Genomic DNA, 57671 nt, shown 5'->3' on the forward strand with positions numbered 1-57671 from the left:
GACCTATTGCGCTTGACGACGACCTCTATACTAGTTTCAATCACCTTGCGGTGGCGGGGGTGGGTTAGAGTAGAAAGCATAAATTTTATCACAGGATGAAAGCAGAAGCAGCGTTTCAATCACCTTGCGGTGGCGGGGGTGGGTTAGAGAGGTACTTACAAAAAGTAACGTATCTGCGTGGTTTTCGGAGTGCCAAAGTCCGAAAATCACCCAAAATATTGTGAACAGAATGTAAATACAGTTCCACCTCACAAATATATTATACAGCATAATTTTACGTTTGTCAAGGCTTTATTCTAAAAAAAATATGCCCTCGAACCGAGAGCATTAAGATTATAATTCAGTTTTCCGTTCATCTATTTTCAGCTCCTTTCAGAACATAGTTATGTCCGCATTTCCATGATGTACCATAAGATGACATTCGTGACAGAGAGTAATAATGTTATCGGGATCGGAAGCACCGTTTTCATACGAATACTCAAACAGATGATGTCCTTCCACTCTTTCAGTGCTTCCGCAGATCTGACAGGTGTATCCGTCCCTTTCTTTTGCTATTTTTCTTGCAGTAACATCTTTTGCGGGTCTGTGCTGACTCATATAAACAACCTCTTTTCTAAAAATATTTTCGTAGTTTTATCCGATCATTTCGGTTATTCATCTGCGGAAAATGCCCGGGTACATTTTTCCGCAGATGAACCTGCCGATCAACCGAATAATCCACTGAGCAGGCTTTTTCCTAATCCGATTATTCCGCCGATGATTCCACCTCCTATCTTTCCGATTATTCCTCCGACTGTTCCGAAGCAGCTGCCGATTTCCTCACCTATCTCACTTCCTTCCCTTGCGCTGCCTACTATGGATTCGAGCATTGAGGAGCGGACAATTTCCTTGTAGTCGTCAAGCCTGTCATCGTGTTTCCACATTTCGGGTTCCTTGTTGATGTTGTCGGCATAGCAGATCCTTTTCTCGCTGGGGGTGTTTGTCACGATATAGCTCAGGAGCTTGGAAAGATTGTAGGGCGGCTGCTGGGGTAAGCCTTCTTCCTTATATCCTGCGCAGTAATAAATGGGTTCCACTGTTACACCTGTTGCTTCGTAAATCCTGCGTTTAACCGACTCGGCTTTTTCTTTCAGGAAATCCTCAAGTGGCTTTTCGGGTCTGTTTTCCTCTGCGTTCCAGTATCTGCCCTTCATTGCCATATCTGCCTGATTTATTGCCACGAGTATTCTGTTTGTCATGCCTTTTCCGATGTTGGGGATTATTACTTCATTGATCAGCTGGTATGATGTTCCAAGGTCTCTCGAACCGCCGTCGAGTATTACAAGAACAATGTCTATCAGAGGGTTTCCGTCCTTGTCAAGCTCATTGAGCTTTCGGATAATGTTCTGTGCATGGCGGTTGTCTGCTTCCTTTCCGTCTCCGAGACCCGGGCTGTCCCATAGGGTAAGGTTGTCGAGCTCATATTTCTCAATGGTCATTGTTTCGGGATCGGGAGATGCTCCTACCTTTGCTTTCTCAGTGTTGAACAGAGCGTTGATCGTTGAGCTTTTTCCGCAGCCTGTGCTGCCTGTGATGAGAACGTTGATCTGCTTGCCCTTTAGCTCCATGATGTTTCTGAGTGCTTCCTTCTTTTCTGCTTCGCTTGCACGGGAGTTCATAACGATGTCGGTAAGTCTATCAAATACAGATGTGTTAGTCATAATTATCATTTCCTTTCATTTTTAAAAATAGTTTTTGATTTTGGTTTGGGAGATCATCAGAATGAAAATGCGGTAAACTCTTCATCGGAGCCTTCGTTCATCTTCACCTCTGCCGCTCCCGAGCCGTATGTTATTTTAAGGGTATGATCTGTGTCAATGCCGGGGAATCCGTTTTCGTCAATGATGACAGGGATTATCTCAACTTCGCCGTTTTCCCTTTCGATGGCAATGTTATTGTTGTTTACGGAAATCACCTTGTCGCCGCTGCGGAGAATCCTGAGTGTAAGTTCAGCCATAATATTTTCCTCACTTTCATAGTTCGATTTAATTGTATTCGGTACAGATATGACAGCAGCTTATGGCGCTAAGATGTGTTTGATATTGTTTCAGAGATCAGAGCCTTATTATCTGTCCGATGTGTTGCGGAGCTTTCGGTGGCGATGCTCATTTCGTTAATCTCCATAAGGGACATAAAGCTGCAAAGAGATATTCCGAATGTGAGCTGTACCACGGAGAATAATATTGTTAGGATAATCATTGTCATATTCATCTTCCTTTCGGTTATGTATCGGAGCTTATCGTGACCTGCTTTTTTCTATCCTTTTTCGTGAACCTCCTCCCAGAAATCTTCCCTTGTCAGTTGTATTGCAGGTAATGCCGTGTCCTCTGCCCTGGGGTGCTATGAGAGCCTTCTGTTCCTGAATTGCGCCTGTCAGTCTCGCTGCTTCCGAGGGTGTGAGGTTGTCGATGACTGCAACTACCGATTTGTTTCTTTCCATAGATCATTCCTCCTGTTCGGGTTTACTTTCTTTTAACGGTTGTGATAACGTCGATAGCAAATTCAATTGCCAGACCTGCGATGCGAAGAATTTTTACAGCCATAAGCTCACTTCCTTTCATTTTATAGACAATCGGGCGAAGCGGGAATTAAGTTTTTCCTCCCTCATTTTACGATTCTTATGATTTCGATTGCCAGGTCAATGCCGAGCCTTGCCAACTGTAATATTTTTATTGCCATATTAACACTTCCTTTCACTTTATAGACAATCGGGCGAAGCGGGAATTAAGTTTTTCCTCCTTTTTATTTTACAATTTTGATGATGTTGATTGCCAGATCAAGTCCGAACCTTGCCACCTGTAAGATCTTTATTATCATAAGAACACTTCCTTTCATTTGATAGACATCGTGGAAAACGGGAAATAAAGTTTTTTATAATCTTTTTCTCATACCGCCTTTCTTATATTTATAAGACATATGGAAATCGCTGAAATTAAGATTTTTCATTATCATTTTTCATACCGCCTTTCTGTTAAATAAACACATTGTGATTTGTGAGATTAAGATTTTTCCGAGAAGTTTTTTATGAGATATATCTGTACTTGCCGGGAATGCTGTCAATGATTAGATTCATAAGCCCTTTCAGATTCCATTTGTATTCAGCCGAAAAGCATATGGGTCTTTTTATTTTCAGCTCCGCAGAGTCTTTGATCCTTTCCTGCACGCTTTTTGCTTTATTCTCCAGAAAATCATTCAGAACACCGTCGGGCTTCTTGACATTCCAATGGCTGCCCTTCATAGCAATATCTGCCTGATTTACTGCCACAATAATTCTTTTTGTCGGGAAATTGGGGATTATCACATCATTCAGCAGACGGAAGGTTGTTCCCATATCCCTGGCAGAGCCTTCGATAATTACAAGCACCATATCAATTATGCCGATATTTCTTCCTGTGAACTTATCCCTGCGACTCATTTTCAGAGCTTCGGTTATCATTTGACTGTGCTTTTTATCATTAACGATACTGTCTCCAAGACCCGGGCTGTCCCAGAGGGTGATAAATTCATTGAAGCGGTGGGAAGTGATGGCCATTGTCTCGGGGTCGGTGCCTGTTCCCGCCTTTGCAGTGCCTTCTCCGATAAGCGCATTGAGGGTCGAGGATTTTCCTGCGCCTGTTGCGCCTACAATGAGGACGTTGACGGGGTCATTCCGATAAGATACCTTATTGCTGAGCTGACCGAATCTGTACTGCTTTATGTTTTTTTTTCTTTGCATTAGCCATGATCGTTTCTCCTTTCGGGATAGGTTTGTTTTGTCCTCTGTCTGAGAAACGATTCGGGCAGCGGGAAATTAAGTTTTTTTATAATTTTTTTCGGCACAAAAAAATCCGTCTCCCGGAAATGGTAAAGACGGATTTATATGTTACGATATTGAAAATAAAAACACTCCTCCCATGTTAAATGAGAGGAGTGTTTTAATCCACCTTTCGGTGGCGGGGGTGGGTTAGAGCAACGGAAAACTTTTGACATTTCAGCGGAAAAGTGATGTTTCAATCACCTTTCGGTGGCGGGGATGGGTTAGAGGGGAAAGAATTTGATACGTACAAAGTTGGAACCTTGTTTCAATCACCTTTCGGTGGCGGGGGTGGGTTAGAGAAGTATGACCTTGCCAAGACTACATACGAACGGTATCTGTTTCAATCACCTTGCGGTGGCGGGGGTGGGTTAGAGCCGATGATAAGTCGGTCTTAGTGTCAGCGGTCATCGCGACGTTTCAATCACCTTGCGGTGGCGGGGGTGGGTTAGAGGGGTACTTACACAAAACAACGTATCTGCGTGGCTTTCGGGGTGTCAAACCGGGAAAATCGCCCGAAACATTGTGAACAGAATGTAAATACTGTCCCACCTCATGATTTTATTATACAGCAAAGATCTGCATTTGTCAAGAGTTTTTTCGGAAATAATGGTATGAAAATAAGCTAAATAATCAAATTTCAGAAAAATCTATTGCCAAATTTGTATAAATATGCTATAATAATCATAATTGTAAATAATGATTTATCGGAGGAAAGCTATGCTCACAGGAGAACTCAAAAACAAGATAAACGCCATATGGGAAATGTTCTGGACGGGCGGAACCACAAACCCCCTAAGCGTAGTTGAACAGCTTACATATCTCATGTTCATACACGACCTTGACGCAGCGGACACACAGAAGGCAAAGAGCAGCGCAATGCTTGAACTGCCCTACAAAAGCATATTCGAGGGACACGAGGAATACAGATGGTCTGTGTTCCGTGATTTTCCTGCGGAAAAAATGTATGAGCTTATGCAGAACGAGATATTCCCGTTTATAATCAATCTTCACGGCAATAAGGAAAGCGCATATTCCAAATATATGAGCAATGCGAAATTCGAGGTTCAGAAGCCCCAGCTGCTTTCAAAAATCGTCGATGGTCTTGACAGCGTATATACCGATATGGCAAAGAGCATTGAACCCGACACCAAGGGCGATATCTATGAATATCTTCTTTCAAAGCTTGGTCAGGCAGGCGTAAACGGTCAGTTCCGCACACCTCGTCACATTATCCGAATGATGGTGGAGCTGCTTGACCCCAAGCCAGACGATACGATCTGCGACCCCGCTTGCGGAACATCGGGATTTCTCGTATCGGCAGGGGAGTATCTCAAGGAGAAATATCACGACGATATTTTCTACAGCAAGGATAACAAGGCTCATTATAATAACACCATGTTCTACGGCTATGACACAGATCAGACAATGCTTCGTGTGGGCGCAATGAACATGATGACCCACGGAATAGAAAATCCCAATATCGAATACAAGGACAGCCTTTCGGATATGAACACCGACACGGGCAGATACTCGATAATCCTTGCAAACCCTCCCTTCAAGGGCAGCCTTGACAATGACACAGTGTCCGCCGATCTTGTAAAGGTGTGCAAGACCAAGAAAACCGAGCTGCTGTTCATTGCCCTGTTCCTGCGAATGCTCAAGGTAGGCGGAAGATGTGCCTGCATAGTTCCCGACGGCGTGCTTTTCGGTTCATCGACTGCTCACAAGGCTATCCGCAAGGAGATAATCGAGGGAAACCGCCTTGAAGCTGTTATTTCAATGCCCAGCGGCGTATTCAAGCCCTATGCGGGCGTTTCAACGGGAATACTTATCTTTACAAAGACGGGTCATGGCGGCACCGATAAGGTGTGGTTCTACGATATGCAGGCGGACGGCTTCAGCCTTGATGACAAGCGCAACGAGGTTGCAGAGAATGATATTCCCGACATTATCGCACGTTTCAAGAACCTTGCAGCCGAAGAAAGTCGTGAACGGACAGACAAATCGTTTTTTGTACCTAAGCAGGAAATTGTTGACAACGGTTACGACCTTTCTATCAACAAGTACAAGAGAACCGAGTATGTGGCTGTGGAGTATCCCTCTACGCAGGAGATCATGACCGAGCTTCACGAGATCGAGATGGAGATTAGGGAAGCTATGGCGGAGTTGGAGGGGTTGTTGAATGGGTAAGTGGGAAAATGTGAAGTTAAGTGATATTGGAAAGATTATTACCGGAAATACTCCTAAAACTTCAGAACCTGAAAACTATGTATCTGATGATATTCCATTCATAAAACCCAGCGATTTTTCTGATGATAGCTTAGAAATTTGTAATACTGAATTCTATATTGCCGAAGCGGCTCGAAAAAAAGCAAGAATAATAGCTCCAGAAACTATAGTTGTAACTTGTATAGGCATAATAGGAAAAACAGCTATTATTGCAAACGAAAGTGCATTTAATCAACAGATTAATGCTATTGAAGTGAATGAGAAAGCACATAATAGGTTTGTCGCATATGCTATTGCATCACAAAGAGAATATCTCCAAGAGTTCGCCAATGCTGCTGTTGTTCCTATTTTGAATAAGACAGATTTCTCTAATATTCAAATTCCGTTACCACCTTTATTCGAACAGAAGAAAATCGCCGCAACTCTCGACAAAGTAACCGACCTTATAAACTTACGCAAGAAAGAGCTTGAAAAGCTTGATCTGCTTGTCAAATCCCGATTTGTGGAGATGTTTGGGGATCCAGTTGAGAATTCAATGAATTGGAATAGAAAACCAATGGACGAAGTTGCACCCTCAATACCATATAAAGAAAAAATTGATGGAAAAGTATGGTTATTAAATCTTGATATGGTTGAACCGAATACAGGAAGAATTATAGAATATTTTTATGTTGATAGGTCTGAGGTTGGAAATTCTACAAGTGCGTTTGATGAAGGAAACGTTTTATATTCCAAATTGCGCCCATATTTGAACAAGGTTGTTATTCCAAACTGCAAAGGATATGCGACAACAGAACTTGTTCCACTAAGACCAAACAGTTCACTTAACAGAGAATTTTTGGCATTTCTACTTAGAAGTGACAGCTTTGTTTCATATATAAATGAAAAGGTTGCAGGTGCAAAAATGCCGAGAGTTTCGATGGGTGATTTTAGAGAATTCAAATGTATTCTACCGCCTCTCAATCTTCAAACTCAATTTGCCAACTTCGTAAAACAGACTGACAAATCAAAAAATGCGGTAAAAAAATCTCTTGAAAAGCTCGAAACGCTGAAAAAAGCACTAATGCAGGAGTATTTCGGGTAATAATATATAGGAGGTTACTCAAAATGACCAACTTTGATTTCCTCACAACAGAAAAAGACTTCAATACCTTCTCCGAAGCCGCAGTAAAGGCAGAAATGCTGTATAATATCGACCTGCCCTCATGCGTGCTTGCAGTAAGAAGAGCGGCGGAGTTTGCTGTCAAGTGGATGTATTCGGTGGATTCCGACCTGAAGCTGCCCTTCAATCAGAATCTTGTCAGCCTTATTAACACAGCCGAGTTCAAGGATATCGTGGGCGCCGATAACTGCAAGCGCCTTGATTTCATACGCCTTGCGGGAAATAATGCCGCTCACAACGCAAAGAAGATAACTCCCGAGCAGGCGGCGGTTGCCCTTGAGGATCTTTTCTATTTCCTTGACTGCGTGGCATATCTCTATGCCGAGGAATACACCGAGCAGACCTTTGATCCCGAGCTTCTGAAACAGACCGCATCAGCCGCACCCAAGCCCGACAAACCCGAATTAGACATTGAAAAGCTTATGGCGGAGAATGCCGCTCTGAAAGCCGAGCTTACCGAAAAGCGCAAGGCACAGGAGCAGACATATACACCCAAGCCCCTTGACATGACCGAGTATCAGACCCGCAAGGTCTATATTGACGTTATGCTTACCGATGCAGGCTGGGAGGAGAAACGTGACTGGGTAAACGAATACGAGCTTGAGGGTATGCCAAACGCAAGCGAAAAGGGCTATGCGGATTATGTCCTTTTCGGTGATGACGGCAGACCTCTGGCAGTTGTTGAGGCAAAGCGCACCTGTAAGGACGTGGCAGTGGGCAGACAGCAGGCAAAGCTGTACGCAGATATTATCGAAAAGAAATTCGGCAGAAGACCTGTTATTTTCCTCACAAACGGCTTTGATACAAGAATTATCGAGCCAAATTATCCCGAGCGCAGGGTAAGCGGCATATACTCCAAGCGTGACCTTGAAAAGCTCTTCAATAAAATGACCATGCGGACAAAGCTTGATAATGCCCGCATCAGCGACGATATTTCGGGACGTTATTATCAGAAGGAAGCAGTCAGGGCAGTATGCACTACCTTTGACAAGGAGAACCGCCGCAAGGCACTGCTTGTAATGGCAACAGGCTCCGGAAAGACAAGAACGGTCATTTCCCTTGTAGATGTGCTGCTCCGTCATGGCTGGGTGAAGAATGTGCTGTTCCTTGCGGACAGAAACAGCCTTGTTACACAGGCGAAGCGTGCTTTTGTGAATCTTCTTCCCGAGCTTTCTGTGGTGAATCTCTGCGAGGACAAGGAGAACTGCAACGCAAGAGGCGTTTTCTCCACCTATCAGACCATGATGAACTGCATTGATACCGCTAAGGACGAGAACGGCGGCAGGCTTTACACGATCGGTCATTTCGACCTTATCATCTGCGACGAGGCGCACCGAAGCATTTATAATAAATACAAGGATATCTTTGAATATTTTGACGCACATCTTGTAGGTCTTACAGCCACCCCAAGAGACGAGATCGACAAGAATACATATGGCATTTTCGAGCTGCAAAGCGGTATTCCCACCTATGCCTATGAGCTTGCACAGGCAGTTAAGGACGGTTATCTTGTGGATTTTATATCCGTTGAAACCAAGCTCAAGCTTATGACTGAGGGCATTGTGTATGACGAGCTTTCCGAAGCCGAAAAGGAGGAATACGAGGATAATTTCGTTGACGAGAACGGCGAAATGCCCGACTCCATTGACAGCTCTGCCCTTAACGAGAAAATATTTAACAAGGACACGATCCGTCAGGTGCTGAGCATTCTTATGGAAAAGGGGATTCGCATTGATTATGGCAACAAAATCGGCAAGACGATTATTTTCGCCAAGAATCACCGCCATGCAGAAAAAATATACGATGTATTCAACGAGGAATATCCCAATCTGCCGGGATTCTGCAAGGTTATCGACAACTACACCAATTATGCCCAGTCCTTGATAGATGAATTTTCCGACCCGAAGAAAATGCCGCAGATAGTTGTATCGGTGGATATGATGGATACGGGCATAGATGTTCCCGAGGTCGTGAACCTTGTGTTCTTCAAGAAGGTTATGAGCAAGGCAAAATTCTGGCAGATGATAGGCAGAGGAACACGTCTTTGCAAGGGGCTGCTAGACGGCAAGGACAAGGAAGGCTTCTACATATTTGACTTCTGCGGAAATTTCGAGTTTTTCCGCATTAACGGCAAGGGCAGAGATGTTCCCACAACACTTTCTGTGCAGGAGCATATTTTCAATCTCAAGAATAACATCATCTACAAAATGCAGGACATCCGTTTTCAGACAGATGAGCAGAAGGCTTTCAGAGATACTCTTGTAAATGAACAGCTTGAGAAAATACTTGAGCTTTCGGCAATGAGGGACAATTTTACCGTTAAGCTTCATCTGAAATATATCGACCTTTATTCCGACAGGAAAAGCTTTGAAGCCCTTACTCCAATGGACCTGAAACATCTTGAGGAAGAGGTCGCTCCGCTGATACAGCCTTATGATGATGAGATATCTGCTGTCAGATTTGATGCTCTGATGTATGCCATAGAGCTGGGATTTGTGGCTCAGAACAAGTACAGCAGAGGCTTCAGAGAGCTTAAGGGCAAGCTGAAAGCAGTTTCAAAGGTTTCGACGATACCTGCGGTTGCCGAGCAGAAAGATTTTATATCGCAGCTCCTAAATACCGATTATCTTGAGAGGGCGGAGCTTTGCGAGTTTGAGCTTATCAGGCAGAAAATAAGGGATCTAATAAAGTTTATCCCTGCCTCCGAGGACAGGATCTACAACACCGATTTTTCCGATGATATTCTTTCCATAGAAGAGCATGAGTCAAACCTTGAAAACGATGACCTGCAGGATTACAAAATGAAGGTCAATTACTATATCAGGGAGCATATGGACAATGCTGTCATTGCCAAGCTGCACACCAATCAGCCCCTGACTGAGGAGGACATTCACGCTCTTGAGAAGATACTCTGGTCCGATGTTGGAACAAAGGACGATTATGAAAAGGAATATCATGACAAGCCGCTGGGTGAGCTGGTCCGTGAGATAGTGGGGCTTGATATGAACTCTGCAAAGGAGGCTTTTTCAAAGTATCTGAATGATGTAAACCTTGATGAAAGGCAGATATACTTTGTGAATCAGATTGTGAATTATATCGTCAAAAACGGTATGATGAAGGACTTTTCCGTATTGCAGGAATCACCGTTTACCGATAAGGGCGATATCACCGAGGTGTTTACCGACATGGTGATCTGGAGTGATATCCGCAATATCATCAAGCTTATAAATGCTAATGCTGTGGGCGTTGCATAGTGAATTTCCCGATACTTCCGGATAATGGCAGTATCGGGAATTACTTTCGATAAAATTCGACAGTATATGATTTTAGACGAATAAATTGTATGAGCACCTTTAGGCTTTGGGCAATATTACTGCTGTATCGTCTGTATAAATATTTTCTCAATATTGCATTTTGCAATGCGTATCTGTCTCCCTGCTCTGACGGCAGGGAGCTTTCCCGATTTTATCATCTTGTAGACGGTAGCCTTGCAGACTCTGAGATACTCAGCCGCTTCGGATGGTGTCATAAATTCGGTGTCATTCATTGGTACTGCTCCTTTCTATGCCGAAAATTGTATGTATCCCCGGCAGAATGTCGGCATTGTAAGTCATTGCTTCGGGGAGTGCAATGGGATTTATGTTAAGATCACGCATATGCTCTTTCGCATAGCGCAGCTTTGCATTGCTTTTAAGCTTATTGTCTATTATAAACATCAGTTCATTGTAAGTTCCCACCTTAATGCTCATTGACAGCAGCCATAATAATCTTCTGCCGATTTTGCCCGTAATTCCTTTTTCTTCAATAAGCTTTTCCGCAGAGGAGTATTTGTAAAAGTCTCCCGCAACGACCTTGTGACTGACAAAAGTTTTCAGATATCTTTCAGAGTTACGGGTGATGTATCCAATAAGCTCAAAAATATCATCGGAACCAAGCGCAGCTGCTGCTTCACGAATTTTTCTGTGCATCAGAGCAAGCTCAAAGCGCAGTAAGCCGAACGGGTATGGCTTATTTTCAAAATGTTTTTTATCAATAAGGTCATACAGCTTGTCATAGACTGTGAATGAGTAAAAGCACTTGTTTGTTATTCTGAAGCAGTGCTTTGCATTATTGTCGGGCTTTTCATCTTCATCGCCATATTCGCAATTGCGATAAAAGCCATGGGTATCGGCAGAATTATTCAGCCGAATTGCTCTGCTCACAAGCCTGATATATTCAGAGGTAAGCTCCGATGAAGCAGTGACAAAATCCACTGTGCAGTCAATCCTTGTGAGCTGAAAGCGTGACAGACCAAATTCATTTCCGAGATATTCTCTCAGTGAATTATCAAGCCTTGTGCGTAGGTGTTCTATATCTGCGCATGTCATAATATGGCATGGATCGTTATCGCCAAGCAGCTGAGAAGGATTTACGATAACGGTGAGATATGGGGGATTGCCGTAATTCTTGTAAAGATTGATACGCAGTCCGCTGTTCTTTTCCGTAATCACTATGTAGCGGTTATTGTCTTTGTCCGTATAGGATATTTTTTCGATACGGTCACGGATAGTGCGATAGTCGTTCTTGTTCAGATGAACGATCTTCATCTCAAATGTGTGTACACCGAAGCCTTGTTCGGATAATTCAATTAGTTTTGACATAAAATCAACTCCTAAAAATTATTTTACTCTAATGTTATGTATTCGAGTAAAAAAATACGCAGCCGCAGATTATCAACAATACTTTAATACAATATAATGCTATCGGGAACATCCGTATAGAATCATGCATATATGTATGGACCTTTATCATCTTCTCCTTATAGAGGATCAATTGACTTGGTATATCAATACTTCCTGTTCTCTATCGCTAATACTATTTACATAGTGAGTCTTGTCAATACTATAATAAATATGAATATACTAAACCATATAAAATAGCATAAAATTACCCACATAATATAAGGTAACAGAAATACGGGGCAGAGTAGTGAAATAATGTAGTTGACGTAAACCGAAAAACGTCATAATATATTTGTCTTGCAAAAAATAAAGGCACTTTGCAGTCAGTGAAAACTGTAAAGTGCCTTTTCCTTGTAAAACGGAAAAAAGAAGCTGCAGCATACGAAAACTGCAGCAGCCTCTGTTTTTAGCTTGCGATACTATGATCATGGTCATTTGAAGTGATCATGGGTTCGGTATTATCCTCAAGGATCTTTTCCTTAATTTTTCGGACACAAATATCCGTTAATGTTTCGGAGATGATCTTATATGTATTTTCTTCAGAATTGGGATTGTGAAAATGAATGTCCAGCTTTTTTGCTGCCATAAACTAATCACCCTTTCAATAGAATATAATGCAGCGGAGTTAACAATTATTCCTTCCGTATGCATTATTCCTATGTAGGATATATGATTAAAATTTATGCGAGTACGGTGATCTTCATAACGATCCGGTTCGTTGATAGTCTGTTATAGTGCTGTCTGTGATAGGTATGAGGGTCATAGCAGGGCAGTGTGTATGCAAGGCATATCCCAGTAATTACAGGGGGGTAAATCTGAGATGCCTGGTTGGACTAGTGTGGATTTTTTGATTATATTAGAAGATACAATTAAAAAAATAATGACGTTTTGACGTATTTTGAAAACTAATAATCAGAAGCTTATTATTCTATTGACTTTTTTGTTTTAATGTGATAATATGATAATATACGAAATTTGTTGCTGTTATTTTTTCGGAAAGGGGCTGATTTAATGTCAAAAATCAGGTATGATGTTTTCGGGAATTACGATGAACATTTTTCAGCGTGCGAGCAATGTTCAACTCTCATGAAACAAATTAAAAACAGCTATATAGCGAAAGTGTTAAAAAATTACGAACATTTCTTTCGGGGCGAAGAGGAACAGAACAGGTTCCCATATGTGATAAAGCTTGAAATTGACAATACTGTTTATTGGTCAAAAATTACACTAACGGAGTCGGGTAAAAACAAAATAACGAGTAATAGTGAAATCAAGAAGCTGCGGAGCGGAGACGATGTTTTAGAATGCAGAATAAATATACTGTTTTCGTCTGAAATTATAGAGATGAACGAACTGAAGATTGATGGTTGGTTTATTTATAAGGATAAAAAATTCGAATGCAGTCAGACATTGAAATTTGACTTTACGAATAATAACAAATTACGGACTCTCGGATTTCCTATTGCATCGACATACACTGCCGGCTTTTCAGATCAGAATGGTGAGACAACCGATGTTAGTATTGATATTGTCAGCGAGGTAGTAGACGAATTACATATTATGAATATAAATGATGAGTTGCAGGAAAATTTTTTGAAAAGCGGATTTGCTATAAATTCTGTTTGCACAGGCTGGCATAAATTTTTTGGTCAATATCGTTATATATCTCCTAAATATTTCAGCACTGTTGCGGAGACAATGGTTTCGGATAACGCAGTTCTGACGGGTGAAGCATTGACAAAAGACATTTATAAGTCGCTGCAGCAAATCTGTATGACGGATTACAATATACTGTTATTCTGCTATTCTTTATATGCCTTAGGAAAGAGCCTGTTGAAAGGAACAAAGAAAAATCCGATTGCTCTCAATATTATGACGGACTGCAATACACATGATGAATCGATAAAAATAGCTCGAAAATTACTCTTCCCTGTTTCACTTTCATATCAGGATGACTTGAGCGAGCATTTCTGCAACAATTCAAAATTCACTCCTAAGAAATATCTTAGCAAGACTGTTTCAGGATTCCGTAGGGATGAAATAGCATCAAAAATACATATGGGTCGGTTTCGTGACATAACTATTGTATCGGCAGGCAAACACGTTAGAAACAAGTATAATAAAAAGCCTGATTTTGAGAAGTGCACGATCAGTAATGAGATGCTTCAAAATAAACTTGTTTCACAACGAGCACATGTGTTTTTTAATCTTGATAATAAATGTTCGGACTTAATCCAGTATGAACCTTGCGGTTGGGAAATAAGGCAATACAGAACAGACAGTGATTATGACAATTTATCCCGGAGTTCTATGCTACTCGTAAATAATATGATTTTGTTTATGGAAAATGATATAAATGATTGGACACTTAGAATCAAAAATAATCTAAAATCTGTACACAATAAAATTGTTTTTGAGATTAACACCGGTTATTTTAAAAACTTTATTATGCAGTTCATTATCGATTGTCTGGATCAAATTGATAGCATTGATGAAAAAGTTGATTTCCTTCAAAAGGTGCGTTATCAGGATATTGAGGATGTTTATACTTCTGAATTGGTAAGCAATGATTTTGAAAATATGCAACAAAGGGAACTTGATGAAGCACTTGATGATATGGAAATCGATTTTATAGTAAATGTCATGGATAACAGCAAACACAGGGGAGAAGCCAAAAGGACTTACGGGCAGATTATTGACGATATTGGATATCGCCTGCTTTTTGATGAGGCTGAAGAATGGAAGAGCTTTGAAGAATTGAATAGAAAAAAACAGCATGAGAGGATAAAAGAGGTAATCAGGCACGATAGTTTGTTGAAGGATTATTTATATGACATAACAGATGTTTGGTTTAATCAATATTTGACAAGACTTCTGAACAGAATGTATTCATTTACAGAAAATGTTATTCCAAATAAGATTAGTGATTTTAAAAGAAAGGCAAATGAAGAATTAAAAAAGAGAACAAATCTTTCGCCTGAAAAGTGCAATCATCTACGTAACTTATACTCAATGTGCCTATATTTTAACGAGTTTATAAATAAAGAGCATCCGCAGTGCTCGGGATTATGTGACAGTATGCTTGAGCGGTTGCTCAAGGTAATTGATTATTCCGAAAGGAACGATCAACACCTTACAGATGTGAAGAAAACAGCAGAATTGCTGGGGGAATTTATCTATGAGAGCGGACAATTATCCTTAGAAAAAGCGGGTGGTGATATTAATGACTCGCCGCTATATTTCAGCGATGGCAAGGGAGGATTATGCAAGGAAATTGCGGGTTTGTACAAAACAAGAAATAAACAGCTTTGCTATTTCAATGGCGGTGATACAATGGACAACGCCTTTAGAGACTATCTTGCAGTTAAGGGATATGCTACCGAAATAACAGTAAAAAGATGTGTAAGTGATATCTTTGTGCCTGAAAAAATTGTTTGCACTTATAAATCACGTTTCAGCTGCGAAGTTACGGTAAATCAAAAATCACAATATGCATATAAATTTTATATGGAAAAGCTAAAGGGATTCTGTCATATTCCTGATGAATACAAACCACTTTCTGTATCAGATATTAGCCCTAATAACCTCGATACCTACAAGCCGCTTACAGTATCAGATTTGTAATAATGTCGGCTTGACAGCAAAAATAATATGTGATAAAATTATTAAAAGACCTGATGAAACGGGGTGACAGAATGGAATACCTGCTGATGAATAAAGACAAAGCCGTGCTGTCTCTTGCAATGGAAGACGGAATGATAATCTCGGTCAATGAGATTTTCAGCGCAGAATATATGCCTGTGGGTATATATTCTGATAAAAAAAAGGAGCTGACATCTGCACTGAGAAAATGGTGGGCAGGCAGGCGTATTCCCGCAAGCCGTATCAGCTTCACAGAAGAGCTTGCAGCTATCAGCAAATATTTTGATACTCCCGATGATCTGGCATACCTTTCCGAAAAGTGTATGGGGCTTTCCTTGTCCGATCAGTACTGGATAAATCCCATAGATTCACCGCTAAAGTGGTCTGACATCAACTTCTTTGAGAATGATTTTTCGGAGGATATGGGAAAGATACTTTTTGACAATGCTAAGATAGACGATCCCGATATGATGTCCCCGGATAATACCTCGGACGGTAATCTTCGGAAAAAGTGGAAAATAATCAACGGTAAACGCTGTCTTATCAAGGGATATACGCTGCCATATAAGCAGGAACCCTTTAACGAGAAGATTGCGTCTGTCATATGCAGGGAATTGGGGATTAAGTCATATGTACCATACAGCCTCATTTTTGAGAACAATGAGCCTGCCTGTGTATGCGATAATTTTATTACTCCCGAAACCGAATTTGTCCCTGCCAGCTCGGTAATGAGCCTTAAAAAGCGTGACTCAAATACTTCTCTGTACAATCATTATATCAATATCTGCCGGGATATTGGCGTTACGGAAATTTCAGACAGAATTGACGAAATGCTGGTTCTGGATTTCCTTATCGGAAACTATGACAGGCATTTCAGAAATTTCGGGCTTATCCGCAACGTTGAAACGCTTGAATTTGTTGGAGCCGCTCCTATTTTTGATAATGGAACAAGTCTGAAATTCAATACAGAAACGAATAATATATTTATCGAACCCGAGTATATGCTAAAATCAAAGCCGTTCAAGAGCACACATCACGAACAGATAAGGCTTGTCAGAAATCCTGAACGCTTCAAAATATCGGGATTATGGAATTGTACCGATGAAATTCGTGATATACTGGAAACAGGCGGCGTGATATCAGCAAAACGTGTTGATTTTCTTTGTGATTTCGTTAATCAGAGGATAACAGCACTTGATACTGCCTTTTCAAAAAAATAAATTGAAAATACCCGATATCCTGCCATTTCATACGGATATCGGGTATAATGGATTTATCAAATAATTCTACTCTTTTCTGAGATTTTTCGTCAACGATTTTCTTATAATGAATAAGTGATATTTTGTGATAATGTTTATAAAACTTGACAAAATGCATTGTTTAGTATATAATAATATACATTAGATTAAAAAGAAGGTGGTAACATGAGTAAAAAAAGAGTTGTTATAATGCCTAAAACTGAAGAAATATTAAATACTATGGGAGAGCAGATCAAACTCGCAAGACTAAGACGTAAGCTATCAGCAGAACTTGTTGCGGAACGAGCGGGAATCAGTCGTGCTACACTATGGCAGGTCGAAAAAGGTTCACCTTCGGTAGCAATTGGAATATATGCGGCAGTTCTTCATGCACTTAATAATATGGACAAAGATCTTCTGCTCATTGCAAAAGATGATGAACTCGGCAGAAAGCTGCAGGACTTAGATTTACCTGTAAGAAAAAGGGCACCAAAGAAAGGTGAGTAGCTGTTATGAAGGATTCGGAAAAAACAATCTATGTATATCAGTCATGGGATACAGAGAAGCCGATGCTTATCGGTAAGCTGTATTCAAGTGCAAACAAAGGGAAAGAACTATTCTGCTTTGAATACGATAAAATATGGCTCAAAGACTCTCCGTATGGGTTTTCGCTTGATCCCGATCTGTATTTATACGAAGGAAGACAATTTGTGCCGAATGAAAAGCCATTATTCGGTATTTTTTCAGATTCGTGCCCTGACCGCTGGGGCAGATTGCTTATGAAAAGACGGGAAGCAATAACCGCAAGAAAAGAAGACCGCAAACCGAAAGCACTGACAGAGAGTGATTATCTGCTTGGTGTATATGATGAATCACGTATGGGAGGATTAAGATTTTCGGAATGTGAGAACGGACCTTTTCTTTCTGATGATAAACAGCTTGCAACACCACCATGGACTTCACTTTGTGAGCTTGAATCTGCATCATTGAATTTTGAGAAGAACGAAAAAGGTGAGGAAAAATGGCTTAAAATGCTTCTTGCACCCGGTTCATCACTTGGCGGAGCAAGACCTAAAGCAACTGTTCAGGCACCTGACAAAACATTATGGATCGCAAAGTTTCCATCAAAGCACGATGAATGGGATTCCGGTGCATGGGAAATGGTAACACACGATCTTGCAGCTATGTGCGGACTTGATGTTCCCGAAGCAAAAATCGAAACATTTTCAAAAACGGGCAGTACATTTCTCGTAAAGCGTTTTGACAGGAATAATGATAAAAGGATACATTTCAGCTCAGCTATGACATTGCTCAGAAAGACAGATGGTGCTTCAGGCACAGATGGTTTGGGATATTCGGATATCGCAGATTTCATAAAGGCAAACGGCTCATCTCCCAAAGCAGATCTTGCAGAGCTTTGGAAAAGAATTGTGTTCAATATGGCTGTATCAAACACTGACGATCACCTTCGCAACCATGCATTTATTCTTACAAAAAATGGATGGAAGCTATCTCCTCTTTTTGATGTGAACCCTAATATTTACGGCGATCAGCTTTCTTTGAATGTATCAGATAGTGACAGTTCCATTGATTTTGAACTTGCTGAATGCTGTGCGGAGTATTATGGAATAGATAGATTGAGTGCGAAACAGGAAATAGAAAATATCGTTACCATAGTCAATGATAACTGGAAAAAGAAAGCCGCTGATTACGGACTCGGAAGAAGTGCAGTCACTCACATGGAGCCTGCTTTTGATATGAAGATGAAGAATGCATATTGATTTTTCTGAAATAGAATATCGTATAACTGATTTTTATGAGAATATAGTTTAATGGATACATCAAATAAACGAAAGGAGCCCCCAAAATGAACATAGCCGCCTACTGTCGTGTATCAACGGATAAATCCGACCAGCTTAACAGTCTGGAAGCGCAAAAGGGATTTTTCTGTGAGTTTGCGGAAAAGAATAACCATAATCTTGTTCGTGTATATGCCGATGAGGGCATTTCGGGAACCAAGGTCAGAAACCGACACGAATTTCAGCAGCTTATGAAGGACGCAAAAACGGGTATGTTTGAAATGGTGGTCGTAAAGGATATTTCCCGATTTGCAAGAAATACCGTTGATTTTCTCCAGAGCATAAGGAAGCTGAAGGAGCTTGAGATCGAAACTGTTTTCCTTACATCAAATCAGAAGGTGCTCGGCAGCTCTGAGTTTGTTCTTACCATATTTGCGGCGCTTGCACAGGAGGAGTCGGCAAATACCTCAAAGAGAATCAAGTTCGGAAAGCGTATCAATGCTGAACGAGGAAGAGTTCCCAATATCGTTTACGGATATGATAAAACTATCGGAGATTATTTTAACCTGTCTGTCAATGAACGTGAGGCTGAGGTAGTAAGACAGATTTTCAAAATGTATCTTGAGGAAGGCTATGGCGCATCAAAAATTGCCTCAATTCTCAATGAACGTGAACTTAGAACCAAACGAGGCAGCCAGTGGTCACAGGGAGGAATTTGCAGGATACTGACAAATCCTATCTATACAGGCAGAGTAGTAAACGGACGTGAAGAGGTCAAGGATTTTCTGACAGGGGAGCGGAGTAAGAAAGAGCAATCCGAGTGGCTTGTTTCCGAGCACCCCGAAATGCGGATAATTGAAGATGATGTTTTTAACAGGGCACAAAAGCTGTTGTCAAGCAGACATGAGGCTTTTCACATAAGCCATGAACGTCAGAGTAACAGGCATCTGTTCAGCACCCTTATAAGGTGCAGCGAGTGCGGGTATTCATTCAGACGGTCTGTGTATCGTGGCGAGGTCAGATGGGTATGCAGCGGAAGAAACAGCAAGGGCACAGGAAGCTGTGAAAACCGTACCATTATAAAAGAGCAGCAGCTCATTGACGCACTTCGGGAATATTTCAGCGCAGTGATATCAAATAAGGCTGATTTTGCGAAGAACGTTGCCGAAAGCTTCCGTAAGCAGTATAACGATGTAAATCCCGACAGCGGGAATTATGACGAACTGAAAAAGAAGCTTGCAAAGCTTGAGAATACAGCTCAGAAATATATGGATATGTACGTTGACGAGCTTATTTCAAGAGAAAAACTTAATGAAAAGCTTGGTTCCGTAAACAGCGAGATAGAAGCAGTAAAGAATGATCTGAAAATGATCGAAAATAAAGTCAATAAATCCGAAAGGCTTGAGGATATAATTTCCGATACTGTGAAGTCCATGGAATCATCGGCAGATCTATGCTCAATGACAAATGCGGAACTGAAAAAAATCGTCAATAAAATTACGGTTGACAAGGACGGAAAGATCGACGTTTATCTCAATTTAATGGACGATCTGGGGCTCTCGGAAGATTTTCGGGTTTGTACCGACCATACATAAAGACCTCACCGAAAAACTTCCTCACATAAGCTTGGGGCTTTATAATGAAGTTAAAAAGGTTCTGGAAACAAATAAAAGAGAGCGTCACATTCGTGGAGGAATGGCAACCAAGCATAAATATGAAGAACTGCACAGGAAAAACAAGTAAATAAAAACATCTGTCTCTGTTTTGCAAGAACAAAATAGCAAAGCGGAGGCAGAAAAATCGAACGGCAGTCATATGCTGAAACAAATTAAAATAATTATTATAAAAATGTTAAAAATATGCTTTCCCTATTCCTATGAATTTGAAAATGTGCTATAATATAGATTAAATACGTCGGAGAGTTTTTTATTAAGGGACAGCTGTTCTGTTCTGCTGCGTTAAGGGGCTTCGGCGTGAGAAAAATACATTTAGCATTTGAAAAATAGGAGAGCTTGAAGGTAATGAGTGATTTCATTAAGGTTAAGAGAGCCGTTTTGAACAAGTATTTTGAACGTATGAACGATATGCAGCGGGAGGCGGTGTTTTCTCTGAACGGTCCTGTGCTTATTCTCGCAGGCGCAGGAAGCGGAAAAACTACTGTTCTTGTGAACCGTATTGCAAATATGATACTTTTCGGAAACGCTTATGCGGATGAAAGCAGCTATGCTGCTCTTTCTGATGATGATATGGCTTTCCTTGAAAACTATGACGGCGACCGTTCTGAGGAGACTGTTTCCCGCCTTGCGGATATCATTTCCGTTGATCCCGTCAAGCCGTGGAATATCCTTGCCATTACATTTACAAACAAGGCGGCTAACGAGCTGAAACAGAGACTTTCTGATATGCTCGGAGAAGAAACGGGAAGCAGGATAAACGCTTCCACATTCCACTCCGCCTGCGTCCGTATTCTCCGCAGGGAGATCGAAAAGCTGGGATATTCACGAAGCTTCACCATATACGACAGTGATGACAGCCAGCGCCTTATCAAGACAAGTATGGACGCACTTGATATTTCAGACAAGGCTATTCACCCCAAGGCAGTTGCCGCCGTTATTTCCGCCTGCAAGGATAAGCTTATTACTCCCCAGCAATTCGAGGAGGAAGCGGCAGGAGATTACAAGAAACTTACTGTATCAAAGATATATAAGGAATACCAGTCACGTCTCCGCAGCGCCGATGCTCTGGATTTTGACGATATTATTATGCTGACCGTTCAGCTTTTTGAGCAGGAACCCGATGTTCTTGACCATTACAGAAATCTTTACAAATATATAATGGTGGATGAATATCAGGATACCAATATGGCTCAGTACCGACTTGTTGCACTTCTTGCAGATAAGTATAAAAATCTGTGTGTTGTAGGCGATGACGATCAGTCAATTTACCGCTTCAGAGGAGCCACTATCGAAAATATCCTTTCATTTGAAGAGCAGTTCGAGGGCTGCAAGGTCATAAAGCTTGAGCAGAATTACCGTTCCACACAAGTGATACTTGATGCCGCAAACTCGGTCATTGCAAACAATACGGGCAGAAAGCCCAAGGCGCTCTGGACAGACGTTAAGGACGGAGACAAGATCACCGTCTACAAGGCTTCCGACGAAGCAGCAGAGTCCAAATATGTGGCAAATATTATCCTTGACGGGGTTAAGGACGGCAGGTCGTACAAGGATTACGCTATCCTTTACAGAATGAACGCCCAGTCAAACTCTCTTGAAAAGGCCTTTACCGCAAGCGGCATACCCTACAGAGTTATCGGCGGTATGAGATTTTATGACCGCAAGGAAATAAAGGATATTATTGCATATCTTTCTGTTATCAACAATCCCAACGATATGCTCAGATTTAAGAGGATAGTAAACGAGCCTAAGAGAGGTATCGGAGACAGCACTCTTTCAATGATCGAGCAGATATCCATAGACCTGAAGCGTCCTCCTGTTGAGGTCATGAAGGACTCCGAGACCTATGCGCCTCTCAGCAAAAAATCCGCTTCACTTGTCAAAACTGCGGATATGTTCATTTCTCTGTCGGAAGCAGCTAATGAAATGACTTTGGAAGAGCTTTTCGATACTGTAGTTGATAAGACAGGCTACGGCGCAATGCTCAGAGCCCAGGGCGACGAGGGACTTGCACGCCTTGAGAATATTGAGGAGCTTAAATCCAACATTGTTGCCTTTATGGAGGCAAAGGAGGAAGCGGGAGAGCCTGCGGAGCTTTCCGATTTTCTTGAAGAAATTTCCCTCTTTACCGATGTGGATAAGCTGGACGCAGATGCAGACGCCGTTTGTATGATGACGATGCATTCCGCAAAGGGACTGGAGTTTCCTGTTGTTTTCATAGTAGGTATGGAGGACGGTATCTTCCCCGGACTTCGCAGCCTTGACAATCCCGAGGATCTTGAAGAAGAACGCCGCCTTGCATATGTGGGCATAACACGTGCAAAGGAAAAGCTGTACATCACCCACGCTCAGCAGAGAATGCTGTTCGGCTCCACTCAGCGCAATTTCCAGTCCAAATTCATAAAGGAGATAGACAAGGACTGCATTGAGCGCATTGACGGAACGGTCAAGACCACCAAGAAGGTCGATGACGGAATTACCGCTCCCGTTCACGCATACACTCTCCAAAGCCAGCTTGCAAACAAAAAGATAGAAGAGGCAAAGAAAAACGCCGCAGTTTCGTATGGAGTGGGCGACAGAGTAAAGCACAACACCTTTGGTGAGGGAACCATTGTCTCAATGAAGCCTATGGGCAACGACCACCTGCTTGAGATAGCCTTTGATACGGTGGGCACCAAGAAAATTATGGCAAATTTTGCAAAGATAATAAAAATATCCTGATAAAAATTCAAGCTGCTTCCGGAAATTTTCGGGAGCAGCTTGTTTTAAAAAGAGATGTAAGGAAGTGGGGAAATGCCAAAAGCAGTAATATTCATAGGCGTGCAGGCAAGCGGCAAGACAAGCTATTACAACAGCTTTTTCAGCGATTATGAACATATAAGCCTTGACGAGATGAAAACACGCAATAAGGAATACAAGCTTCTGCAGAAGTGCATAGCTTCCGGCAGTGATTTTGTGTCCGACAATACAAATCCAACGCCCGAGGACAGAAAAAGATACATAGATATGGCTTCATCGGCAGGATATAAGATAACGGGCTATTATTTCTGTTCGGAGATAGAAAAATGCATTGCACGAAACAGGGCAAGAGCGGGTAAAAGCCGTGTTCCCGATGTGGCAGTTGCAGCTACTCACAGAAAGCTTGTGATACCGTCAATGTCAGAGGGCTTTGACAGGCTTTATTATGTGAGGCTGACAGAAAATGGCTTTATTACAGAGGAATGGAGGGATAACGATGGAGTTTGAAGCCTTTGACAGAAAAATGAGAGCTTTGGAAAAAGCTTTTGACAGCTATATTGACCCCCATATGCTTCTCTGCGCCAGACTTGACGGACGGGGCTTTTCAAATCTCACCGAAAAAAATTTCATCAAGCCGTATGATGAGCGATTTTACAGATATATGACAGAAACTGTCAGGCACCTTATGTCCTGCGGATTCAATATTATTGCAGGCTATACCCAGAGCGATGAAATATCCCTGCTTTTTCACCCTGCCGACAACACCTACAACCGCAAGACAAGAAAGCTGATATCCGTTCTTGCAGGCGAAGCAAGCGGCTTTTTCTCCATAAAGCTGGGCGCTCCCGTGTCCTTTGACTGCCGTCTGATACCTATGGAAGATAAGAAAGCAGTCAAGGATTATTTCTCCTGGAGACAGACCGATCTTCTGAGAAATTCACTTGATTCCTGCTGTTATTATGTCCTGCTCGGTGACGGTATGGATTATCTTTCCGCCACCAAGACTCTTGAAGGGCAGGACGTTCCCTTTAAGACAGAGCTTTTGGCTTCTTACGGCATTGATTATAATTCGCTCCCATCGTGGCAGAGATACGGTGCAGTCCTCCATTATGAACAAATCGAAAAAACAGGAACAAACCGAAAAACAGGTGAGCCTGTGAAGTTTTGCCGAAGGGAGCTTGTACTGAACGAAAACCTGCCTGCGGGAGAAAAATTCGGAGAATATATTCTGTCTCTTATGAACAGCGCTCTTTCCCAAGCATAAACATCATCTCAGCCACAGCAGCCTCGGCAGTCATTTCGCCGCCTGACATAACGCCAAGCCTTGCGGCACTTACACCAACCTCGTAAATGCTCATATCAACGCCTTCGTGAAGACATTGGGATATGAGCATTATTTTTATGCCCTTTCCTGCGGCATATGCGATACCGTCAAGCAGTCGGTGAGGGATTCCGCCTGTTCCGTAGCCCTCGATAACGATACCCCGGACACCTCTGTCAACAGCATATGAAAAAATGCTTATGTCTGTCCCCGGGGTGAGCTTTATGAGCATAACATTTTCGTCGAAATCGTCATTGAAGCTGTATTCGCCCGAATTATGGGGAATGTCATTTAACAGAAGCGCCCCGTCCTTTATTATACCCGCATATTCTCGTGAACTGATAAAGGCATTGTCGCTGTGGGTATATTCTTTGTGAGCCAAATCTCCTCGTATAAGCTTGTCTCCGAACAGAAGATATACATCGTTCAAAGAACTGTTCAGAGCGGCATTCAGAGAATTGAAAAGATTTGCTTTTCCGTCGGAATTGTCCGAATAAAATGGTCTCTGCGCCCCTGTGATGATAACGGGTACGGGAGGAGAAACGAGCATTTTCCGAAGCATCGCCGAGGTGTATGCCATTGTGTCCGTGCCGTGTGTAATGATAATACCGTCAAAGCCGTCTTGTATAGCTTTATATGCCGAAAGTCCGATTTTTCTTATATCCTCGCAGGATATGTCCGAACTGTCAATGTTAATTATACATTCGGGAAAAATTTTCGCTCCCGTTTCGGGAATGTTCGTGAGCATATCCCTCATCTGTTCCTCGGCGGCGGCAGGGGAGAGACCGTTTTCGGTGGGGACGCAGGATATTGTCCCGCCTGTGGCAAACCATTTTATCTTTTTCAAAATATCACTTCCTGATTTACTGATAAATATATTATACCGCAAAATCGTCCGAATGTAAATGTTATATTTTTCGCAGACGTGTAAACAATAGCCTTGAGGTGATATTTTTATGAAGGACAAAACAAAAATGGGGCTTCTCGGAGCTCTGACAGGAATTGCAAACGGATTTTTCGGCTCGGGCGGCGGTATAATTGCCGTACCTATGCTCAAAAAGGCTGGATATGAGCCTAAAAAAGCACACGCAGGTTCACTTGCCCTGACATTGCCCCTGTCCGCTGTCTCGACGCTTTTTTATCTTGGAAACGGCAGCTTTGATTATTTGGGCGCACTAAAACTGATACCATTCGGACTTGCAGGTGCGGTCATTGGGACCTTTCTGATGAAAAGGATATCCGTAAGAATTCTCTCGGGTATATTCGGTCTGCTCCTTGTTATCGCAGGCGTGAGGAATTTGTTTCTATGACAGCGCTCACGTGGATAGCCGCATTTTTTACGGGGCTGCTTGCTTCTCTGGGAGTGGGCGGAGGAATGGTGCTTATCATATGGCTAACGGCGATAATGGGAATGTCACAGCTTGAGTCGCAGGGGATAAATCTGCTATTCTTTCTTCCCATAGCTCTTCTGTCAGTTATCATACACCGTAAAAACGGACTGATAAGCTTTAAAGAGCTTGTCCCCTCTGTTCTCACGGGAATATTGGGAGCGGCGGCAGGCTCATTTGCGGCAAAGCTTATGGGTTCGGAGCTTTTAGGAAAAATATTTGCAGTCTTTATTCTTATCATCGGAGTCAAAGAGCTCCTTTCGGCAGTTTTTGGCAATAATCGGGAATAGGGCTTGCTTTTGGCTAAGTATTGTGCTATAATAATTAAGTATGATGACAAAAGCTGCGGCTCTGAAAGGAATGTTCTTCTTTAATGAATGTTAAAAAGCGTGACAAATACAAGCGTTTTATTATGGGGCTGATCTCGGGAGTGCTTATCGCCTTCCTTTTAGGCTCCTATGCTTATGTATGGCTCACCCATTATAATATCAAGCTGGAAAACTCACGAATTCAGGCAGATTATTTCGGCTGGAAGGGAAATCTTCTGATATTCGGGGTCTATCTGATCCTGATATTTCTGTTCTCACGTATCTATAACGGTTTCAGAATAGGACTTCTCCGAGTGTCGGATATAATTTATTCTCAGTCTTTGTCGGTGATCTTTATCAACGGCATTACCTATGTTCAGATATGTCTGCTTGAGCGTGCTGTGGCAGATGTCCCTCCCATTGCATTAAAGACGATCGTTGATATTGCATTTATATTCATATGGGCACTTGCGGGCAACAGGATATATTCAAAGCTGTATGCCCCGAGAAAAATGGTGATAATTTACGGCAGCAGACAGGCTGTTCCTCTTATTGAGAAGATGAGCAGGCGTGAGGACAGATTTATGATCTGCCGTGCAGTAAGCTGCGAAGAGGATATGGATACTATCACCCAGCTTATTAACGAATTTGACGCTGCTATTATCTGTGATGTACCCAGCGAGAAAAAGAACGACATTCTTAAAATATGCTTTGCGCAGTCGAAGCGCACATATATCACTCCCAAACTTTCGGATATCATTATCAGGGGAGCGGAGCAGATACATCTTTTTGACACGCCTCTGCTTGTGTGCAGAAATTCGGGACTGTCTGCAGAGGAGCTTATAATGAAACGGGCGCTTGATCTTGCAGTCTCCGTTATCGGGCTTATCGTTACGCTGCCCATAATGCTTATAACTGCTCTTTGTATCAAGCTTTATGACGGCGGTCCGGTTTTTTATACACAGGAAAGGCTCACCAAGGACGGCAGAATATTCAAGGTCTACAAGTTCCGCAGTATGCGAACTGACGCAGAGAGCGACGGCGTTGCCCGTCTTGCAGGTGAAAATGATGACCGTATCACGCCTGTCGGAAAAATCATCCGAAAGGTGAGGATAGACGAGCTGCCGCAGATACTTAATATTCTCAAGGGCGATATGTCTATTGTAGGACCCCGCCCCGAGCGCCCTGAGCTTGCCTCAGAAAACGAAAAGGTAATGCCTGAATTCCGCTACAGGCTCAAGGTGAAGGCAGGTCTTACAGGATATGCACAGGTCCTCGGCAAGTACAACACCACTCCATATGACAAGCTGAGACTTGATCTGATGTACATTGAGCAGTATTCCTTCCTGCTGGATCTTAAGCTGATACTTATGACTATAAAGATTCTGTTTATTCCCGAAAGCACAGAGGGCGTTAAGGAGGAAAAGTCAGCCTAAGCTTTTTATATCCGAGATAAGCTTGTAGGCAAGCCTGTTGAGGCCGTCAAAATCGGCGGCTGCGATGTAATGCTCCTCGATCTTGTCGTGTATGGTCTTGGCGTCAATAAGCGCTGCGGCGGATTCCTTTAAAAATTCGGCGCAGGCTTTTTTGCCGAATTTTATGCGCTGTTTCAAAGCGGTGTTTTTTGTAAGGACATCAGCACAGTAAAAGCGTCTGAAATTTATATGCTTTTCAAAGCTTTCAAGGCTCAGGCTGTTTATGCAGTTAGAAGTGATGAATGAGACATCAAGCTCGGGAACGCTTAAATGCTCAATGAATCGGTCGGAGCTGAGATAACATTCGCTGATGAAAACATCATAACCTTTTTGCGATATCTTTGCCGCCGCTTCTCTTAAAAATATTGCTGCGGCAGCGATGTTATCGTCGTTTAACAGATATATCTTTCCGCTTTCCGGAATATGGAAAGCATAGCCATTCATTGTAATGGCGGCTCTTTGCTTTCTGTAAATATGTCCCTCGCATTTTATATCTTTTTTGGGTATCACCCGTTTGATGAATTTATCTGTAAATACGGAGAGCTTTGCGGTGTTGAGCGCAGCGTTTGCGGAGACTTCGATATCTTCTATCACCGACGATACTGCTCCGAGGCAAAGACGGCAGCGTTTGTGACAGCCGCTGTATTCATCGGTCAGGCTTACTATCTCTTTTCTGGCTGAACGCAGCTTTGAGGTCTCGATATATGCGCCAAGGTCCACAATGCTTTCTACTGCTTTGGGATAAACGGGGTCTATGCAGTGTGGAGCAGTCCCGTCTATTATCAGCGCTTTGCTTTCGGGAAGGTATACGGCGTCAAGGGAATATGGGTCGGCGGAGCAATGATATATTTCCTGGGGCTTGTCGGTGAAGGCTTCACTTATTTTCTTCATAAGTGTGGATTTGCCGCTTCCTGCCGTGCCTTTAAGGATATAGACCGTGTTGTCCGTATCCCGAAGCAGTTCTCCGATGGATGTGACAAAACCCGAAGATGTGGACGAGCCTAAAAAGTAGTGTTCGTGTGACATAATATCCCTCCATAATTGAAAATGACTTGCAAAAAAGCCGTCGGTGATATTATTTTATGCACTCAAAGCCATTTGTTGAGAGATGAAAGGAGTTTTTTTATGAATATATGCGATATTATTGACAGCGCCGTAAGCTATGACAGGGGAGACCCTAAACGGATAAACCATTTTATGAAAGTGTATGCATATGCACGTCTTATAGGCTTGCGTGAAGGGCTTGAGCAGCGTGAGCAGGACATACTTGAAGCAGCGGCGGTGCTTCACGATATCGGAATACATAATGCGGAAATGCTCCACGGCTCTTCTGACGGAAAGTATCAGGAGCTGGAGGGTCCTGCAATAGCTGCTGATATCCTTTCTGCGCTGGGGGCGGACGAGGAGTTTATTCAAAGGGTCTGCAATATGGTTGGACGTCATCACACATATCACGGGATAGATTCTATCGGGCTCCAGATACTTATTGAAGCGGATTTCCTGGTGAATATCTATGAGGACGATATGCCTGACAGCGCTGTTGCTTCGGTCAAAAACAGGATATTTAAAACCTCCGAGGGGATAAGGCTCATTGAGCAGATATATGAGGAAAAATATAAGAGTTTGGGATAATTTTATTTGCAATATTGTAAATGTGCACAAAATGCGATGTCGATAATTTGTGTTTATGTAAGTTGTGCTTAAAAATTTCCATAATATTTGTGTAAAAAATGAATTGATTATTTAGAAAGTATAGTGTATAATATAATCAAGCTCAAAGAAACATTACAGTTCTTTGATTAACAAAACACACTATCCTCTCTTAAAATCTTTCCATAAAAAGCAGTCATCTTTATGATGGCTGCTTTTTATTTGTTCTATCTTTCTTTTTATTTTACGGTTGAAAAATTTATAGTCATAGGATTAAAATTAAGATATAAAAGATTTTAGGAGATTTATGTTATATGAAGTATAAAATTATTTTTCTTGACATTGACGGGACTCTTACCGACAGCAGAAAGCTCATTACCGAAAAGACCCGAAAGGCGCTTATGAATGCTGCGGAAAAGGGACTTATCATTGCCATTGCTTCAGGCCGCCCCGAGCCGGGACTTGCCTATGCGGCAGGGGAGCTGGAGCTGTCAAGTATCGGCGGATATCTTCTGCCCTTTAACGGCGGGCTTATCAAAGACGCTTTCACGGGGGAGACTATTGCTTCAAACACGATCTCACGGGAGGCTCTTGAGACGGCGTATAAGACAGCTAAAGAGTTTGGCATAGGCGTTATTACCTACAAGGACGGTGATATCATTGCCGCCGATAAAAAGGACGAGTACATTGAGCTTGAGTCGAGAATTAACGGAATGCCTGTCAGGGTCACGGACAGATTTCTTGATGAGATAGACTTTGCTCCGGTAAAATGCCTGCTTACGGGAGAGCCTTCTTTGGCGGAAAAAGCCGAAAAACGCCTTGCGGAGCTTCTGAATGGCAAAGCCAATGTTTTCCGCTCTGAGCCGTTCTTTGTAGAGATCGTTCCCAATGGCATTGACAAGGCGGAGTCTATTAAAACGCTTATCGGCAGGCTTGGAATTTCGGGAGAAGAGGTCATTGCCTGCGGTGACGGGTTCAATGATGTTTCTATGATAAGCTATGCAGGGCTGGGCGTTTGTATGTCAAACGGCTGTGAGGCTGCAAAGGCTGCTGCGGATTACATAGCTCCTTCAAATGACGAAGACGGCATTGCCGATGTTATCGAAAAATTCGTGCATTAATATGCTTAAATGAAAAGGCTGATGCATTTATCTGCATCAGCCTTTTAGGTTATATGTGCTATTTTTATAAGCGTAGCATCATACTTTTGTTTATCTATACAAAATTTGATACTTGCACTCATTTGTTCTCTTTTTGTATTGACAAATTGATACAAATGTGCTATAATATAAAAAGCAGATAAGAAATTATTTTGATGTGCTTCCAAAGCCGCCTGTGCGGACGTTTTCGGCGCAGTCGTCTTCGGTAATTCCAAAAGGAATGAAAATGCCCTGTGAGAATGCGCTGCCCTGTTCCATTGTTACGGTTTTGCCCTCGTTGGTCTCGTTTGTGAGCTTTATCTGGATATGACCGTCGTTATCGGCGTAATAATAATCGCTGTCGATAATTCCTACGGTATTGTTGAGTCTGAGACGATATTTGAAGCCCAGACCGCTTCTCGGACAGCACATAAGGAACCAGCCGTTTTCGATAAATGCTTTTATTCCTGTGGGGATAGTTACGGTCTCTCCGGGCTCAAGGGTGACGGTGAGGGGAATGAAAAAATCGTAACCTGCGGCGCCTGCGGTGGCTCTGACGGGCAGCTTTATTTTTTCGTAAAGCTCCTTGCAGTCATTGTCGGTGAGGTTTGGGAAGCTTTTTTTTGCATCGGCGGTGAACTGATTTAAGGAAACCTTTTCAAAGCGTGCTATCCTGTTCATTGCGATATCTCCTTTAATAATCGGTCAAATGTGGGTCTGTCGGCAAGACCTTTGGAAAATGCTGTGGCGCTGCCTGCCGCTGTACCCCAGCGCAATGCTTCTTCGTAACTGTTTGTTCTGAGATAGCCTGCTAAAAAGCCTGCCAGCATTGAGTCGCCTGCGCCTACGGAATTGACAGCTGTTCCTTTGGGAGAGCCTATCCTGTAGACGTTTGAGTCCTCGGCGGCAAGTACGGCACCGTTTTCTGCCATTGAAACGATAACATTTGCAGCGCCCATAACTCTTAGGCGGAGTGCACAGGCTTCCGCCTGGTCGGCGTTAAATATCTGACAGCCGAATATCTCGCCCACCTCGTGATGATTGGGCTTGACGAGGAACGGCTTATATTTCAGAAGCTTTGTGAGAAGCTCTCCCGAAGCATCGGCGGCAATGAGAACGCCGCTGTTTTCAAGCCTTTTACATATCGTTTCGTAAATGTCGTTGGGGACGGATTTGGGAACGCTGCCTGCAAGGACGAGAATATCGCCGCTTGCAAGATTATCAAGCTGATGAAGAAGCTTATCTATTGCCTGTCCGTCGATCTCGGGACCGCCGGGATTTATTTCCGTTTCTTCGGAGCTTTCTGTTTCAAAAAGCTTTACGCATATTCTTGTAACGCCTTGTTCAAGACGAATAAAATCGCAGTCAATGCCCATACTTTTAACAGCTTTCTCAAGAGCTTCGCCTGTAAAGCCTGCGGTAAATCCGAGAGCCACGCTTTCGGTATCGAGCATTTTTAAAACGGTGGAAACATTGATGCCTTTTCCTCCCCAGCATATCTCCTCGGAAGCGGTGCGGTTTATTCCGCCTTGTGACAGGGCGTTCAGACGAAGAACGTAATCTACGGCGGGATTGAATGTGACGGTGTAAATCATTTTTGGAAAGCGTCCTTTCGGAAAATTTTTATTTTGCGGAGCCTCGGATAACAAGCTTATGATCAAGCACGATCATATCGTTGTTTTTTACTGTGCTGTGCATATTGTCAAGAAGCTTGTTTATTACCATTCTGCCCATATCATAGCCGGGCTGGGCAACGGTGGTGATACCGGGGGTGTACATTTCGCTGAGACTTATATTGTCAAAGCCGCACACCTCAAGCTGAGTCCCAACGGCTATGCCCTCTTTAAAAGCCTGCTTTATAACGCCTGCGGCAAGAAGGTCTGATATGCAGAATATTGCCTGAGGCATTTCATCTAATGAAAGGAAATATTTCATTGCCTCACAGCCGTCAGAGTATTCGTATGAGCATCTGTAAATGTATTTTTCCTCGGCTTTGATCCCATATTCGGAGAGGGCACGGACATATCCCGCTTCACGGTCAACAGAGGAAAGGGCGTCGGTATGACCGCCTGTTGTTACAAGACCTATCTTTGTTTTTCCTTTTTCAAGAAACATTTTTACAGCGTCGTATGCTGCTGCTTCGTCGTTTATCGTTACGGTAAGTATTTTTGCTCCGGATACACGTTCGCAGCATAAAGCTATATTGTAGCGCTTGTTCAGATCGTTCAAGGTCTGCGCTTCAAGCTGTGTTCCCAAAAGGACGGCAGCGTCTACGGTGCGGTTGAAAAGCATTTCAAGCAGACGCATTTCTGTTCCCAGGTGGCTGTTGCTGGTACTGAGGAGAATGTCGTAATTCGGATATGCGGCGTCCTGCATACCTCTGATTATGTCGCTGTAGACTGTATGCGATGTTGAAGGGAGAATGGCAAGGATATTGTTAGTCTCGCATTTGCGGAGATTTCTTCCCAGAAAATTCGGACTGTAGCCCATTTCCTTTATTACTTCGTTTACTGCTGCGGCTGTTTCTTCGGATACTGCTGCGCTGTTATTCAGAACACGGGATACGGTTGCGACAGATACTCCTGCCGCTTTGGCAACGTCCTTGATTGTTACGCTCATTTGAAAACCGTCCTTTCAAGTTTTATATATTTTAAATGATCTTTTCGTCCTCTGTAAGGCTGCGTTTGCGCTCTTTGAGCTTTTCGCTCTTCTTCCTTGCACGTTCGGCAGAGCGGTCATAGGAAAAGAAGTCTGCGAAAATTACTGTGAGCAGGAGTATGGTCACCGATACTGCGGGGTATATTCTGGATGTGAGTATTTCTATGCTTGAGCGTGGAACTGCTGAATTTGGTATAGCGTTTAAAACGGCTATGGGATAGATATAAAGCAGAGTTCCTGCAATATTGAAAACAAGTGACAGGAGGTTGAATATCCCTTTTCTGAAAAAGGCAAAAACAAGTGCGGCAAGAAGTACGCCGACTGAAATTATCAGACTCATACCTGCATTCCGGTAATTATTGGAATAAAGTGCAATTCCGCCGAGGAGGTTCAGAAACAAACAGCACACGGCAAATGCGGCGCAGCCAAGCACAAGTGAGACCTTTCTGAGGATTTCCATAATGTTATACATTCCTTTGATAAAAAGATACATATCATCCTGCTTTGTCGGCAGTTTGGTTATAAAAAATATTATACCACAAAATGGTTTAAAGTGCAACAATTTTTTTCAATTTACAGAAAAATATGAAGCGTTTTTTGTGAAGATTATATTGGTCTGCTAATTCCGACTTCTTTTTTTAAAGAATGGGGCTAAAATTACAGAATATAAAACTCTTATATTTTTCGGTAAGGAGCAAATATTAATCCTGTGAGCGTTTCACGACAGGACGCTTTATGCTTTCGGCTTTGGCAAACGCAACAAAGCCGAAAGTATATCACCAAATGCGGCAGACGCTGCGGAGAGGAAGTCAATATGAATTTTGCACTGAAGATGTTCCGCAGTGCGGCGTGTACGGCGCTGGCGGCACTGACGGGAAGTATAATATATTATAACTGTGCTCTGCCTGACAATTACTGTGTTGCTAAGGGCGGCAGCCTTGTTATAAACGATCATATCGAAGTCCGCTCGGACAGGATTATTCCCGAAAGCTATGACATATGTACTTCGGGCAATGCTATATATAATGCCTCGTCTATGAAAGGTGCAGTGGCGGAAAGAACGGAACAGCTCAGACTTTTCGGCATATTTCCTATAAAAAACGTTAATGTGACTGAGGTGAATGAGCCTGTGGTCGTTCCCTGCGGCACTCCTTTCGGGATAAAGCTTCTGACGAAGGGCGTGCTTGTGGTGGAGCTTACAGGCTTTGACAACGGAGGCGGAGTTGCGTCTCCTGCACGTGAAGCAGGGATAAACGAAGGGGACATTATCATAAGCATTTCGGGAAAACCGGTTTCTTCAAACAAGGACGTCAGCCGCATAATCGGCGAGAGCGGCGGAAAGACCCTTGGGGTTGAGCTGGTAAGAGACGGAGAAAGCAGGGTAGTATTTTTAAAACCCGACAAATCTGCCGCAGATGACTGCTATCACGCAGGAATGTGGGTGCGTGACAGCTCAGCAGGCATTGGAACAGTCACATTTTACGACCCCACAACCAAAATGTTTGCAGGGCTTGGGCACCCCGTATGCGACTCGGATACAGGCGAAATGCTCACTATGTCAAGCGGTGAGGCGGCAGACGTTTATATAAGCGGTATTAAGAAAAGCTCGGCAGGATCTCCGGGAGAACTTATCGGTATGTTTACCTCGGACAAGTCCTGCGGAAGTCTTGTGCTTAATTCCGAAAGCGGTATTTACGGCTATATGGACAAGTGTCCCTCGATCGCCTGTGCTGTTCCTGTTGCTATGAGGCAGGAGATAAAAACGGGTCCTGCGGTGATATACGCAACGGTGGACGGTTCGTCCCCGAAAGAATACAGCGTGGAGATAGAAAAAATTGACCTTAAAGGAGCAGAGGCTGGGAAAAATATGGTCGTCCGCATTACCGATGATCGGCTCCTTGACAAGGCCGGAGGGATAGTTCAGGGAATGAGCGGAAGTCCCATTATCCAGGACGGCAGGCTGGTTGGAGCGGTGACCCACGTTTTTGTGAGAGACCCCACAAGAGGATATGCCATATTTGCCGATACGATGCTCGAATGTGCCGAAAATGCGGCAGGCTGAAAAATGCAGAGATATGTGCCTGTTTATGGGCTGACAGGCATATGTCTTTGCAGTACATACGAAGGCACTTGCTTGTTAATAAAATTTTAATTTATCAAAATGTTGATTTTTGTCCGAGTATGTAGTATAATAAATTTAGCTTTGCAGAATTTTCGGAAAGAGGGAAATGAAAGTGTCGTCTTACTACGATAGAAAGAAAAAAAAGGGAATGAAATTCCGGCTTTCTTTTGTTCTTCTTTTTGTTTTTGCAAGCTTTATAGCCTGTTTTACGCTCTATATGAGAAGCGATGAGCTTCCCGCAAAAAAAGAAGGAGAGATCGTAGCCATAACAGAAGAAAATACTTCCGAAGAACAGGAACGCACTTCTACGGCGGATATCAATCCTATTGCAGAAAGTGCTCCTATGGACGAAAGCTATTTTGACAGCTGTATGTTTGCGGGAGATTCGCTTATTGTCGGACTTGGTTCTTACGGATTTATTCCCGAGGACAGGATAGCTGCGAATGTGGGTATGAGCGTTATGAGCATCAACAGCACGCCCCTTACTAATCCCGACGGAAGCGAGATACTTGCTGCCGATAAGATAAATGCTGCGGCTCCGGAAAATCTCTATATTCTTCTGGGACTTAATCTCCTCGGCACATATACCGATGAACAGCTTCTTGCCGCTTACGGGGATTTTATTGACAGCATTGACCGGGAAAAGACAAACATTTATATCATTTCCGTTCCGCCCGTAACGGGGAAGAGGGAGACAAGTGAGGACAATCCAATTCTTAATTCGGATATTGACAGCTTTAATTCGGATCTTCTTAAATTTGCAAATAACCGCTGCGTTTATTATATAGATCTGAACACGGCGTTAAAGGGCAGCGACGGACGTTTTCCCGAGGAATACGCCGAGGCGGACGGTATCCATTTTATGAAGTCCACCTACAGGATAATGTTGGATTTCCTTCTTTCCCACGTTTACAGCGAATAATGAATTCAACAGGGCTCGGGTTTTATCCGGGGCGCTGAATAATACAGATAGATGAGGATAGTAATATGAAAAAAACTTTAGCTGCCGCTTGTGCGGCATTGTGTGCCCTTACTTTTTCCGCTTGCTCGGGTGAGACTGATCCAAGTCCCGAAACAAGCGGTACATACACCGAGATATCGGCTTCGGAAGATGTCTCGGTGACTTCTGATGAAACAGAGCAGACGGAGACTTCGTCTGAAACCGAGACTGAAGCGCAGGCCGAGACCGTTCTCTGTGAGGATATTGCAAATGCTGTTATGGCTGCGGTGGAGCTTCCATCTATGGCTGAGGTAGGAGCTGACAGGATCGGAATGTATCTTGATCTGACTATTCCCGACGGCTGTGATTTTTCGATGTACATATGCGGCTCCGGAGGTTTTGCAGACGAGGTCTTTATCATAAATACCGCAGGTATGAGCGTTGATGATATCAAGGCAGCTGCCGAAAAGAGAATAGAGACAAGAAAAAAGGATTTTGAGGGCTATAATCCCGATGAATACGACAAACTGGAAAATTATTTTTCGGCTGAAAAGGACGGTTATTATATGTATGCCGTTACCTGCGACAATTCAGCCTGCGAAAGCGTTTTTGATGAATATGTGAAATAATTTGTTGAGATGATAAATTTTTACAAAAAACGCTTTACATTTCGGGTAAAATAGTGTAAAATGAATAGTGAAAACTGTATCGTGAAAGGAAGTATATCGCAAATGTCCGATCAGATCAAATACAAGCGTGTCCTGCTGAAGCTCTCTGGTGAGGCTCTTGCAGGCGATAAGAAAACAGGACTTGATTACGGAGTTATCACTCCTATCTGCGAAAGCATCAAGAAATGCGTTCTTGCAGGAGTTCAGATGGGTATCGTCGTAGGCGGCGGCAATTTCTGGAGAGGCCGCTCAAGCGGTGCTATGGACAGGACCAGAGCTGACCACATCGGTATGCTTGCAACTACTATGAATGCTCTTGCTGTTGCCGATGTTCTTGAGTCTATGGGACTTGACGTACGTGTTCAGACCGCTATTTCTATGCCCCAGGTCGCTGAGCCTTACATAAGAAATAAGGCTGTCCGCCATTTTGAAAAGGGTCGTGTGGTAATATTCGGCTGTGGAACGGGTAATCCCTTCTTCTCCACAGACACCGCTTCCACGCTGAGAGCTGCCGAGATCGAGGCTGACATTGTTCTCAAGGCGACTATGGTGGACGGAGTTTACGATAAGGACCCCAACAAGTACGATGACGCAGTTAAATACGACAAGCTTACATTTAACGAGATACTTGTGAAAAATCTTGCGGTTATGGACAGTACTGCCGCTTCGATGTGCAAGGACAACAATCTTCCCATTCTTGTGTTCGACCTCAGCCGTCCCGAGAATATTTACGACGCCTGCATAGGAAAATCCGTGGGAACTCTCGTGGTACCCGAGGAATAAAAAATTACGTAATTAACGGCATAAAATTATACATTGAAAGGAATTATTAAAATGAACGAACAGATCAAAACAGCTCAGGATAAGATGAACAAGTGCCTCTCCGCTCTGGGAAGAGAATTTGACACCATCAGAGCAGGCAGAGCAAATCCCGCTATTCTTGATAAGGTTCAGGTGGATTATTACGGAACTCCCACAGCTGTAAACGCTATGGCTGCTATCAGCGTTTCCGAGGCAAGAGTTCTCGTTATCCAGCCCTGGGATGTTTCTTCTCTCAAGAACATTGAGAAGGCTATCCAGGCTTCTGATATCGGAATTACTCCCACAAATGACGGCAAATGCCTTCGTCTTGCTTTCCCCCAGCCTACTGAGGAACGCAGAAAGGAACTTGTAAAGCAGGTCAAGGCTATCGGTGAAGAGGCAAAGGTAACTATCAGGAACGCAAGACGTGACGCTCTTGACAAGCTCAAGGCTATGAAGAAAAATTCAGAGATCACCGAGGACGATATGAAGGGCTTTGAAAAGGATCTTCAGAAGGTCACAGACAAGGCTGTTGAGGAAGTTGACACAGCTGTAGCCGCAAAGGAAAAGGAGATAATGACAGTCTGATCTGTCCTTTGAAACAGTAATCGAGAGGACGTGTAGTTATAGGAGCTGCTGAGAATAACAGAGAGCTTTCCTCTCTTCCCCGTCACATCGGATTTATTATGGACGGAAACGGAAGATGGGCAGCAAAGCGTGGTCTGCCCAGAAGCCTTGGTCACAGGGCAGGGGGAGACGCTCTTAAAAAAGTTGTGGAAGCCTGCCGAAAGATCGGTATCCCGTATGTAACATTCTATGCTTTTTCTACCGAAAACTGGAAGCGGCCTGCCGATGAGGTGGACGCTCTTATGAAGCTTTTTAAGGAATATCTTGACGAGGCTGAAAGGTTTGCGGGACAGAAGGCACGGATACGCTTTCTCGGGGATAAATCGCCTTTTCCCGACGAGCTTCGGTCAAGAATGGTCGAACTTGAGAAGGAGTCGGCTCAGTACACCTCTATGACTATTATGCTTGCTATGAATTACGGCGGCAGAGACGATATCGTTTATGCTGCAAAACGGCTTGCAAAATTATCCGCAGATGGGGATATTCGCCCTGAGGATATTGACGAAAAGACATTTTCGGGAATGCTTTACACAGGCTCGGCTCCTGAGGCTGACCTGATAGTAAGATCCAGCGGAGAGCAGCGGCTGTCAAATTTCCTGTTGTGGCAGTCGGCTTACGCCGAATTCTATTTTACTGATACGCTGTGGCCTGACTTCGATGAAAAGGAGCTGAAAAAGGCTCTTGAGTCATATGCGTCACGCAGCAGACGATTCGGAGGTGTTTAAGGGTGAAACAGCGTTTGCTTACTGCGGTTGTGGGCATTTCTGTCGGTATTCTGGTGCTATGCCTTAACAATACGCTGGTTTTTCCAATATTTGTGGCTTTTATTGCTGTAATGGCTGTGCAGGAGATACTCACCGTCTGCGGCTGCAGAAAATTTCCCGTTCACTTCGGAATGTGCCTGCTTTTCGCCGCCGCCATACCGATGCTGACCTGGTTTCCGCAAGTGGGAATGGTTTGGAGAATGTTCGCAGCCACGATAATCGTATTCTTTATGTTTGCCGGATATGTGGCGGATCACAAGAAGCTTCCCTTTGACAAGCTTGCGGTCATGGTGACTGTTACAAGCCTTATTACGTTTTCCATAACCTGCCTTGTGTCTCTCAAGAATATGAGCGATGTTCACGGCATATGTTATGTAGTGATGGCGCTTATGGCTGCCTGGATACCCGACGCAGGAGCATACTTTGTGGGTACTGCCTGCGGAAAGCACAAGCTCTGTCCCGACATCTCCCCGAAAAAAACCATAGAAGGCGCTGTGGGCGGACTGGTAGTCACAGCAATTGTATTCATACTTTTCGGTATGGGTTACAAGTATTGTATGCACACGTTCAAGGGAATAGATTTTGAAGTTAACTACATTGCGCTGGCGGTCATTATGCTTATTGCTGCATTTATAAGTATGGTCGGAGACCTTTCCGCTTCTCTGCTCAAGCGTGAGTACAACATCAAGGATTACGGAAAACTTCTTCCCGGTCACGGCGGCGTTGTAGACAGATTTGACAGCGTATTCTTCGTTCTTCCCTATATTATGCTTGTGTTCAACGCTTTCGGTCAGAAAATATTTATTCATTCCGTAAGCTGATGAAAAAATATCGGTGCTGTTTCGGCTCGGATAAATTCGGGGCAGGACAGCACCTTGATTTTTTTGGAGAATGACAATGAAAAAGATCAATCTTTTAGGCTCCGGCGGTTCTATAGGCACCCAGACCGCAGAGGTGTGCCGCCGTCACGGATTTGAGATCCATTCCGCAGCCGTTAAAAGCAACTATAAAAAGCTTGCGGAGCAGGCGAGAGAGTTTAATATCAAAAGGGTATGCATTTTTGATGAAAAATTCTACAAGCCTTTGAAAGAGGAGCTTGCAGGCAGCAATACGGAAATACTTACAGGTATTGACGGGCTTTGTGAGCTTGCTGCCGACAGAGCTGCGGATATCACCGTTAATGCTGTTGTGGGAATGGTGGGGCTGAAGCCTACCGTTGCTGCGCTTGAAAGCGGTATACAGGTCGCTCTTGCCAACAAGGAAACTCTTGTTGCAGGCGGCGATATCGTAATGAAACTTGCCGCAGAGAAAGGGATAACCATTCTTCCCATTGACAGTGAGCATAGTGCTGTTTTTCAATGTCTTATGGGGATAGAGGGAGACGTTAACAAGCAGCTGAAGGGCATTATTCTTACTGCTTCGGGCGGTCCTTTTTTCGGCAAGACAGCAAGTGAGCTTGAAAATGTCACCGTTGAACAGGCGCTTTGTCACCCAAACTGGTCAATGGGACGAAAGATCACCGTTGACAGCGCAACGCTGATGAACAAGGGGCTGGAGCTTATGGAGGCGTGCCATCTGTTCGGCGTGTCGCCCTCTCAGGTGGAGATCGTTGTACATCGGCAGAGCGTCGTACATTCGGCAGTTGTTCTTTCGGATAATGCAGTTATCGCTCAGCTTGGCGTTCCAGATATGAAGATACCCATTCAGCTTGCTCTTACCTATCCCGAAAGGTGCGAGTCACTTTCGGGTGAGCTTTCTCTCACCGATTACGGCAGGCTTACCTTTGAAAAGCCAGATTACGATACCTTTGAGTGCCTTAAAGCTGCCGTAAAAGCTGCCGAGACGGGCGGTACGGCAGGAAGTATTGTAAACGGTGCAAATGAAAGAGCGGTTGAGCTTTTCCTTGAGGGAAAGATAGGTTTTTGCGATATTGGCAGAGGAGTGAGCGGCGCTCTCCATAATATTGCGGTGCGGCCTGCCGATTCTCTTGAGGCGGTCTTATCCGCAGACGCAGAGGCAAGGGCTTATATAGACAGCAGATTTTGCTGATATTACTGTTCGGAGGAATAAATGAGTACAGTTATTTCCATTGTCAGCGCAGTTCTTATTTTCTGCGTGATAGTTATTGTCCACGAATTCGGTCATTTTATCGTGGCAAGAAAATGCGGCATTGATGTGCAGGAATTTGCCATTGGTATGGGTCCTGTGATATTTAAGAAACAGGGAAAAAACACGCTGTTTACCATACGGCTCCTGCCTTTGGGCGGTTTCTGCTCTATGGGCGAGGACGAGGACTCGGACGACGAGAACAGCTTCCGAAAAAAGCCTGTGGGACGGCGTATCGCTGTTATTGCTGCAGGAGCGGTGATGAATCTTATTCTGGGATTTATTATAGCCTTAATTATTTTTCTTGTTTCGGGCAAGCTTACCACTACGATAATTGCCGAGGTCACTCCCGGTTCGGGCTGCGAGACAGCGGGAATGGTTCAGGGGGACAGGATAGTCAAGGTCAACGGACTGCACATTTTTACCGCAAACGACATTATCTATCAGCTCAGGAATGACGAGGACGGCGTTCTGGATTTCGTGGTTGAGCGAAACGGTGAGAAAATTTCCCTTGACGGAGTGAAATTCGGTCTGACTATTGACGAGGAAACAGGCGAGCGAGTACTTAATTACGATTTCAAGGTGTATCTCAAGGATATTACGGCTGCCGAGCTTCTTCCTGCCGCCGCAAACAAATTTATGTACTATTCTCGTCTTATCCTTATGTCCCTGAGAGACCTTATATCGGGAAAGTACGGGCTTAACAATTTACAGGGACCTGTGGGAATTGTTACGGTAATTTCCGAAAGTGCTCAGAAGTCGGGCTTTGATATTGGATATCTCCTGGATATTGCTATGCTCATAAGCGTTAATGTGGGAATATTCAATCTCCTGCCCCTTCCTGCTCTGGACGGAGGAAGACTGGTATTTCTCATTGTGGAAGCGATCCGCCGCAAGCCTATGAAAGCTGAGACAGAGGGTATGGTACATTTTGCGGGATTTGCGCTGCTAATGATACTGATGATAATAGTAACGTTCAACGATGTTAAAAATATTTTTGTGTGATAAATTTAAAGGAATGATAGATTTATGAGAAAGCTTCATCCCGTAAAGGTCGGAGGTCTTACTCTTGACGGAAGCAAAATTTATATACAGTCAATGCTGAATGTGCCGGCGGAGGACATCGAAGGCAGCGTCAGGCAGGCAGTTTCACTTGAGAAGGCAGGGTGCGAGATAATCAGAGCTTCTGTTCCCGATATGGAGGCGGTCAGGCTCATTCCTGCTATCAAAAACAAGGTATCCATACCCCTTGTGGCTGATATCCATTTTGATTATAAAATTGCTCTTGAATGTGCCGCTGCAGGAGTTGACAAGATACGCATAAACCCGGGAAATATTGGCGGTATCGACAGGGTAAAGACTGTGGCTGACTGCTGCAGGTCGAGGAATATCCCCATCAGGATAGGCGTAAATTCAGGCTCTCTCGAAAAGGAGCTTCTTGAAAAATACGGCAGACCCTGTGCCGAGGCACTTGTAGAAAGTGCATTAAATCACGCCGCTTTGCTTGAAAAATGTGATTTTGAGGATATAGTTATCTCCATAAAATCCTCGGACGTTAAAACTATGATAGAAGCTTACCGTCTTGCCGCAGAAAGGACTTCATATCCTCTTCATTTAGGTGTTACCGAAGCGGGTACCGAGAGAATGGGAATAATCAAATCTGCGGTAGGAATAGGTTCTCTGCTTTGTGACGGCATTGGCGAGACCATAAGAGTTTCCCTTACCGACGACCCCGTTAAGGAGATAGCTGCTGCAAAGGATATTCTTATGGCTGTGGGAAAGGGTCACGGAGTAAGATTTGTGTCCTGCCCCACATGCGGACGCACAAAAATTAACCTGGTGAAGCTGGCAGCTGAGGTGGAGAATGCAGTCAGGGACATACCGCTTGACATAACCGTTGCTGTAATGGGCTGTGCTGTTAACGGTCCCGGTGAAGCAAGAGAGGCGGATATCGGAATTGCAGGCGGTGACGGCTGTGCTGTAATATTCAGAAAGGGTGAGCTTCTGCGGAAGGTCAGGGAAGAGGACGTACTGCGTGAGCTTATGAGCGAGATAGACAAACTTCGGGAGGAAGATAAAAATTGCTGATAAAAGAGCTGTTTTCGGAATATACCGATAAAATTCCAAATCCTGTGGGCAGGGGAGAGCTGATACGCATCTCCAAAAGCAAGGACGGCAAAAAAATGTATCTTTATGCCACCTTCGGACAGCTTCAGCGTTTTGAAAATCTGGACGAATTTGAACGTGCTGCCGCAAAGGCTGTGGGACTTGACCTTCTTCGTGTGAACTGCCGATATACTCCCGATATGCTTGACGCTAAATATACTGCCGAAGCTGTGCTTCGTTTAAAGCAGGATATGGCTGTAATAAACGGTCATTTAAACGGCGCATTTTATTACATAGACGATAATATTCTCCATGTCGAGCTGAAAAGGGGAGGAGCGGAGCTTTTATCCCGTGCAGGCTTTGAGGAGGCTCTTTCAAAGCTTATAAATGACGAATTTTCTGTAAAGATATCTGTAAAACTCATAGAAAAGCAGGCTCCTCAGGACAGCTATGAGGAGCAGCTGAGGCAGGCATATGAAAACTCCATTCCGGTTCCCGACCCTGACACTACTCAGAAGCCTGCTTTTTCTGCTCCGCCTAAGGAAGAGATAGTTTCTGTAGATTTCAAGACCATACCCGTAATGAGCGAAGGAGCGCAGATAATCAAGGGCAAGCGCATTTTTGCCGACAGCGTGACGAATATCGGCGATATTTACGAGCCGCAGAACGTTGTTATCTGGGGAGATGTTTTTGATTATTCCGAAAAGGAGATAAAGAATAAAAAGGGTGAAGAAAAGCGGATAACCACCGTCAGCCTCACCGATTACACAGGCTCTATATCTATCAAAGATTTTGCCGACAAGGACAGCGAAAATGTGCTGTCTGCACTTAAAAACGGAACAACAGCTATAATACGTGGCAGGGTGGATTTTGACACATTCGACAATGAATTTGTTCTCAGAGCAAACGACATTATGCTTGTAAAGAAAAAGGAAAGGACCGATACCTGCGAGGAGAAACGTGTTGAGCTTCATATGCATACCAATATGTCTACAATGGACGCTATCACTCCTGCGGACAAGCTTATCAAACGTGCATATTCCTGGGGACACAAAGCTATCGCCATCACCGACCACGGCGGAGTGCAGGCTTTTCCCGAGGCTGTTGCCGCCTGCGATGATATACGGAAAAGCGGCGGAGATTTCAAGATAATCTACGGCTGCGAGGCATATTCCGTTGACGATATCGTTGAGGCTGTAAGAGTTTACAAGGACGTTCCCTTAAAGGGCGAGCTTATCGTTTTCGACCTTGAGACAACAGGATTTTCCGCCACAGGTGAAAGGATAATCGAGTACGGCGCTGTTCGTCTGCGTGATCTGGAGCTTTGCGACACATTTTCCAGCTTTGCAGACCCCGAAAAGCCTATCCCTGAAAGGATAACAAAGCTTACGGGAATTACGGACGAGATGGTAGAGGGTGCGTCCTCCCAGAAGGAGGCTCTTGAAAAATTTATTGAATACTGCGGCGAAGATCCTGTTCTTATCGCTCATAACGCAGGCTTTGATACGGCGTTTATCAAGGCGGAATGCGTCCGTCAGGGGATAAAGTTCAATTTTTCTATTATTGATACGGTGGTAATGTGCAGAAGTATGCTCCCCGAGCTGAAAAAGCACAAGCTGAACATCGTTGCAAAGCACCTTGGTCTTGGAGAATTTGACCACCACAGAGCCTTTGAGGATGCAAAAATGCTGGGCAGAATCTTCATCAAGCTTGCCGCAAGGCTCATTGAGGAAAAAAACTGCGTCAATATCAGCGACATTAACAAGGTCACAAAAAATGTTGACCCCAAAAGTCTCAAAGCTTATCATCAGATAATCCTTGCAAAAAATAATGCAGGACTTAAAAATCTTTACAAGCTCGTTTCATTCGGTCATATCAAATATTATAACCGCAGACCGAGAATACCTATGTCCGAGCTTATCACACACCGTGAGGGACTTATTGTGGGCAGCGCCTGCGAGTCCGGAGAGCTTTTTACCGCTGTACGTGACGGCAGACCCTGGGAAGTTCTCTGCGATATTGCTTCATTTTATGATTATCTTGAAATTCAGCCCTGTCTTAACAATGAGTTCCTTATCCGTGACGAGGATTATGACAATATCAAGACTGTGGAGGACCTGCAGGAGTTTAATAAGACCATTGTTAAGCTTGGAGATGCGCTGAACATTCCCGTTGTTGCCACCTGCGACGTGCATTTTATGGACCCGTCGGACTCGGTTTTCCGAAAGATACTTATGTTTGACAAATTTGCAGACGCCGAACACCAGCCGCCTCTTTATCTGCGTACTACCGACGAAATGCTTGAGGAATTTTCCTATCTCGGCAAGGAAAAGGCATACGAGGTCGTGGTGACGAATACCAACAAAATTGCGGATATGATAGACCCCGATATCCGTCCAATTCCTCCCGGAACATTTACTCCAAGTATGGATAACGCAGAGGAAGAGCTGCCACGCATAACCTGGCAGAGAGCAAAGGAAATGTACGGAGACCCCCTTCCCGATATCGTTCAGAAGCGGCTTGACAAGGAGCTTAACTCCATTATCAAAAACGGCTTTGCGGTGCTTTATATGATCGCTCAGAAGCTTGTGGCAAATTCCAATGAACACGGCTATCAGGTAGGCTCGAGAGGTTCAGTAGGTTCTTCCTTTGTGGCGAATATGTCGGGTATCTCCGAGGTAAACGCATTGCCGCCCCATTATCTTTGTCCCAACTGTAAGAACAGCGAGTTTTTTACTGACGGTTCCTACGGCTCGGGATATGACCTGCCGCCGAAAAAATGCCCCAAATGCGGCACTGATTATATCCGTGAGGGTCACGATATCCCCTTTGAGACCTTCCTCGGCTTTAACGGCGACAAGGCGCCCGATATAGACCTTAACTTCTCGGGCGAATATCAGACCTCCGCTCATAAATACACCGAGACCCTTTTCGGACCCGAAAACGTGTTCAAGGCAGGAACTACAGGCTCCGTTGCGGAAAAGACCGCTTACGGTTATGTGAAGCATTACCTTGAAGCGGTGGGCAAAAAAGTATCAAAGGCTGAGGAAAACCGCCTTACTCTCGGCTGTACGGGCGTAAAGCGCACCACAGGTCAGCACCCGGGAGGAATGGTTGTCGTACCCTCCGATTACGAGGTCTACGACTTCACCGCCGTTCAGCACCCAGCCGAGGATCCGAAGTCCAATTTTATAACTACCCACTTTGATTTCCATTCTCTTCACGATACAATTCTGAAGCTTGACGAGCTTGGACACGATGTGCCCACACTTTACAAGCACTTGGAGGATATGACAGGAGTGTCCACAAAGGATATTTTCCCTGCAGATGAAAAGGTAATGAGCCTTTATGCCTCTCCGGAAGCGCTGGGTGTGACTGCCGAGGATATCGGCTGGCAGACGGGAACCCTTGCTATTCCCGAAATGGGCACAGGCTTTGCAATGCAGATGCTTCTTGACGCAAAGCCGACCAAATTCTCCGACCTTCTCCAGATATCGGGACTTTCTCACGGTACTGACGTATGGCTGGGAAATGCACAGGATCTTATCAAAAACGGTGTCTGCACCATTTCAGAAGTTATCGGCTGCCGTGACGGCATTATGACATACCTTATCTATCACGGCGTTGACCCCAACCTTTCCTTCAAGATAATGGAGATAACCCGAAAGGGAAAAGCCCCCAAGCTCCTTACCGAGGAAATGAAGCAGACTATGAGAGATCACGGCGTTCCCGAATGGTATATCGACAGCTGTCTCAAGATAAAATATATGTTTCCAAAGGCTCACGCTGCCGCATACGTAATTGCCGCAAACAAGCTCGCCTGGTATAAAGTGTACTATCCGCTGGAATTTTACGCAACCATATTCACCGTGCGCGGCGAGGATTTCGACGCTGAGACCGCAATGCAGGGACGTCAGGCTGTAAAGTTCAAGATGAACGAGATAAAGTCAAATGAAAAGAAGACCGCCAAGGAATCAGGCACATATGATATGCTCCTCATCATTAACGAAATGATGGCAAGAGGCTTTGATTTCCTGCCCATAAACATTTACAAGTCCCACGCAACAAAATATACCGTTGAGGACGGAAAGATTCGACTGCCCTTCTCATCGGCGGGCGGAATAGGCGAAAATGCCGCAAAAGCTCTTTATGACGCTGTGCAGGCAGGAGATTTTATCTCAATTGACGAGCTTCAGGAAAAAAGCGGAGTTTCAAATTCCGTTATCGACAAGCTTGTATCTCTGGGGGCAATGGGAGACCTGCCCAAATCCGACCAGATAAGTCTTTTCTGAGGGTGAGAATATGAACAGGATATTATGCTCCACAGGTGCACTTATTACACGCAGAAACGGCAGAAACCACAGGCTTCTGCCCGGATTTGCGGAAAAGCTTGATTTCGACGGCTTTGAGCTTATGATATATCAGAGCTGGTACGGGTCCGGTGACATTATTGACGATATTGCCGGAATGGGACTTGTTATCCCTACCGTTCACTGCGAAAAGGAGATAGGGGAGCTTGTTTCGGAAGGCAATGCCCAGGCTTATGACCGCTTTGAATTTGACTGCAAAGCGGCAGAAACGGTTGGAGCAAAGCTTCTTGTGCTTCATCTCTGGAACGGACTTGTTTCCGACAGCAATTTCGCTGAAAATCTTCGGGCATATGACCGTCTCAGAAATATTGCCGAAAAGCACGGGCTGCTCCTTACCGCCGAAAATGTGGTCTGCAATGTTTCATCGCCTATGGAAAGACTTCTTGAGCTTGAAACAGGGTACCCCGACATAAGCTTTACATTTGACACCAAAATGGCGCAGTTTCACGGGGAGCTTGAAAGGATATATAACGAGGAGTTCTGGCAGAAGCATATCAGACATCTTCATATAAATGACTACGGCGGCGGAGTGAAGGATTGGAGCGCTTTGCAGACGCTCCATATAGGCAGCGGGAATGTTGATTTTGACAGCTTTTTCGGCTTTGTGCGAAAAATGGGCTATAACGGTGATTTTACCGTTGAAGCTGCTTCCGTCAGTCCCGAAGGCTTAGTTGATATAGACAAGCTTAACGAGGATTTTTTGAAAATCAAAGGCTATATTGCCTAAATTATCCTTTACCTCTTGACAACGTCACATTATTATGGTATTATGATACTACGATAACGCTTTACTACGATAAATTAACAGGGAGATATAGACTGTATGAAACGATATGATTTAATTACCCCCGAGGGAACAAGAGACCTTCTTTTCGAGGAATGTGCCGCAGTAAGGGCGGTGGAAGAACGTCTCCAGAAGGTATTCAGAGCCAAAGGTTATTCCGAGGTAATTACACCGGGACTTGAGTTCTACGATGTATTCAATATGAAATCAAGATATTTCCCCCAGGAAACAATGTACAAGCTTGTTGACAACAAGGCCCGCCTTATGGTAGTCCGCCCCGACTCCACAATGCCCATCGCACGAATGACTGCGACTCGTCTCAGAGAGCAGACATTGCCTCTCAGACTTTGCTACAGCCAGAGCGTTTACCGCAACAAGCCCAGTATGAGAGGCAGAAGCGACGAGATACGTCAGACGGGAATTGAGCTTATCGGCTCCGCTTCGGGACGTGCCGAGCTTGAAGTGCTTTCAAACGCTCTTGAGGTGCTTTCCTCATTTGAGACAGAGGGTTTCCGCCTTGAGATAGGTCATATAGGCTTCTTTAAAGCACTTCTGAATAAGCTTGGCTGCGACAGCGATACCGCCGAGAATATCAGAGGACTTATTGAGGTCAAGAATTATCCTGCTTTGAACGATCTTCTTGAGAGCATAGGCGATAATGAGGTCACACGTGCATTAAAGCAGCTTCCACGTCTTTTCGGCGGCGAGGAGGTCTTTTCCGAAGCTGCAGCCATTTACAGCGACCCCGAGACCGATGCAGTTCTGGCAGATCTAAGAAGCACATATGAAAAAGCCGTTTCTCTCGGCTATAACGGTATGATAACCATTGACCTGGGACTTGTAAACCGTATGGATTACTACACGGGCACGGTCATCAAGGGCTATATCGAAGGCTGCGGCGATGCTGTTCTTTCGGGCGGAAGATATGACAAGCTGCTTTCCGAATTTGGCTATGATGTTCCTGCAACAGGCTTTGCGGTAAATGTTGACGCTGTTGCAAGAGCGGAGTTGAAAAGAGTTAACTTCAAGCCCGTGCCTGCTGATGTTCTTGTATTCGGTACAGATGGATATGAAGCTGCTGCCGTTGCCCATAGCAGAAAGCTTATTTCCGATGGTTTAACTGCCGAAACAGCGGTGTTTGATACCATAGACGAAGTAAGAAGCTACGCCGCAAAGAAGGGCATCAAGCGTATTGATATAGTTTCGGACAAGATCACTTCCGAAAATCTTTGATAGGAGAAATACATATGAATAACAATGCAGCAAGACCTCTGAGAATAGCTCTTACCAAGGGCAGACTTGAAAAGGACACCGTAGCTCTCCTTGAAAAAATCGGCTACGACTGCACCGCCGTTCACGAAAAGGGAAGAAAACTTATCCTTCCCGTAGGAGACAGCATTGAAGTAGTGCTTGCAAAGGCGGCAGACGTAATTACCTACGTTGAAAACGGCGTATGCGACCTGGGCGTTGTGGGCAAGGATACCATTATTGAAATGCAGGGCAAGTTTTTTGAACTTTCCGACCTGGGCTTCGGCAAATGCCGCTTCGCCCTTGCAGGCAAAAAGGGCGAGGATTTTTACGAGGGAACTCACGTAAGGACTATTGCCACCAAATATCCCAATGTTGCCCGCACATTTTTCGAGAAAAAGAATATGGACGTGGATATCGTCAAAATTGAGGGCAGCGTAGAGCTTGCTCCTCTGCTCGGTCTGTCTCACGCCATCGTTGATATTGTTGAAACAGGAACCACCCTCAGGGAAAATGGTCTTGAGGTCTACGAATACATATGCCCCATTTCTGCAAGGCTTATTGCAAATATGGTAAGCCTCAAGCTCCGCAAAGAGGAGATAGAGCAGCTTATTTCCGCTATTGAAGCTAATATCTGATAGAAAGGAAGTCCCCAGCAATGATAAGAAAAATAATTGCCGACGGCACAGCCGAGGTGCAGTTTTTAAAGGAAGTCGAGAAGCGAAACGGCGAGACTGACAAAAAGGTCTCCGAGATAGTTTCCGAAATAATCGAGAATGTTAAGGAAAACGGCGACAAAGCCGTAAAGGAATATACCGAAAAATTCGACGGCAAGCTCCCCGAATATTACGAAGTTCCCCTTGATGTTATCCACGAGGCAATGAGCAATGCTGACGAAGCCTTTGTAAATGCACTCCTTAACGCAATGGAGAACATCACCGAGTTCCACAACAGGCAGAAGGAGCAGAGCTTTATTGATGCCAAAGAAAACGGTTGTATCTTAGGACAGCGTGTAAGAGGTCTTGACAGAGTGGGACTTTACGTTCCCGGCGGAACAGCCGCATACCCTTCATCTGTGCTTATGAACGCTGTTCCCGCAAGAATTGCAGGCGTAAAAGAAATAATTATGGTAACACCTCCCGGCAAAGACGGCAAGCCCAATCCCGATATCCTCACCGCCGCAGCCATTGTTGGAGTTGACAGGGTATTTATGTGCGGAGGAGCTCAGGCTATCGCAGCACTTGCATACGGCACAGAGGAGATACCCAAGGTAGATAAGATAGTCGGCCCCGGCAATATCTTTGTAGCCACCGCCAAGAAGCTTCTTTACGGCAAGGTAGATATTGATATGATAGCCGGTCCCAGCGAGATACTTATAGTAGCCGATGATACCGCTGACCCCGCATATCTTGCCGCCGACCTTATGAGTCAGGCAGAGCACGACAAGCTTGCTTCCGCAATTCTTATCACCACGAGCGAAAGAGTTGCTGATGAGACCTCTGCTGAGCTTGAAAAGCAGATGGCAGAGCTTTCAAGAAATGAGATAATCCGTTCATCTATCGACAATTACGGAGCAATAATCGTGACCAGATCTATGGACAGAGCCATTGAACTTGCAAACTCTCTTGCTCCCGAACACCTTGAGATACAGGTAAACGACCCGATGAGCTATCTCGGACAGCTCAACAATGTAGGCTCCGTATTTATGGGACAGTACAGCCCCGAGCCTTTGGGAGACTATTTTGCGGGACCTAACCACGTCCTTCCCACCAGCGGAACAGCAAGATTTTTCTCACCCCTTTCCGTAAACAGCTTTGTAAAGCGTTCTCAGTTCATTTACTACACCGAGCAGGCTCTCCTTGACGCAAAGAACGATATCGTATGCATCGCAGAAAAAGAAGGACTTACCGCCCACGCTCACGCCGTTAAGATCAGATTTGAAAAGTAATTTACTCTGAAAGGCGGAAAGTTTGAAAATCGAAGATTTTCAAACCGAGTTTTGTTTCTATGGCTATGGCTGTAAAACAGCCTGCCAAAGATTTCCTTACGGAAACCACAAAACTCTCACGAAAGGAATGGTATTATAAATGTCCTACGAGCTTAACAAAAAGCTTAAAAGCATAGAACCCTATGAACCCGAAACAGGCACATATCCCGTAAGGCTTGATGCAAACGAATCCTGCTTTGATATATCCGAAAAGCTTGGAGACGTGATAAGCGAAGCGGTCAAAAAGGTTGAATTTAACCGTTACCCCGACCCAACTGCAAAGGAAGTCTCGGAAGCCTTTGCGGAATATTACGGACTGAACCCCGAGCATTGCACCGCAGGAAACGGTTCAGACGAGCTTATTTCACTTATCCTCAGTTCCTTTCTTGATAAGGGCGATACTGTTGTAACACTCTCTCCCGATTTTTCGATGTATGCTTTCTACGGCTTCATAAACGAGCTGAAAATAAAGAATATAGCCAAGGAAGACGATCTGAAAATTGATGTGGGCAAGGTTGCGGAGTTCTGCAACAATAACGATGTCAAAGCAATTATCTTCTCAAATCCCTGCAATCCCACTTCCCTGGGAGTTCGCAGGCAGGATATTATCCGTCTTGTAAAGAATGTGTACTGCCTTGTTATCATTGACGAAGCGTATATGGACTTCTGGGGCGAAAGCGTACTTGATATGGTGGAGGAATATGACAATCTTGTGGTGCTTAAGACCTGCTCAAAAAATATGGGAATGGCAGCGCTGAGACTTGGCTTTGCTGTTGCGGGAGACACCATTTCAAATGCCATTAAAGCCGCAAAATCTCCATATAATGTCAATGCCATAACTCAGGCTGCGGCAGCTGCTGTGCTTCGCCATAAGCCGATGATAATGGAATACACCGCAGAAATAGTCCGCAGCAGGAAAATGCTCCAAAATGCTGTCACCGAGCTTGCAGAGCGGTATTTTACCATAGAAAAGGTGTATGACTCAGTCACCAATTTCATCTTCATAAAAACGCCCAAGGCAAAGGAGATATACGATAAGCTTCTTCAAAGGGGAGTATCCGTCAGATATATGGGCTCGTATCTTCGGGTGACCGCAGGAACAGAGCGTGAAAACCACATTTTCCTGAAGGAGTTCAAGGAAGTTCTCTCTCTGCTGTAAATATGAAAGGAGAAAGCAAATGCGCAAAGCCGAAATATCACGAAACACCAAGGAGACAAAGATAAGCGTAACACTTGACCTTGACGGACAGGGCAGACACGATATCAGAACAGGAATAGGCTTTTTTGACCATATGCTCACCGCACTCTGCGTACACGGCGGCTTCGACCTTGAGCTGAGAACCGACGGCGATCTTTTTGTTGACGGACATCATTCCGTTGAAGATACGGGAATCGTTCTGGGACAGGCTTTCAAGGCAGCGCTTGGTGATATGAAGGGCATTGCACGCTACGGCACAAGCTTTATTCCGATGGACGAAAGTCTGGGATTTTGCTGTCTGGATATCAGCAACAGACCCTTCCTTGTATATGAATGCAGCTTCTCAGACCCAAGAACAGGGGACTATGACAACTGCCTTACCGAGGAATTTATGAGAGCCTTTGCCTTTAACGCAGGGATAACTCTGCATCTTAAATGTCCCTATGGCTCCAACGACCACCACAAGAACGAGGCGATGTTCAAGGCTCTTGCACACGCATTAAAGGACGCAGTTAAAATAAACGGGGGAGAGATACTTTCCACCAAAGGGGTGTTATAATGATAGCTATCGTTGATTACGGCGCAGGAAATATTTTTTCCGTTAAAAACGCAATGGATTACCTGGGATTGTCCGCCGAGCTTACCTCAAAACCGGAGGATATCAGAAACGCCGACGGAATTATCCTTCCGGGAGTAGGCGCATTTCCCTGGGCAATGAATATGCTCTCGCAGTCGGGACTTGTGGACGTTATCAAGGAGGAGGCTGTTAAGAAGCCCTTCCTCGGAATATGTCTCGGAATGCAGCTTATCTTCTCAAAGGGATATGAGTTTGAGGAAACAAGCGGTCTTGGACTTATTGACGGAGAAGTAAAGCTTATGACCCCCGAAAACCTCTCCATTCCCCATATTGGCTGGAACAAGCTTATCATCAACAGAGAATGTCCGCTTTTAAGCGGTCTTGGCGATGATGAATATGTATATTTCGTACATTCCTACGCCGCCGAATGTTCCGATGAAGATGTAGCCGCATACTGCGAGTACGGAAATAAGGTCACCGCACTTGTAAACAAGGGAACAGTCTATGGCGCACAGTTCCACCCTGAAAAGAGCGGAAAAACAGGACTTAAAATTCTCCGCAATTTCGCAGAGCTTATAGGGTAAGGAGGGATACGAAAATGCTTGCAAAAAGAATTATCCCTTGTCTTGACGTCCGTGAAGGCAAGGTCGTAAAGGGAATAAACTTTGTGGGAATAAAGGAAGTGGGCGACCCCGTAGAGTGCGCCGCCGAATATGACGCACAGGGAGCCGATGAAATAGTATTTCTTGACATCACCGCATCCCACGAAGGCAGAGGCACAATGCTTGACGTAGTCCGCCGCACAGCCAAAAAGGTTTTCGTTCCTCTCACCGTAGGCGGAGGAATACGCACCATCGACGATTTCCGTGACACCCTCAGAGCAGGAGCGGACAAGGTCTCGGTAAATTCCGCAGCCGTAAAAAATCCCCAGCTTATCAGAGAAGCGGCTGACATATTCGGCTGTCAGTGCGTCGTGGTAGCTATTGACGCAAAGAAATGCCCCGACGGACATTACACCGTTGTGATAAACGGCGGTAGGATAGATATGGGCATTGACGCCGTAGAATGGGCAAAAAAGGCAGAGGAGCTGGGAGCAGGGGAGATACTCCTCACCTCTATGGACACCGACGGTGTAAAGGGCGGCTTTGACCTTGATATGTTAAACGCCGTATGCAGCGCAGTAAAGATACCCGTTATCGCCAGCGGCGGCTGCGGTGCTTTGGAGCATTTTACCGATGTGTTTGAAAAGACAGGCGCAGCTGCGGCTCTTGCGGCGTCTCTTTTCCATTACAAGGAGCTTACCGTCGGACAGGTAAAGTCGGAACTTAAAAAGCACAATATCCCAGTCAGAATGGTATGAATATAGTTATTCGTAAAGCGGCTGTTGAAGACGCTCAGGCTTTAGCAGAAATCAGCAGCAAGGACTTGGGCTATGACTGCACGTCCGAATTTGCAGGGAAAAAGCTTGCAGGACTTGATATGAGCCGAGAAGCGGTATTTGTTGCCGAAAATGAAAACAGCGTTATCGGGTATATTCACATTGAAAAATACGATACGCTGTACTGCGAAACACTTGCCAATGTGTTAGGTCTTGCGGTGAGGTCTGACAGCCGAAGAAACGGAGCAGGGAAACTGCTTATCGAAGCGGCTGAAAGCTGGGCAAAGGAGATCGGCGCAGTAGGTGTTCGTCTTAATTCGGGAGCCTCAAGAACAGGCGCCCACAGCTTTTACAGAGCCGCAGGCTATAATAATGAAAAAACGCAGATACGTTTTTTGAAAAAATTCTGAAAATGGAGAAAATTATGGGACTTATCGAAGAAACAACCGAGCTTATGCTCGACTGGGAAAAGATAAACAACATTTCCAACGAGAACCACGTTATACCCGTAGCGGTGCAGAATATGAACACTAAGGAAGTTATACTCATCGCCTATGTAAATAAACTGGCGCTTGAGGAGTCCATAAGGCTCAGAAAAGTTGTACTCTGGAGCACCTCAAGAAATAAGCTCTGGTTCAAGGGACAGGAGTCGGGGAACACCTTTACCCTCCACCGCATATTTGTAAACTGCGAACAGAACTCACTCGTTTTCATCGCCACCCCAGACAAGGGCGGTATCTGCCACACGAGCCATAACGGAGTGCCCAACAACTGTTATTATCGTGAGCTTGATATGGAAACGATGAAGCTTATTAACTTGAACGATTAGTTATATTTTAGCACATTTGTGTTAATTTGTCAATATCTAAAAGAAACGAAAGTGCTCATATATTTATACTTCGTTATTTTGCACAATACACAATATACGATATAATTTTATATAAACTTTTCTCTGCCAACGGTAGGGAAAAGTTTTTTTTATAAAAGAAACAGGCTCCGCAGAAGAAGTGCGAAGCCTGTTCTTATTGTCTTATGAAGCCAAAGCTTAATACTGTTCGCTCATATAAATGCTTGCTCTCGACTGAATGATGGAAGCTGTCTCGTCAACGGACTTTGTGCCGTCAAAGAAGAGAGCTGTCTCCTCGTTAACGATATCCACAATGCTCTGGTCATATCTTGTCATCTTTGTAACACTCTCGAAGTATTCAATGAGCATATCGACTTCGGCCTGTGTAATAGCAGAGATCTTGACCTCCTGATCGCCAATGAAATATGAATTTTCCTGCTCGACCTCCTGACCGTCTGCGTTGATATACGTGTTGGGAACGGTTGCCTGAGTACCAAGCTTCTGAAGCTGATCCTTGAGAACGGGGAAGGAATAGCTTGAAGATACATATCTTGTCTTGCCGGTATCGACCTCTTCACCCTTTGACTCGTCCCAGATATAAACAGGTTCTTCGCTTACAGTATTGGTGATCACATACTTGATAAATTCCCAGGCACCCTCTTTGTGCTTGGATTTGGAGGAAATTGCGATTTCAGAGGAAGCGTCAATTATGGAACCGGAGCTGCTTTCCTGAGTTACGGGGAAGCCTGTAAATGTGATATCCTCTCCGAAATATCCGTCTCTTGTCTGCTTGTAAGAACTGAAATCGGAGAAATAAACATTAGTGAAAAGAGCTCTGTTTTCACGGCAGGCCTTTTCGTTTTCCTGCGAGTAGTTAGGATTATCATTATAAAGCTTGTCATAGTCAATTTCCTTTGGCAGAGTCTTTGCATACTCGAGGAAAGCCTTGAACTCGGGAGTATCGAAATTGCAGGTGCCGTTTTCATAATCCACAAAATCGGAATATGTAAGAGCATAGTTCATAAAGTCGGATGATGACATTTCGTAATTGAACATCTGCACGTTGTCGCCCATTCCTGCCATAACTTCTTTTGCCCTGTCCAGAGTAATGGAGCGGTCGCTGCCTACAAGAGAGGTCTTTGCGGCATATGTCTGTACTGAGAAATTGGGTGTGATCTCATAAAGCTTGCCGTTGGTCTCAAGAGCGGTGAGGACGTTTGGCATAAAGTCCTCCTTTTTGAGGTCGGGGTCATTATCCAGCAGCTCGTAAAGATCGGTGAAAAGTCCCTTTGCCGCATAGCTGCTTACGGGCATCTGCTGATTGAGAAGGATAATGTCGGGAACATTTCCTGCAAGGAGCTCATTATTGAACTTTGTGAGAGCGGCTTCCCAGTCGGAGGTATCATTCGACTCGCTGAAGCTTGTGGCATAAATGGTATACTTATCGCTCTGCTTGTTAAATTTTGCGATCTGGGAGCGAATATTCCAGTCAATGTAGAAGCAGCCGAGAGAGATTATTTCCTTTTCTGCGACCTCAGAGCTGTCAACGGAAACTATCTTGCTTACGGTAGTTGTTGAATTGTAGCCCGAGTAATCATTGTTAACGGTAATGAACGAGCCGTCCTCACAGATAGAAAAGCTTGAAATGTTGGAGTTATCCACACCAAGATTAAGGAGATTGAGCACAGGCTCTGCTGCCAGCGTATCAGATCTTATACCTGCAATACCGGTATCCGAGGTCATATAGCAGAGGTAATCGCCGCTGCCCGAATAAAGGTCTCCGCCGTTAAAATTGGAGGGGGTATATTCCTTTCCGAAGCCCTGAGCGTTAACATCAATTTCCTTGATAACACGTGATCTCTGGTCATTGCTGTAGTCGTATACCATAACTGCGGGCACGCCTGTGTTTGTAAGGAAGCAGTTGGATAACCAAGCATTTTCGGAATCTAAAGCAGGTGTATCAAAAAGCTTCTTTCCCGTGCTGTCGCATACTCTGATGACCTTATTCATATTAAGGATCAGATTGCCCTGCTTGTCAATGATATAGCCCTGAAAATATCTTTGATTATCATTATCCTCTTGTGTGAAAAGCTGACCTAAGTCGATCTCGCTTGCCTTTGCGCCCGTACTGTCAAATGTGCAGAGTTTGTAGCTTTCCTTTGATTCTC

The 57671-nt window shown here is 44.2% G+C and carries 54 protein-coding genes and 1 CRISPR repeat array (1 of these 55 running past the window's edge); of the genes, 38 read left to right on the plus strand and 16 right to left on the minus strand.

Annotated elements, in window-relative coordinates; all coding sequences use genetic code 11:
- Positions 1–372: 372 nt before the first annotated feature.
- From ACR0QN_RS07040 to ACR0QN_RS07065, 6 genes are all read right to left on the minus strand, one after another.
- Positions 373–597: an HNH endonuclease gene (locus ACR0QN_RS07040; protein WP_432650492.1), complete on the minus strand. Its 225-nt coding sequence runs from the start codon at positions 595–597 to the stop codon at positions 373–375.
- Between the two features lie 107 nt (positions 598–704).
- Entirely contained in the window at positions 705–1700 is a 996-nt protein-coding gene (locus tag ACR0QN_RS07045) for a GTPase family protein (RefSeq protein WP_432650493.1), read from the minus strand.
- A 56-nt stretch (positions 1701–1756) separates the two neighbouring features.
- A complete protein-coding gene (locus tag ACR0QN_RS07050) occupies positions 1757–1996 on the minus strand; it encodes a hypothetical protein (RefSeq protein ID WP_432650494.1) in 240 nt (79 codons plus the stop codon).
- Positions 1997–2064: 68 nt separating this feature from the next.
- Positions 2065–2244, minus strand: coding sequence for a hypothetical protein (locus ACR0QN_RS07055; RefSeq protein WP_432650495.1), 180 nt, complete (start codon positions 2242–2244; stop codon positions 2065–2067).
- 31 nt (positions 2245–2275) lie between these two features.
- Positions 2276–2479, minus strand: coding sequence for a hypothetical protein (locus ACR0QN_RS07060; protein ID WP_432650496.1), 204 nt, complete (start codon positions 2477–2479; stop codon positions 2276–2278).
- Between the two features lie 582 nt (positions 2480–3061).
- Positions 3062–3754 carry a GTPase family protein gene (locus ACR0QN_RS07065; protein ID WP_432650497.1) on the minus strand — a complete coding sequence of 231 codons (693 nt, stop codon included), beginning with the start codon at positions 3752–3754 and terminating at the stop codon, positions 3062–3064.
- A gap of 197 nt (positions 3755–3951) precedes the next feature.
- Positions 3952–4286: a CRISPR direct-repeat array (repeat unit 37 nt; unit sequence GTTTCAATCACCTTGCGGTGGCGGGGGTGGGTTAGAG).
- 266 nt (positions 4287–4552) lie between these two features.
- Between ACR0QN_RS07065 and ACR0QN_RS07070 the strand changes: the two genes are divergently transcribed.
- Genes ACR0QN_RS07070 through ACR0QN_RS07080 form a run of 3 tightly spaced genes read left to right on the plus strand, consistent with a single transcriptional unit; the run spans position 4553 to position 10480 of the window.
- On the plus strand, positions 4553–6025 hold the full coding sequence (locus ACR0QN_RS07070) for an N-6 DNA methylase (protein ID WP_432650498.1): 1473 nt from the start codon (positions 4553–4555) through the stop codon (positions 6023–6025).
- Positions 6018–7148: a restriction endonuclease subunit S gene (locus ACR0QN_RS07075; protein WP_432650499.1), complete on the plus strand. Its 1131-nt coding sequence runs from the start codon at positions 6018–6020 to the stop codon at positions 7146–7148. Before ACR0QN_RS07070 ends, ACR0QN_RS07075 begins: the two co-directional genes overlap by 8 nt.
- 23 nt (positions 7149–7171) lie before the next feature.
- Positions 7172–10480: a DEAD/DEAH box helicase family protein gene (locus ACR0QN_RS07080; RefSeq protein ID WP_432650500.1), complete on the plus strand. Its 3309-nt coding sequence runs from the start codon at positions 7172–7174 to the stop codon at positions 10478–10480.
- 116 nt (positions 10481–10596) lie between these two features.
- Here ACR0QN_RS07080 and ACR0QN_RS07085 read toward each other — a convergent pair whose 3' ends face one another.
- From ACR0QN_RS07085 to ACR0QN_RS07095, 3 genes are all read right to left on the minus strand, one after another.
- Positions 10597–10773: a helix-turn-helix domain-containing protein gene (locus ACR0QN_RS07085; protein WP_432650501.1), complete on the minus strand. Its 177-nt coding sequence runs from the start codon at positions 10771–10773 to the stop codon at positions 10597–10599.
- Positions 10766–11866 (minus strand): hypothetical protein, encoded by a 1101-nt coding sequence (locus tag ACR0QN_RS07090; RefSeq protein WP_432650502.1) that lies wholly within the window; start codon positions 11864–11866, stop codon positions 10766–10768. Before ACR0QN_RS07090 ends, ACR0QN_RS07085 begins: the two co-directional genes overlap by 8 nt.
- Before the next feature lie 487 nt (positions 11867–12353).
- Positions 12354–12533 carry a hypothetical protein gene (locus tag ACR0QN_RS07095; protein WP_432650503.1) on the minus strand — a complete coding sequence of 60 codons (180 nt, stop codon included), beginning with the start codon at positions 12531–12533 and terminating at the stop codon, positions 12354–12356.
- Positions 12534–12958: 425 nt separating this feature from the next.
- Here ACR0QN_RS07095 and ACR0QN_RS07100 point away from each other — a divergent pair, with 425 nt between their 5' ends.
- From ACR0QN_RS07100 to ACR0QN_RS07140, 9 genes are all read left to right on the plus strand, one after another.
- A complete protein-coding gene (locus ACR0QN_RS07100) occupies positions 12959–15571 on the plus strand; it encodes a hypothetical protein (protein WP_432650504.1) in 2613 nt (870 codons plus the stop codon).
- 86 nt (positions 15572–15657) lie between these two features.
- A complete protein-coding gene (locus ACR0QN_RS07105) occupies positions 15658–16809 on the plus strand; it encodes an excisionase (protein ID WP_432650505.1) in 1152 nt (383 codons plus the stop codon).
- A 204-nt stretch (positions 16810–17013) separates the two neighbouring features.
- Complete coding sequence (locus ACR0QN_RS07110) at positions 17014–17334, plus strand: helix-turn-helix domain-containing protein (RefSeq protein ID WP_432650506.1); 321 nt, start codon at positions 17014–17016, stop codon at positions 17332–17334.
- A gap of 5 nt (positions 17335–17339) precedes the next feature.
- Positions 17340–18608 carry a type II toxin-antitoxin system HipA family toxin gene (locus tag ACR0QN_RS07115; RefSeq protein ID WP_432650507.1) on the plus strand — a complete coding sequence of 423 codons (1269 nt, stop codon included), beginning with the start codon at positions 17340–17342 and terminating at the stop codon, positions 18606–18608.
- Positions 18609–18694: 86 nt separating this feature from the next.
- Positions 18695–20221: a recombinase family protein gene (locus ACR0QN_RS07120; protein WP_432650508.1), complete on the plus strand. Its 1527-nt coding sequence runs from the start codon at positions 18695–18697 to the stop codon at positions 20219–20221.
- A gap of 25 nt (positions 20222–20246) precedes the next feature.
- Complete coding sequence (locus ACR0QN_RS07125) at positions 20247–20369, plus strand: sporulation transcriptional regulator SpoIIID (RefSeq protein ID WP_432650547.1); 123 nt, start codon at positions 20247–20249, stop codon at positions 20367–20369.
- 278 nt (positions 20370–20647) lie between these two features.
- Positions 20648–23023, plus strand: a complete 2376-nt coding sequence (locus ACR0QN_RS07130) for an ATP-dependent helicase (protein ID WP_432650509.1) — start codon at positions 20648–20650, stop codon at positions 23021–23023.
- Between the two features lie 72 nt (positions 23024–23095).
- Positions 23096–23548 carry an AAA family ATPase gene (locus tag ACR0QN_RS07135; RefSeq protein WP_432650510.1) on the plus strand — a complete coding sequence of 151 codons (453 nt, stop codon included), beginning with the start codon at positions 23096–23098 and terminating at the stop codon, positions 23546–23548.
- Positions 23505–24305, plus strand: a complete 801-nt coding sequence (locus ACR0QN_RS07140; protein ID WP_432650511.1) for a tRNA(His) guanylyltransferase Thg1 family protein — start codon at positions 23505–23507, stop codon at positions 24303–24305. The genes ACR0QN_RS07135 and ACR0QN_RS07140 overlap by 44 nt, the downstream gene beginning before the upstream one ends.
- Here ACR0QN_RS07140 and ACR0QN_RS07145 read toward each other — a convergent pair.
- Positions 24277–25209, minus strand: coding sequence for an asparaginase (locus ACR0QN_RS07145; RefSeq protein ID WP_432650512.1), 933 nt, complete (start codon positions 25207–25209; stop codon positions 24277–24279). The genes ACR0QN_RS07140 and ACR0QN_RS07145 overlap by 29 nt on opposite strands.
- A gap of 109 nt (positions 25210–25318) precedes the next feature.
- Here ACR0QN_RS07145 and ACR0QN_RS07150 point away from each other — a divergent pair, with 109 nt between their 5' ends.
- The 3 genes from ACR0QN_RS07150 to ACR0QN_RS07160 all read left to right on the plus strand — a co-directional run bounded on the left by ACR0QN_RS07150 (position 25319) and on the right by ACR0QN_RS07160 (position 27494).
- Positions 25319–25672: a TSUP family transporter gene (locus ACR0QN_RS07150; RefSeq protein WP_432650513.1), complete on the plus strand. Its 354-nt coding sequence runs from the start codon at positions 25319–25321 to the stop codon at positions 25670–25672.
- Positions 25669–26040: a TSUP family transporter gene (locus tag ACR0QN_RS07155; RefSeq protein ID WP_432650514.1), complete on the plus strand. Its 372-nt coding sequence runs from the start codon at positions 25669–25671 to the stop codon at positions 26038–26040. The genes ACR0QN_RS07150 and ACR0QN_RS07155 overlap by 4 nt, the downstream gene beginning before the upstream one ends.
- An 83-nt stretch (positions 26041–26123) precedes the next feature.
- Positions 26124–27494 (plus strand): sugar transferase, encoded by a 1371-nt coding sequence (locus ACR0QN_RS07160; protein ID WP_432650515.1) that lies wholly within the window; start codon positions 26124–26126, stop codon positions 27492–27494.
- Here ACR0QN_RS07160 and ACR0QN_RS07165 read toward each other — a convergent pair.
- Complete coding sequence (locus tag ACR0QN_RS07165) at positions 27486–28559, minus strand: hypothetical protein (RefSeq protein WP_432650516.1); 1074 nt, start codon at positions 28557–28559, stop codon at positions 27486–27488. The genes ACR0QN_RS07160 and ACR0QN_RS07165 overlap by 9 nt on opposite strands.
- 99 nt (positions 28560–28658) lie before the next feature.
- On the opposite strand from ACR0QN_RS07165, the gene ACR0QN_RS07170 reads away from it, so the two are divergent.
- Together ACR0QN_RS07170 and ACR0QN_RS07175 are read left to right on the plus strand one after the other, a co-directional pair.
- Positions 28659–29165 (plus strand): HD domain-containing protein, encoded by a 507-nt coding sequence (locus ACR0QN_RS07170; protein WP_432650517.1) that lies wholly within the window; start codon positions 28659–28661, stop codon positions 29163–29165.
- Between the two features lie 332 nt (positions 29166–29497).
- The gene (locus ACR0QN_RS07175) at positions 29498–30304 is read left to right on the plus strand and encodes a Cof-type HAD-IIB family hydrolase (RefSeq protein ID WP_432650518.1); all 807 of its coding nucleotides are present in this window, start codon (positions 29498–29500) and stop codon (positions 30302–30304) included.
- A 186-nt stretch (positions 30305–30490) separates the two neighbouring features.
- On the opposite strand, the gene ACR0QN_RS07180 is transcribed toward ACR0QN_RS07175, so the two are convergent.
- Genes ACR0QN_RS07180 through ACR0QN_RS07195 form a run of 4 tightly spaced genes read right to left on the minus strand, consistent with a single transcriptional unit; the run spans position 30491 to position 33440 of the window.
- Positions 30491–31003, minus strand: coding sequence for a deoxyuridine 5'-triphosphate nucleotidohydrolase (locus ACR0QN_RS07180; RefSeq protein ID WP_432650519.1), 513 nt, complete (start codon positions 31001–31003; stop codon positions 30491–30493).
- Positions 31000–31917, minus strand: coding sequence for a 1-phosphofructokinase (pfkB, locus tag ACR0QN_RS07185; protein WP_432650520.1), 918 nt, complete (start codon positions 31915–31917; stop codon positions 31000–31002). Before pfkB ends, ACR0QN_RS07180 begins: the two co-directional genes overlap by 4 nt.
- Before the next feature lie 28 nt (positions 31918–31945).
- The gene (locus tag ACR0QN_RS07190) at positions 31946–32941 is read right to left on the minus strand and encodes a LacI family DNA-binding transcriptional regulator (protein WP_432650521.1); all 996 of its coding nucleotides are present in this window, start codon (positions 32939–32941) and stop codon (positions 31946–31948) included.
- A gap of 31 nt (positions 32942–32972) precedes the next feature.
- Positions 32973–33440, minus strand: a complete 468-nt coding sequence (locus ACR0QN_RS07195) for a hypothetical protein (protein WP_432650522.1) — start codon at positions 33438–33440, stop codon at positions 32973–32975.
- A gap of 354 nt (positions 33441–33794) precedes the next feature.
- Between ACR0QN_RS07195 and spoIVB the strand changes: the two genes are divergently transcribed.
- From spoIVB to ACR0QN_RS07300, 21 genes are all read left to right on the plus strand, one after another.
- Positions 33795–35042, plus strand: coding sequence for a SpoIVB peptidase (spoIVB, locus tag ACR0QN_RS07200; protein ID WP_432650523.1), 1248 nt, complete (start codon positions 33795–33797; stop codon positions 35040–35042).
- Positions 35043–35214: 172 nt separating this feature from the next.
- Positions 35215–36024: a GDSL-type esterase/lipase family protein gene (locus ACR0QN_RS07205; protein WP_432650524.1), complete on the plus strand. Its 810-nt coding sequence runs from the start codon at positions 35215–35217 to the stop codon at positions 36022–36024.
- Between the two features lie 65 nt (positions 36025–36089).
- Positions 36090–36671 (plus strand): DUF4358 domain-containing protein, encoded by a 582-nt coding sequence (locus ACR0QN_RS07210; protein ID WP_432650525.1) that lies wholly within the window; start codon positions 36090–36092, stop codon positions 36669–36671.
- A gap of 102 nt (positions 36672–36773) precedes the next feature.
- The gene (gene pyrH / locus ACR0QN_RS07215) at positions 36774–37493 is read left to right on the plus strand and encodes a UMP kinase (protein ID WP_432650526.1); all 720 of its coding nucleotides are present in this window, start codon (positions 36774–36776) and stop codon (positions 37491–37493) included.
- A gap of 51 nt (positions 37494–37544) precedes the next feature.
- Positions 37545–38099, plus strand: a complete 555-nt coding sequence (gene frr, locus ACR0QN_RS07220) for a ribosome recycling factor (RefSeq protein ID WP_432650527.1) — start codon at positions 37545–37547, stop codon at positions 38097–38099.
- An 86-nt stretch (positions 38100–38185) separates the two neighbouring features.
- A complete protein-coding gene (gene uppS / locus ACR0QN_RS07225) occupies positions 38186–38863 on the plus strand; it encodes a polyprenyl diphosphate synthase (RefSeq protein WP_432650548.1) in 678 nt (225 codons plus the stop codon).
- A gap of 2 nt (positions 38864–38865) precedes the next feature.
- Positions 38866–39723: a phosphatidate cytidylyltransferase gene (locus ACR0QN_RS07230; protein WP_432650528.1), complete on the plus strand. Its 858-nt coding sequence runs from the start codon at positions 38866–38868 to the stop codon at positions 39721–39723.
- Between the two features lie 76 nt (positions 39724–39799).
- The gene (gene dxr, locus ACR0QN_RS07235) at positions 39800–40951 is read left to right on the plus strand and encodes a 1-deoxy-D-xylulose-5-phosphate reductoisomerase (protein ID WP_432650529.1); all 1152 of its coding nucleotides are present in this window, start codon (positions 39800–39802) and stop codon (positions 40949–40951) included.
- A gap of 21 nt (positions 40952–40972) precedes the next feature.
- A complete protein-coding gene (rseP, locus tag ACR0QN_RS07240) occupies positions 40973–42013 on the plus strand; it encodes an RIP metalloprotease RseP (protein ID WP_432650530.1) in 1041 nt (346 codons plus the stop codon).
- 24 nt (positions 42014–42037) lie between these two features.
- Positions 42038–43096, plus strand: coding sequence for a flavodoxin-dependent (E)-4-hydroxy-3-methylbut-2-enyl-diphosphate synthase (gene ispG / locus ACR0QN_RS07245; protein WP_432650531.1), 1059 nt, complete (start codon positions 42038–42040; stop codon positions 43094–43096).
- Positions 43090–47406 carry a PolC-type DNA polymerase III gene (locus ACR0QN_RS07250; RefSeq protein ID WP_432650532.1) on the plus strand — a complete coding sequence of 1439 codons (4317 nt, stop codon included), beginning with the start codon at positions 43090–43092 and terminating at the stop codon, positions 47404–47406. Before ispG ends, ACR0QN_RS07250 begins: the two co-directional genes overlap by 7 nt.
- Before the next feature lie 10 nt (positions 47407–47416).
- Positions 47417–48211: a sugar phosphate isomerase/epimerase family protein gene (locus ACR0QN_RS07255; RefSeq protein WP_432650533.1), complete on the plus strand. Its 795-nt coding sequence runs from the start codon at positions 47417–47419 to the stop codon at positions 48209–48211.
- 96 nt (positions 48212–48307) lie between these two features.
- Positions 48308–49501, plus strand: coding sequence for an ATP phosphoribosyltransferase regulatory subunit (hisZ, locus tag ACR0QN_RS07260; RefSeq protein ID WP_432650534.1), 1194 nt, complete (start codon positions 48308–48310; stop codon positions 49499–49501).
- Between the two features lie 14 nt (positions 49502–49515).
- Positions 49516–50154: an ATP phosphoribosyltransferase gene (gene hisG, locus ACR0QN_RS07265; RefSeq protein ID WP_432650535.1), complete on the plus strand. Its 639-nt coding sequence runs from the start codon at positions 49516–49518 to the stop codon at positions 50152–50154.
- A gap of 20 nt (positions 50155–50174) precedes the next feature.
- Positions 50175–51464 carry a histidinol dehydrogenase gene (gene hisD / locus ACR0QN_RS07270; protein WP_432650536.1) on the plus strand — a complete coding sequence of 430 codons (1290 nt, stop codon included), beginning with the start codon at positions 50175–50177 and terminating at the stop codon, positions 51462–51464.
- 139 nt (positions 51465–51603) lie between these two features.
- On the plus strand, positions 51604–52662 hold the full coding sequence (hisC, locus tag ACR0QN_RS07275) for a histidinol-phosphate transaminase (protein ID WP_432650537.1): 1059 nt from the start codon (positions 51604–51606) through the stop codon (positions 52660–52662).
- Positions 52663–52681: 19 nt separating this feature from the next.
- Entirely contained in the window at positions 52682–53260 is a 579-nt protein-coding gene (hisB, locus tag ACR0QN_RS07280) for an imidazoleglycerol-phosphate dehydratase HisB (RefSeq protein WP_432650538.1), read from the plus strand.
- Positions 53260–53862, plus strand: coding sequence for an imidazole glycerol phosphate synthase subunit HisH (gene hisH, locus ACR0QN_RS07285; RefSeq protein ID WP_432650539.1), 603 nt, complete (start codon positions 53260–53262; stop codon positions 53860–53862). Before hisB ends, hisH begins: the two co-directional genes overlap by 1 nt.
- A gap of 14 nt (positions 53863–53876) precedes the next feature.
- Positions 53877–54638 (plus strand): imidazole glycerol phosphate synthase subunit HisF, encoded by a 762-nt coding sequence (hisF, locus tag ACR0QN_RS07290; protein WP_432650540.1) that lies wholly within the window; start codon positions 53877–53879, stop codon positions 54636–54638.
- Positions 54635–55066, plus strand: a complete 432-nt coding sequence (locus tag ACR0QN_RS07295) for a GNAT family N-acetyltransferase (protein WP_432650541.1) — start codon at positions 54635–54637, stop codon at positions 55064–55066. The genes hisF and ACR0QN_RS07295 overlap by 4 nt, the downstream gene beginning before the upstream one ends.
- 2 nt (positions 55067–55068) lie before the next feature.
- On the plus strand, positions 55069–55485 hold the full coding sequence (locus ACR0QN_RS07300) for a phosphoribosyl-AMP cyclohydrolase (RefSeq protein ID WP_432650542.1): 417 nt from the start codon (positions 55069–55071) through the stop codon (positions 55483–55485).
- A 216-nt stretch (positions 55486–55701) separates the two neighbouring features.
- Here the strand turns inward: ACR0QN_RS07300 and ACR0QN_RS07305 are convergent, their stop codons facing one another.
- On the minus strand, positions 55702–57671 hold the 3' portion of the coding sequence (locus ACR0QN_RS07305) for an ABC transporter substrate-binding protein (protein ID WP_432650543.1). The gene runs 460 nt beyond the window's last position; 1970 of the gene's 2430 nt are visible here — the last part of the coding sequence; its start codon lies off the right edge, out of view; the stop codon is at positions 55702–55704.

Source organism: Huintestinicola sp. (assembly GCF_050874005.1).
Taxonomy (GTDB): Bacteria; Bacillota; Clostridia; order Oscillospirales; family Ruminococcaceae; genus Huintestinicola.

Bases quoted from the DNA above. Each gene is read 5' to 3' on its own strand.
- ACR0QN_RS07085 (WP_432650501.1), bottom strand. From the start codon at position 10,773: ATGAATGACACCGAATTTATGACACCATCCGAAGCGGCTGAGTATCTC.
- ACR0QN_RS07090 (WP_432650502.1), bottom strand. From the start codon at position 11,866: ATGTCAAAACTAATTGAATTATCCGAACAAGGCTTCGGTGTACACACA.
- ACR0QN_RS07255 (WP_432650533.1), top strand. From the start codon at position 47,417: ATGAACAGGATATTATGCTCCACAGGTGCACTTATTACACGCAGAAAC.
- hisH (WP_432650539.1), top strand. From the start codon at position 53,260: ATGATAGCTATCGTTGATTACGGCGCAGGAAATATTTTTTCCGTTAAA.
- ispG (WP_432650531.1), top strand. From the start codon at position 42,038: ATGAGAAAGCTTCATCCCGTAAAGGTCGGAGGTCTTACTCTTGACGGA.
- ACR0QN_RS07100 (WP_432650504.1), top strand. From the start codon at position 12,959: ATGTCAAAAATCAGGTATGATGTTTTCGGGAATTACGATGAACATTTT.
- ACR0QN_RS07170 (WP_432650517.1), top strand. From the start codon at position 28,659: ATGAATATATGCGATATTATTGACAGCGCCGTAAGCTATGACAGGGGA.
- ACR0QN_RS07080 (WP_432650500.1), top strand. From the start codon at position 7,172: ATGACCAACTTTGATTTCCTCACAACAGAAAAAGACTTCAATACCTTC.
- ACR0QN_RS07120 (WP_432650508.1), top strand. From the start codon at position 18,695: ATGAACATAGCCGCCTACTGTCGTGTATCAACGGATAAATCCGACCAG.
- ACR0QN_RS07110 (WP_432650506.1), top strand. From the start codon at position 17,014: ATGAGTAAAAAAAGAGTTGTTATAATGCCTAAAACTGAAGAAATATTA.
- ACR0QN_RS07105 (WP_432650505.1), top strand. From the start codon at position 15,658: ATGAATAAAGACAAAGCCGTGCTGTCTCTTGCAATGGAAGACGGAATG.
- ACR0QN_RS07045 (WP_432650493.1), bottom strand. From the start codon at position 1,700: ATGACTAACACATCTGTATTTGATAGACTTACCGACATCGTTATGAAC.
- ACR0QN_RS07050 (WP_432650494.1), bottom strand. From the start codon at position 1,996: ATGGCTGAACTTACACTCAGGATTCTCCGCAGCGGCGACAAGGTGATT.
- ACR0QN_RS07070 (WP_432650498.1), top strand. From the start codon at position 4,553: ATGCTCACAGGAGAACTCAAAAACAAGATAAACGCCATATGGGAAATG.
- hisF (WP_432650540.1), top strand. From the start codon at position 53,877: ATGCTTGCAAAAAGAATTATCCCTTGTCTTGACGTCCGTGAAGGCAAG.
- ACR0QN_RS07140 (WP_432650511.1), top strand. From the start codon at position 23,505: ATGGCTTTATTACAGAGGAATGGAGGGATAACGATGGAGTTTGAAGCC.
- ACR0QN_RS07165 (WP_432650516.1), bottom strand. From the start codon at position 28,559: ATGTCACACGAACACTACTTTTTAGGCTCGTCCACATCTTCGGGTTTT.
- spoIVB (WP_432650523.1), top strand. From the start codon at position 33,795: ATGAATTTTGCACTGAAGATGTTCCGCAGTGCGGCGTGTACGGCGCTG.
- ACR0QN_RS07150 (WP_432650513.1), top strand. From the start codon at position 25,319: ATGAAGGACAAAACAAAAATGGGGCTTCTCGGAGCTCTGACAGGAATT.
- hisZ (WP_432650534.1), top strand. From the start codon at position 48,308: ATGAAACGATATGATTTAATTACCCCCGAGGGAACAAGAGACCTTCTT.
- ACR0QN_RS07135 (WP_432650510.1), top strand. From the start codon at position 23,096: ATGCCAAAAGCAGTAATATTCATAGGCGTGCAGGCAAGCGGCAAGACA.
- ACR0QN_RS07115 (WP_432650507.1), top strand. From the start codon at position 17,340: ATGAAGGATTCGGAAAAAACAATCTATGTATATCAGTCATGGGATACA.
- ACR0QN_RS07040 (WP_432650492.1), bottom strand. From the start codon at position 597: ATGAGTCAGCACAGACCCGCAAAAGATGTTACTGCAAGAAAAATAGCA.
- ACR0QN_RS07195 (WP_432650522.1), bottom strand. From the start codon at position 33,440: ATGGAAATCCTCAGAAAGGTCTCACTTGTGCTTGGCTGCGCCGCATTT.
- hisC (WP_432650537.1), top strand. From the start codon at position 51,604: ATGTCCTACGAGCTTAACAAAAAGCTTAAAAGCATAGAACCCTATGAA.
- ACR0QN_RS07160 (WP_432650515.1), top strand. From the start codon at position 26,124: ATGAATGTTAAAAAGCGTGACAAATACAAGCGTTTTATTATGGGGCTG.
- ACR0QN_RS07075 (WP_432650499.1), top strand. From the start codon at position 6,018: ATGGGTAAGTGGGAAAATGTGAAGTTAAGTGATATTGGAAAGATTATT.
- ACR0QN_RS07180 (WP_432650519.1), bottom strand. From the start codon at position 31,003: ATGAACAGGATAGCACGCTTTGAAAAGGTTTCCTTAAATCAGTTCACC.
- hisD (WP_432650536.1), top strand. From the start codon at position 50,175: ATGATAAGAAAAATAATTGCCGACGGCACAGCCGAGGTGCAGTTTTTA.
- ACR0QN_RS07055 (WP_432650495.1), bottom strand. From the start codon at position 2,244: ATGACAATGATTATCCTAACAATATTATTCTCCGTGGTACAGCTCACA.
- ACR0QN_RS07095 (WP_432650503.1), bottom strand. From the start codon at position 12,533: ATGGCAGCAAAAAAGCTGGACATTCATTTTCACAATCCCAATTCTGAA.
- ACR0QN_RS07155 (WP_432650514.1), top strand. From the start codon at position 25,669: ATGACAGCGCTCACGTGGATAGCCGCATTTTTTACGGGGCTGCTTGCT.
- ACR0QN_RS07065 (WP_432650497.1), bottom strand. From the start codon at position 3,754: ATGCAAAGAAAAAAAAACATAAAGCAGTACAGATTCGGTCAGCTCAGC.
- hisB (WP_432650538.1), top strand. From the start codon at position 52,682: ATGCGCAAAGCCGAAATATCACGAAACACCAAGGAGACAAAGATAAGC.
- ACR0QN_RS07060 (WP_432650496.1), bottom strand. From the start codon at position 2,479: ATGGAAAGAAACAAATCGGTAGTTGCAGTCATCGACAACCTCACACCC.
- ACR0QN_RS07130 (WP_432650509.1), top strand. From the start codon at position 20,648: ATGAGTGATTTCATTAAGGTTAAGAGAGCCGTTTTGAACAAGTATTTT.
- frr (WP_432650527.1), top strand. From the start codon at position 37,545: ATGAACGAACAGATCAAAACAGCTCAGGATAAGATGAACAAGTGCCTC.
- ACR0QN_RS07190 (WP_432650521.1), bottom strand. From the start codon at position 32,941: ATGAGCGTAACAATCAAGGACGTTGCCAAAGCGGCAGGAGTATCTGTC.
- pyrH (WP_432650526.1), top strand. From the start codon at position 36,774: ATGTCCGATCAGATCAAATACAAGCGTGTCCTGCTGAAGCTCTCTGGT.
- ACR0QN_RS07175 (WP_432650518.1), top strand. From the start codon at position 29,498: ATGAAGTATAAAATTATTTTTCTTGACATTGACGGGACTCTTACCGAC.
- rseP (WP_432650530.1), top strand. From the start codon at position 40,973: ATGAGTACAGTTATTTCCATTGTCAGCGCAGTTCTTATTTTCTGCGTG.
- dxr (WP_432650529.1), top strand. From the start codon at position 39,800: ATGAAAAAGATCAATCTTTTAGGCTCCGGCGGTTCTATAGGCACCCAG.
- ACR0QN_RS07300 (WP_432650542.1), top strand. From the start codon at position 55,069: ATGGAGAAAATTATGGGACTTATCGAAGAAACAACCGAGCTTATGCTC.
- ACR0QN_RS07210 (WP_432650525.1), top strand. From the start codon at position 36,090: ATGAAAAAAACTTTAGCTGCCGCTTGTGCGGCATTGTGTGCCCTTACT.
- hisG (WP_432650535.1), top strand. From the start codon at position 49,516: ATGAATAACAATGCAGCAAGACCTCTGAGAATAGCTCTTACCAAGGGC.
- ACR0QN_RS07295 (WP_432650541.1), top strand. From the start codon at position 54,635: ATGAATATAGTTATTCGTAAAGCGGCTGTTGAAGACGCTCAGGCTTTA.
- pfkB (WP_432650520.1), bottom strand. From the start codon at position 31,917: ATGATTTACACCGTCACATTCAATCCCGCCGTAGATTACGTTCTTCGT.